This is a genomic window from Streptomyces sp. NPDC097619 (assembly GCF_040302735.1).
Taxonomy (GTDB): Bacteria; Actinomycetota; Actinomycetes; order Streptomycetales; family Streptomycetaceae; genus Streptomyces.
In genome coordinates, this window is the sequence record NZ_JBEOSD010000041.1 from 1 (window position 1) to 55114 (window position 55114).

Annotated in this window: 49 protein-coding genes and 2 pseudogenes; 33 read left to right on the top strand and 18 right to left on the bottom strand. The window is 72.6% G+C overall.

The window, feature by feature from the left end; genetic code table 11:
- Positions 1 to 111 precede the first annotated feature (111 nt).
- From ABTZ17_RS14145 to ABTZ17_RS14155, 3 genes are all read right to left on the bottom strand, one after another.
- Positions 112 to 1392, bottom strand: a complete 1281-nt coding sequence (locus ABTZ17_RS14145; RefSeq protein ID WP_352195896.1) for an MFS transporter — start codon at positions 1390 to 1392, stop codon at positions 112 to 114.
- 319 nt (positions 1393 to 1711) lie between these two features.
- Entirely contained in the window at positions 1712 to 2365 is a 654-nt protein-coding gene (locus ABTZ17_RS14150; RefSeq protein ID WP_352195853.1) for an MBL fold metallo-hydrolase, read from the bottom strand.
- 34 nt (positions 2366 to 2399) lie between these two features.
- On the bottom strand, positions 2400 to 3098 hold the full coding sequence (locus ABTZ17_RS14155) for a maleylpyruvate isomerase family mycothiol-dependent enzyme (protein WP_352195854.1): 699 nt from the start codon (positions 3096 to 3098) through the stop codon (positions 2400 to 2402).
- A 174-nt stretch (positions 3099 to 3272) separates the two neighbouring features.
- On the opposite strand from ABTZ17_RS14155, the gene uvrA reads away from it, so the two are divergent.
- A complete protein-coding gene (uvrA, locus tag ABTZ17_RS14160) occupies positions 3273 to 6275 on the top strand; it encodes an excinuclease ABC subunit UvrA (RefSeq protein ID WP_352195855.1) in 3003 nt (1000 codons plus the stop codon).
- A 57-nt stretch (positions 6276 to 6332) separates the two neighbouring features.
- On the opposite strand, the gene ABTZ17_RS14165 is transcribed toward uvrA, so the two are convergent.
- Entirely contained in the window at positions 6333 to 7208 is an 876-nt protein-coding gene (locus ABTZ17_RS14165; RefSeq protein WP_352195856.1) for a carbohydrate kinase family protein, read from the bottom strand.
- Positions 7209 to 7281: 73 nt separating this feature from the next.
- Here ABTZ17_RS14165 and ABTZ17_RS14170 point away from each other — a divergent pair, with 73 nt between their 5' ends.
- The gene (locus ABTZ17_RS14170; protein ID WP_352195857.1) at positions 7282 to 7701 is read left to right on the top strand and encodes a Rieske (2Fe-2S) protein; all 420 of its coding nucleotides are present in this window, start codon (positions 7282 to 7284) and stop codon (positions 7699 to 7701) included.
- Between the two features lie 15 nt (positions 7702 to 7716).
- On the opposite strand, the gene ABTZ17_RS14175 is transcribed toward ABTZ17_RS14170, so the two are convergent.
- Positions 7717 to 8685 (bottom strand): hypothetical protein, encoded by a 969-nt coding sequence (locus ABTZ17_RS14175; RefSeq protein WP_352195858.1) that lies wholly within the window; start codon positions 8683 to 8685, stop codon positions 7717 to 7719.
- A 260-nt stretch (positions 8686 to 8945) separates the two neighbouring features.
- On the opposite strand from ABTZ17_RS14175, the gene ABTZ17_RS14180 reads away from it, so the two are divergent.
- The 13 genes from ABTZ17_RS14180 (at position 8946) to pgi (ending at position 24770) form a co-directional block, all read left to right on the top strand.
- Positions 8946 to 9581 carry a papain-like cysteine protease family protein gene (locus tag ABTZ17_RS14180; protein ID WP_352195859.1) on the top strand — a complete coding sequence of 212 codons (636 nt, stop codon included), beginning with the start codon at positions 8946 to 8948 and terminating at the stop codon, positions 9579 to 9581.
- Positions 9582 to 9586: 5 nt separating this feature from the next.
- Complete coding sequence (locus ABTZ17_RS14185; protein ID WP_352195897.1) at positions 9587 to 10387, top strand: hypothetical protein; 801 nt, start codon at positions 9587 to 9589, stop codon at positions 10385 to 10387.
- Positions 10388 to 10476: 89 nt separating this feature from the next.
- Positions 10477 to 12549 (top strand): excinuclease ABC subunit UvrC, encoded by a 2073-nt coding sequence (gene uvrC / locus ABTZ17_RS14190; RefSeq protein WP_352195860.1) that lies wholly within the window; start codon positions 10477 to 10479, stop codon positions 12547 to 12549.
- Positions 12546 to 13493 (top strand): RNase adapter RapZ, encoded by a 948-nt coding sequence (gene rapZ, locus ABTZ17_RS14195; protein WP_352195861.1) that lies wholly within the window; start codon positions 12546 to 12548, stop codon positions 13491 to 13493. The genes uvrC and rapZ overlap by 4 nt, the downstream gene beginning before the upstream one ends.
- The gene (locus ABTZ17_RS14200) at positions 13490 to 14539 is read left to right on the top strand and encodes a gluconeogenesis factor YvcK family protein (protein WP_502994675.1); all 1050 of its coding nucleotides are present in this window, start codon (positions 13490 to 13492) and stop codon (positions 14537 to 14539) included. Before rapZ ends, ABTZ17_RS14200 begins: the two co-directional genes overlap by 4 nt.
- Positions 14530 to 15519, top strand: coding sequence for a DNA-binding protein WhiA (whiA, locus tag ABTZ17_RS14205; RefSeq protein WP_352195862.1), 990 nt, complete (start codon positions 14530 to 14532; stop codon positions 15517 to 15519). Before ABTZ17_RS14200 ends, whiA begins: the two co-directional genes overlap by 10 nt.
- Positions 15520 to 15850: 331 nt before the next feature.
- Positions 15851 to 18805 carry a M14 family metallopeptidase gene (locus tag ABTZ17_RS14210; RefSeq protein WP_352195863.1) on the top strand — a complete coding sequence of 985 codons (2955 nt, stop codon included), beginning with the start codon at positions 15851 to 15853 and terminating at the stop codon, positions 18803 to 18805.
- 209 nt (positions 18806 to 19014) lie between these two features.
- Positions 19015 to 20019, top strand: a complete 1005-nt coding sequence (gene gap, locus ABTZ17_RS14215; protein ID WP_352195864.1) for a type I glyceraldehyde-3-phosphate dehydrogenase — start codon at positions 19015 to 19017, stop codon at positions 20017 to 20019.
- 140 nt (positions 20020 to 20159) lie between these two features.
- On the top strand, positions 20160 to 21371 hold the full coding sequence (locus ABTZ17_RS14220; RefSeq protein ID WP_352195865.1) for a phosphoglycerate kinase: 1212 nt from the start codon (positions 20160 to 20162) through the stop codon (positions 21369 to 21371).
- Between the two features lie 5 nt (positions 21372 to 21376).
- Positions 21377 to 22153, top strand: a complete 777-nt coding sequence (tpiA, locus tag ABTZ17_RS14225) for a triose-phosphate isomerase (RefSeq protein ID WP_352195866.1) — start codon at positions 21377 to 21379, stop codon at positions 22151 to 22153.
- Positions 22154 to 22305: 152 nt separating this feature from the next.
- A complete protein-coding gene (gene secG / locus ABTZ17_RS14230; RefSeq protein ID WP_352195899.1) occupies positions 22306 to 22536 on the top strand; it encodes a preprotein translocase subunit SecG in 231 nt (76 codons plus the stop codon).
- A gap of 86 nt (positions 22537 to 22622) precedes the next feature.
- On the top strand, positions 22623 to 22958 hold the full coding sequence (locus ABTZ17_RS14235) for an RNA polymerase-binding protein RbpA (RefSeq protein ID WP_352195867.1): 336 nt from the start codon (positions 22623 to 22625) through the stop codon (positions 22956 to 22958).
- Positions 22959 to 23111: 153 nt separating this feature from the next.
- Positions 23112 to 24770 (top strand): glucose-6-phosphate isomerase, encoded by a 1659-nt coding sequence (gene pgi / locus ABTZ17_RS14240; RefSeq protein WP_352195868.1) that lies wholly within the window; start codon positions 23112 to 23114, stop codon positions 24768 to 24770.
- Positions 24771 to 24842: 72 nt separating this feature from the next.
- Here the strand turns inward: pgi and pgl are convergent, their stop codons facing one another.
- Genes pgl through tkt form a run of 5 tightly spaced genes read right to left on the bottom strand, consistent with a single transcriptional unit; the run spans position 24843 to position 31464 of the window.
- Entirely contained in the window at positions 24843 to 25613 is a 771-nt protein-coding gene (gene pgl, locus ABTZ17_RS14245; RefSeq protein WP_352195869.1) for a 6-phosphogluconolactonase, read from the bottom strand.
- The gene (gene opcA, locus ABTZ17_RS14250) at positions 25610 to 26692 is read right to left on the bottom strand and encodes a glucose-6-phosphate dehydrogenase assembly protein OpcA (protein ID WP_352195870.1); all 1083 of its coding nucleotides are present in this window, start codon (positions 26690 to 26692) and stop codon (positions 25610 to 25612) included. The genes pgl and opcA overlap by 4 nt, the downstream gene beginning before the upstream one ends.
- The gene (zwf, locus tag ABTZ17_RS14255) at positions 26689 to 28215 is read right to left on the bottom strand and encodes a glucose-6-phosphate dehydrogenase (RefSeq protein ID WP_352195871.1); all 1527 of its coding nucleotides are present in this window, start codon (positions 28213 to 28215) and stop codon (positions 26689 to 26691) included. Before zwf ends, opcA begins: the two co-directional genes overlap by 4 nt.
- Before the next feature lie 5 nt (positions 28216 to 28220).
- Positions 28221 to 29339 (bottom strand): transaldolase, encoded by a 1119-nt coding sequence (gene tal / locus ABTZ17_RS14260; RefSeq protein ID WP_352195872.1) that lies wholly within the window; start codon positions 29337 to 29339, stop codon positions 28221 to 28223.
- Between the two features lie 37 nt (positions 29340 to 29376).
- Positions 29377 to 31464, bottom strand: a complete 2088-nt coding sequence (gene tkt, locus ABTZ17_RS14265; RefSeq protein ID WP_352195873.1) for a transketolase — start codon at positions 31462 to 31464, stop codon at positions 29377 to 29379.
- A gap of 270 nt (positions 31465 to 31734) precedes the next feature.
- Here tkt and ABTZ17_RS14270 point away from each other — a divergent pair, with 270 nt between their 5' ends.
- The 3 genes from ABTZ17_RS14270 (at position 31735) to ABTZ17_RS14280 (ending at position 34566) form a co-directional block, all read left to right on the top strand.
- Positions 31735 to 32682 (top strand): heme o synthase, encoded by a 948-nt coding sequence (locus tag ABTZ17_RS14270; RefSeq protein WP_352195874.1) that lies wholly within the window; start codon positions 31735 to 31737, stop codon positions 32680 to 32682.
- A gap of 24 nt (positions 32683 to 32706) precedes the next feature.
- Positions 32707 to 33024, top strand: a complete 318-nt coding sequence (locus ABTZ17_RS14275; RefSeq protein ID WP_352195875.1) for a hypothetical protein — start codon at positions 32707 to 32709, stop codon at positions 33022 to 33024.
- Between the two features lie 414 nt (positions 33025 to 33438).
- Positions 33439 to 34566 (top strand): amidohydrolase family protein, encoded by a 1128-nt coding sequence (locus ABTZ17_RS14280; RefSeq protein ID WP_352195876.1) that lies wholly within the window; start codon positions 33439 to 33441, stop codon positions 34564 to 34566.
- 106 nt (positions 34567 to 34672) lie between these two features.
- Here ABTZ17_RS14280 and ABTZ17_RS14285 read toward each other — a convergent pair whose 3' ends face one another.
- The 4 genes from ABTZ17_RS14285 to ABTZ17_RS14300 form a co-directional block, all read right to left on the bottom strand.
- Positions 34673 to 35662: a COX15/CtaA family protein gene (locus ABTZ17_RS14285; RefSeq protein WP_352195877.1), complete on the bottom strand. Its 990-nt coding sequence runs from the start codon at positions 35660 to 35662 to the stop codon at positions 34673 to 34675.
- A 4-nt stretch (positions 35663 to 35666) separates the two neighbouring features.
- Positions 35667 to 36848, bottom strand: coding sequence for a hypothetical protein (locus ABTZ17_RS14290; RefSeq protein WP_352195878.1), 1182 nt, complete (start codon positions 36846 to 36848; stop codon positions 35667 to 35669).
- A 192-nt stretch (positions 36849 to 37040) separates the two neighbouring features.
- Positions 37041 to 37808, bottom strand: coding sequence for an ABC transporter permease (locus ABTZ17_RS14295; RefSeq protein ID WP_352195879.1), 768 nt, complete (start codon positions 37806 to 37808; stop codon positions 37041 to 37043).
- Positions 37805 to 38731, bottom strand: coding sequence for an ABC transporter ATP-binding protein (locus tag ABTZ17_RS14300; RefSeq protein WP_352195880.1), 927 nt, complete (start codon positions 38729 to 38731; stop codon positions 37805 to 37807). The genes ABTZ17_RS14295 and ABTZ17_RS14300 overlap by 4 nt, the downstream gene beginning before the upstream one ends.
- 121 nt (positions 38732 to 38852) lie before the next feature.
- Here ABTZ17_RS14300 and ABTZ17_RS14305 point away from each other — a divergent pair, with 121 nt between their 5' ends.
- From ABTZ17_RS14305 to ABTZ17_RS14350, 10 genes are all read left to right on the top strand, one after another.
- Entirely contained in the window at positions 38853 to 39644 is a 792-nt protein-coding gene (locus ABTZ17_RS14305) for a formate/nitrite transporter family protein (protein WP_352195881.1), read from the top strand.
- Positions 39645 to 39762: 118 nt separating this feature from the next.
- Complete coding sequence (locus ABTZ17_RS14310) at positions 39763 to 40500, top strand: helix-turn-helix transcriptional regulator (protein ID WP_352195900.1); 738 nt, start codon at positions 39763 to 39765, stop codon at positions 40498 to 40500.
- Positions 40497 to 41912: a Fe-S cluster assembly protein SufB gene (gene sufB / locus ABTZ17_RS14315; RefSeq protein WP_352195882.1), complete on the top strand. Its 1416-nt coding sequence runs from the start codon at positions 40497 to 40499 to the stop codon at positions 41910 to 41912. Before ABTZ17_RS14310 ends, sufB begins: the two co-directional genes overlap by 4 nt.
- Before the next feature lie 89 nt (positions 41913 to 42001).
- Positions 42002 to 43180, top strand: a complete 1179-nt coding sequence (gene sufD / locus ABTZ17_RS14320; RefSeq protein WP_352195883.1) for a Fe-S cluster assembly protein SufD — start codon at positions 42002 to 42004, stop codon at positions 43178 to 43180.
- Entirely contained in the window at positions 43180 to 43509 is a 330-nt protein-coding gene (locus ABTZ17_RS14325) for a bifunctional 3-phenylpropionate/cinnamic acid dioxygenase ferredoxin subunit (RefSeq protein WP_352195884.1), read from the top strand. The genes sufD and ABTZ17_RS14325 overlap by 1 nt, the downstream gene beginning before the upstream one ends.
- 7 nt (positions 43510 to 43516) lie before the next feature.
- The gene (gene sufC, locus ABTZ17_RS14330) at positions 43517 to 44281 is read left to right on the top strand and encodes a Fe-S cluster assembly ATPase SufC (RefSeq protein ID WP_352195885.1); all 765 of its coding nucleotides are present in this window, start codon (positions 43517 to 43519) and stop codon (positions 44279 to 44281) included.
- Complete coding sequence (locus ABTZ17_RS14335) at positions 44278 to 45534, top strand: cysteine desulfurase (RefSeq protein ID WP_352195886.1); 1257 nt, start codon at positions 44278 to 44280, stop codon at positions 45532 to 45534. Before sufC ends, ABTZ17_RS14335 begins: the two co-directional genes overlap by 4 nt.
- 19 nt (positions 45535 to 45553) lie before the next feature.
- A complete protein-coding gene (gene sufU, locus ABTZ17_RS14340) occupies positions 45554 to 46015 on the top strand; it encodes a Fe-S cluster assembly sulfur transfer protein SufU (RefSeq protein WP_352195887.1) in 462 nt (153 codons plus the stop codon).
- Positions 46012 to 46428 carry a metal-sulfur cluster assembly factor gene (locus ABTZ17_RS14345; RefSeq protein ID WP_502994676.1) on the top strand — a complete coding sequence of 139 codons (417 nt, stop codon included), beginning with the start codon at positions 46012 to 46014 and terminating at the stop codon, positions 46426 to 46428. Before sufU ends, ABTZ17_RS14345 begins: the two co-directional genes overlap by 4 nt.
- Positions 46429 to 46602: 174 nt before the next feature.
- Positions 46603 to 47982: a hypothetical protein gene (locus tag ABTZ17_RS14350; protein WP_352195888.1), complete on the top strand. Its 1380-nt coding sequence runs from the start codon at positions 46603 to 46605 to the stop codon at positions 47980 to 47982.
- A 63-nt stretch (positions 47983 to 48045) separates the two neighbouring features.
- Here the strand turns inward: ABTZ17_RS14350 and ABTZ17_RS14355 are convergent, their stop codons facing one another.
- On the bottom strand, positions 48046 to 49335 hold the full coding sequence (locus tag ABTZ17_RS14355) for a DUF8558 domain-containing protein (RefSeq protein WP_352195889.1): 1290 nt from the start codon (positions 49333 to 49335) through the stop codon (positions 48046 to 48048).
- Positions 49336 to 49473: 138 nt separating this feature from the next.
- On the opposite strand from ABTZ17_RS14355, the gene ABTZ17_RS14360 reads away from it, so the two are divergent.
- Entirely contained in the window at positions 49474 to 49794 is a 321-nt protein-coding gene (locus ABTZ17_RS14360; RefSeq protein WP_352195890.1) for a DMT family transporter, read from the top strand.
- Positions 49794 to 50354: a TetR/AcrR family transcriptional regulator gene (locus tag ABTZ17_RS14365; protein ID WP_352195891.1), complete on the top strand. Its 561-nt coding sequence runs from the start codon at positions 49794 to 49796 to the stop codon at positions 50352 to 50354. Before ABTZ17_RS14360 ends, ABTZ17_RS14365 begins: the two co-directional genes overlap by 1 nt.
- Positions 50355 to 50357: 3 nt before the next feature.
- Here ABTZ17_RS14365 and ABTZ17_RS14370 read toward each other — a convergent pair whose 3' ends face one another.
- Positions 50358 to 51314, bottom strand: a complete 957-nt coding sequence (locus tag ABTZ17_RS14370) for a winged helix-turn-helix transcriptional regulator (protein WP_352195892.1) — start codon at positions 51312 to 51314, stop codon at positions 50358 to 50360.
- A gap of 256 nt (positions 51315 to 51570) precedes the next feature.
- On the opposite strand from ABTZ17_RS14370, the pseudogene ABTZ17_RS14375 reads away from it, so the two are divergent.
- A pseudogene (locus ABTZ17_RS14375) lies at positions 51571 to 52799 on the top strand (MFS transporter).
- 9 nt (positions 52800 to 52808) lie between these two features.
- A complete protein-coding gene (dapD, locus tag ABTZ17_RS14380; protein ID WP_352195893.1) occupies positions 52809 to 53786 on the top strand; it encodes a 2,3,4,5-tetrahydropyridine-2,6-dicarboxylate N-succinyltransferase in 978 nt (325 codons plus the stop codon).
- Positions 53787 to 53893: 107 nt separating this feature from the next.
- Here the strand turns inward: dapD and ABTZ17_RS14385 are convergent, their stop codons facing one another.
- Positions 53894 to 54532 carry a hypothetical protein gene (locus ABTZ17_RS14385; protein ID WP_352195894.1) on the bottom strand — a complete coding sequence of 213 codons (639 nt, stop codon included), beginning with the start codon at positions 54530 to 54532 and terminating at the stop codon, positions 53894 to 53896.
- Positions 54533 to 54574: 42 nt separating this feature from the next.
- The gene (locus ABTZ17_RS14390; RefSeq protein WP_352195895.1) at positions 54575 to 54829 is read right to left on the bottom strand and encodes a hypothetical protein; all 255 of its coding nucleotides are present in this window, start codon (positions 54827 to 54829) and stop codon (positions 54575 to 54577) included.
- A gap of 148 nt (positions 54830 to 54977) precedes the next feature.
- Here ABTZ17_RS14390 and ABTZ17_RS36900 point away from each other — a divergent pair.
- Positions 54978 to 55114: pseudogene (locus tag ABTZ17_RS36900) on the top strand (LLM class F420-dependent oxidoreductase); the annotation flags it as partial.

Consider the following 55114-nt stretch of genomic DNA (forward strand, 5'->3'; position numbering starts at 1 on the left):
CCGCCGCCGCGCGCCGCCCCCCCCCGCGGGCCCGCGCCCCCCCCCCCCCCCCGCGCGGGGGGGGGGGGGCCCCCCCCCCCCCCCCCGGCTCCCGCCGTTTCCCCGGCCCTCTCAGGCCGCCACGGGCCCGGCCGCCGGGGCGCGCCGTACCGGGGCCGTCTCCGGCAGCAGGGCGAAGCAGCCCAGGCTCAGCACCGCCAGGCCCGTCAGGTACCCGGCCACCGCCCAGGGCGGACCCTGCCCCGCCGTCAGCGACGTGGCCACCAGCGGGGTCAGCGCCCCGCCCAGCACCCCGCCCAGGTTGTAGCCCACGGCCGCGCCGGTGCACCGCACCCGCGGCGGGAACAGCTCGGGCAGGTACGAGGCCGACACGGCGATCATCGTGACCATGGCGAGCAGGGCCCCGGTGAAGCCCAGGGTCATCGCCAAGGGCTCGCCGGTGCGCAGCAGCGCCATCAGCGGGAACATCCACAGGGCGCAGGCGGCCGCGCCGGCCAGGCACAACGGCCGCCGTCCGAGCCGGTCGGAGAGGTGCGCGAAGAAGGGGGTGGCCAGGCCCATGCAGAGCACCGCCGCCATTACGCAGGCCAGCATCGTGGTCCGTCCCACCGCCAGGTGCTCCTTGGCGTAGGACAGCGACCAGGTGGTCACCGTGTAGAAGACGGCGTACCCCACCGAGAGGGCGCCGCCCGCCAGCAGCACCGGCCGCCAGTGCTCGCGGAGCAGCTCGGCGAGCGGGGTCCGGGCCCGTTCCCCGGACGCGGCCAGCCGCCGGAACTCGGGGGTCTCCTCCAGGGTGGCGCGCAGCAGCAGACCGCCGAGGACCAGGATCCCCGCGGCCCAGAACGGCACCCGCCAGCCCCAGGCCAGGAACTGGGCCTCGGTGAGGGTCGCGGACAGGCCCAGGGTGACGCCGTTGGCGAGGAGGAAGCCGACCGCCGGTCCGGTCTGGGGGAAGCCCGCCCAGAGGCCGCGGCGCCCGGCGGGGGCGTGCTCGGAGGCCAGCAGCACCGCCCCGCCCCACTCGCCGCCCAGACCGAGCCCCTGGAGGAAGCGGAGCAGGAGCAGCAGGACCGGGGCGGCGGTGCCGAGGACGGCGTACCCGGGCAGGAAGCCGATGGCGACGGTGGCCAGGCCGGTCAGGAGCAGCGAGGCGAACAGCACGGGACGGCGGCCGTAGCGGTCGCCGACGTGCCCGAACAGGACCGAGCCGAGGGGCCGGGCGAGGAAGCCGACGCCGAAGGTGCCGAAGGCGGCCAGGGTCGCGGCCAGCGGTGAGAAGGACGGGAAGAAGAGCGGGCCCAGGACGAGGGCGGCGGCCGTGCCGTAGACGAAGAAGTCGTAGAACTCGATGGCCGTGCCGGCGAGCGCGGCCAGCGCCAGCCGGGGCATCGGGGGAGGCGCGGGCAACGGGTCGGCGCCGACCCCGGAGGGGGGCGGGACGCGGGGCGGCGGGACGGGAGAGGGGTGCGGGGGAGCGGCCCCGGGCGTGCTGCCGGGGGCGGGAACGTCGTGCATGGGCTCCCCTTACCCTGCGCGACGCCGGTCACGGAGCGTGGCGCCACCGGCTCATCCGTACGGGCGGCGGGGCGTGTCGCGTTGACGAGGGGGGTGGGGGAGGCGCGGACGGTCGGCCCCCCGGGGGATCCCGTCCGGGGAGGTGTGCCGCCCGCCGTCCCGACCCGAGGGGGCCGGACGGCGGGCGGGCCGGTCACCAGCCCCGCGCCCGCCATTCGGCGAGGTGCGGGCGCTCGGCGCCCAGGGTGGTGTCCTTGCCGTGGCCCGGGTACACCCAGCTCTCGTCCGGCAGCGCGAACAGCTTCTGCTCCACCCCGTCCAGCAGGCTGGTGAAGGCGGCCGGGTCGTCGTGGGTGTTGCCCACTCCGCCCGGGAAGAGGCAGTCGCCGGTGAACACGTGCGGGTGCCCGTGCGGGTCGTCGTAGACGAGGGCGATCGACCCGGGGGTGTGGCCGACCAGGTGGCGCGCGGTCAGCGTGACCCGGCCGACCGTGATCGTGTCCCCGTCGTCCACGAGGACGTCCGTGGGCACCGGGATGCCGGGCGCGTCCTCGCGGCCCGCGTAGGTGCGCGCCCCGGTGGCGTCCACGACCTCGCGCAGGGCGCTCCAGTGGTCGCCGTGCCGGTGCGTGGTGACCACGGCGGCGATGCCGTCGTCCCCGATCAGCGCCAGCAGGGTGGCGGCCTCGGCCGCCGCGTCCACCAGCAGCTGCTCGCCGGTGGCCCGGCAGCGCAACAGGTACGCGTTGTTGTCCATCGGGCCGACCGCGACCTTGGAAATCATCAGGTCCGCGAGCTCGTGCACATCGGCCGGCCCGCCCACCTTCACCGCTCCGCTGTAAGTCATGACGGCAGCCTAGTCGGAGGGCGCGCCGGGTCGCCTACAGCGGGGGCAGGGCCGGCAGCGGGCCGCCCGCGGTGGTCAGCCGGGCCCCCTTGTCCCCGCGGCCGGCCAGCCAGCCGAGCAGGTCGGCGGGGGTGCCGTGGACGGTGACGGGGGTGCCCTCCGCGCCGCCGGTGCGCCAGGTGGGGCCGTCGGTGCCCGCGCCGGCGCGCAGGGTGACCGGGGGCACCTCGGGGCGGCCGGTCCAGCGGTCGGCGAGGAAGTCGATCTCGCGGGCCGTGAACTCCTCGGGGAGGTCGCCGAGCTCGTAGGAGATCCCGAGGTCGACGTGGTGCAGCTCGATCTCGATCAGGCGGCGGAAGGGGATGTTCGCGGCGGCGTCCTTGACGCCGTTGCGCAGCTCCACGGTGCGGGACCAGTCCTGGTCACCGGTGGTGGTGGCCATGAAGCCGGCGTGGCTCTCGCGCAGGTCGGCGAGGTGGACGTCGAGGGGCCGGGGCGCGTCGCGCTCGATGTCGGCCTCGCGGGCGTCACCGCTGACGTACATCGGACGACCTTCGAACACGTTGACGAGGGCGTCGGCGTTTCGGGCGAGGTGGGCCAGGACGTGACCGCGGGTCCAGCCGGGCAGGCGTGACGCCTCGGCCAGTGCCGCGTTGTCGAGGGTGGCGAGCGAGGTGAGCAGACGGTCGGTCGCCGCACCCAGGAGCGCCAGGTCGTGCACATGATCGTTCATGCCGCCGACGATAGCGCCGCCACCCTTTCGGGTGAAGGAGGTCTCCGGACCCCGTAAATCGAATGTGCGTGCTATAAGCTCGCAGTGAACCGCGGCGCATCGCCGTGGCCGCCCCCATACCCTGGGGACAGGGGGCCGGCGTCCCCCGCTCTCTCAAGAAAGGTGCGGACCGGCGTGACCGACCGTCTCATCGTCCGCGGAGCGCGCGAGCACAATCTCAAGAACGTCTCGCTCGACCTGCCCCGCGACTCCCTCATCGTCTTCACCGGGCTCTCGGGGTCGGGCAAGTCCTCGCTGGCCTTCGACACGATCTTCGCGGAGGGGCAGCGCCGGTACGTCGAGTCCCTGTCCTCGTACGCCCGCCAGTTCCTGGGCCAGATGGACAAGCCCGACGTGGACTTCATCGAGGGCCTCTCCCCGGCCGTCTCCATCGACCAGAAGTCCACCTCGCGCAATCCGCGCTCCACCGTGGGCACCATCACCGAGGTCTACGACTACCTCCGCCTGCTCTTCGCCCGCATCGGCAAGCCGCACTGCCCCGAGTGCCGTCGGCCGATCGCCCGGCAGTCCCCGCAGGCCATCGTGGACAAGGTGCTCGCCCTCCCCGAGGGCAGCCGCTTCCAGGTGCTGTCCCCGCTGGTGCGCGAGCGCAAGGGCGAGTTCGTCGACCTCTTCGCCGACCTCCAGACCAAGGGCTACAGCCGGGCCCGGGTGGACGGGCAGACCATCCAGCTCTCCGAGCCCCCGGCCCTGAAGAAGCAGGAGAAGCACACCATCGAGGTGGTCGTCGACCGCCTCACGGTGAAGGAGAGCGCCAAGCGGCGCCTCACCGACTCCGTGGAGACCGCCCTCGGGCTCTCCGGCGGCATGGTCATCCTCGACTTCGTGGACCTCGCCGAGGACGACCCCGAGCGCGAGCGGATGTACTCGGAGCACCTGTACTGCCCCTACGACGACCTCTCCTTCGAGGAGCTGGAGCCCCGCTCCTTCTCCTTCAACTCCCCCTTCGGCGCCTGCCCCGAGTGCACCGGCATCGGCACCCGCATGGAGGTGGACCCGGAGCTGATCGTCCCCGACGAGGACAAGTCGCTCGACGAGGGCGCCGTCTCCCCCTGGTCCCTGGGCCACACCAAGGAGTACTTCCAGCGGCTGGTCGGGGCCCTCGCCGAGGAGCTGGGCTTCCGCACCGACATCCCCTGGGCCGGACTGCCGCAGCGGGCCAAGAAGGCCCTGCTGTACGGGCACAAGACCCAGATCCAGGTCCGGTACCGCAACCGCTACGGCCGCGAGCGCGCCTACACCACCGCCTTCGAGGGGGCCGTGCCCTTCGTGAAGCGCCGCCACTCCGAGGCGGAGAGCGACTCCAGCCGCGAGCGCTTCGAGGGCTACATGCGCGAGGTGCCCTGCCCCTCCTGCGAGGGCAGCCGCCTCAAGCCGATCGTGCTGGCCGTCACGGTGATGGACCGGTCCATCGCCGAGGTCTCCGCCATGTCCATCAGCGAGTGCGCCGACTTCCTCGGCCGGCTCCGCCTGGACGCCCGCGACAAGAAGATCGCCGAGCGGGTCCTCAAGGAGGTCAACGAACGGCTGCGCTTCCTCGTCGACGTCGGCCTGGACTACCTCTCGCTCAACCGCGCCGCGGGCACCCTCTCCGGCGGCGAGGCCCAGCGCATCCGGCTCGCCACGCAGATCGGCTCCGGCCTGGTCGGCGTGCTCTACGTGCTCGACGAGCCCTCCATCGGCCTGCACCAGCGCGACAACCACCGGCTGATCGAGACCCTGGTCCGTCTCCGGGACATGGGCAACACCCTGATCGTCGTCGAGCACGACGAGGACACCATCAAGGTCGCCGACTGGATCGTGGACATCGGCCCCGGCGCCGGTGAGCACGGCGGCAAGGTGGTCCACAGCGGCTCCCTCAAGGAGCTGCTGACCAACGACGCCTCCATGACCGGCCAGTACCTCTCCGGGAAGAAGAGCATCGGCATCCCCGACGGCCGCCGCCCCGTGGACCCGGACCGGCGCCTGACCGTGCACGGAGCCCGGGAGAACAACCTCCGGGACATCGACGTCTCCTTCCCGCTGGGCGTCCTCACCGCCGTCACCGGCGTCTCCGGCTCCGGCAAGTCCACCCTGGTCAACGACATCCTGTACACGCACCTGGCGCGCGAGCTCAACGGCGCCCGCACGGTGCCCGGCCGGCACACCCGGGTCGCCGGGGACGAGCTGGTCGACAAGGTGGTCCACGTCGACCAGTCCCCGATCGGCCGGACCCCGCGTTCCAACCCGGCCACCTACACCGGGGTCTTCGACCACGTCCGCAAGCTGTTCGCGGAGACCATGGAGGCGAAGGTCCGCGGCTACCTGCCGGGCCGCTTCTCCTTCAACGTCAAGGGCGGCCGCTGCGAGAACTGCTCCGGCGACGGCACCATCAAGATCGAGATGAACTTCCTCCCGGACGTGTACGTCCCGTGCGAGGTCTGCCACGGCGCCCGGTACAACCGGGAGACCCTGGAGGTCCACTACAAGGGCAAGTCCATCGCCGAGGTGCTGGACATGCCCATCGAGGAGGCCCTCGGCTTCTTCGAGGCCGTCCCCACCATCGCCCGCCACCTGCGCACCCTCAACGAGGTCGGCCTCGGATACGTCCGGCTCGGTCAGTCCGCGCCCACCCTCTCCGGCGGCGAGGCGCAGCGGGTCAAGCTCGCCAGCGAGCTGCAGAAGCGGTCCACCGGCCGCACGGTGTACGTGCTCGACGAGCCCACCACCGGTCTGCACTTCGAGGACATCTCCAAGCTGATCAAGGTGCTCTCGGGGCTGGTCGACAAGGGCAACTCGGTCATCGTCATCGAGCACAACCTCGACGTGATCAAGACCGCCGACTGGGTCATCGACATGGGCCCCGAGGGCGGCCACGGCGGCGGCCTGGTCGTCGCCGAGGGCACCCCCGAGCAGGTGGCCTCCGTGGGGGCCAGCCACACCGGCAAGTTCCTGCGGGACGTGCTCGGGGCCGAGCGGGTCAGCGACGCCGGCGCCCCGGCGGTGTCGACCGGTCGGAAGGCGGCGGCCAAGAAGGCGCCCGCGAAGAAGACCACGGCCGCGGCGGCCAAGAAGACGGCGGCTGCGAAGAAGACGGCGGCCCCGAGGAAGCGGGCGGCCCGGGCGCCGAAGGACTGACCGCCGCGCGGGGCGGCAGCCCACCTTCCCGGATCCGGGGCTCCGCCCCGGGGGCGTTCAGGCGCCCAACTCCTCCGGGAAGGGGGGCTCCGCTCCGGGGCGGGTGCACGTGATCGCGGCGGCCCGGGCGGCGAAGGCCAGCACCTCCGGCCAGTCCACCCGCTCCGGCCCCCCCGACCCGACGAGCCGGGACAGGAGCGCCGCGTTCACCGTGTCCCCCGCCCCGATCGTGTCCGCCACCTCCACCGGGCGGGCCGGCACCGCGTACCGCCGCCCGTCCCGGGTGGCCACCGACAGGCCCTCCGCACCCCGGGTCAGCACCACCGCCGAGGGACCCGCGGCCAGCCAGTCCTCCACCCCGCCGCCCAACCAGCGGGCGTCCTCCTCGGACAGCTTCAGCACCGACACGTACGGCAGCCAGGACCGGAAGCGGGCCCGGTAGGCCGCCGGGTCCGGGATCAACGCGGGCCGCACGTTCGGGTCCAGCAGGGTCGACACGCCCCGCCCCGACTCCCGGACCAACAACTCCTCGTAGGCGCTCGCCCCCGGCTCCAGCACCAGCGAACAGGTGCCCAGCGCCAGCGCCCGCGTCCCAGCCGGCAGCACCGGTGGCAGGGCGAACAGCCGGTCCGCGGTGCCCTCGGTGTAGAAGCCGTACACGGCGGAACCGTCCTCGCCCACCGAGGCCACGGCCAGGCTCGTCGGCTCCGGACCGCGCTGCACCAACGACAGGTCCACCCCCGCCGCCCGCAACCCCGCCAACAGGGTCTCCCCGAAACCGTCCGTGGACACCCGCGAGCAGAAGGCCACGGGCGCGCCCAGCCTCCCCAGCGCCAGGGCCGTGTTGTAGGGACCGCCGCCCGGGCGGGGCCACAGGGCCCCCGCGGGCGCCGGAACCAGGTCGATCAGTGCTTCTCCGCCGACGACGATCACCGGGGGAAGGTACCCCATCCGCACCCCGGTAGGGTCGGGAGCGACACCGTCCCGCCCCGCACGTGGAGTACCCATGCCCGAGCCCTCCGCCGCCCGCCGTACCGTGCTCAAGGGAGCCGCGCTGGCCGGAGCCGGTACCGCCCTCGCGGCCTGCTCCCCGGGCGCCGGGAACTCCGGCGCCGGATCCCCCGCCACCCCCACCGCCCCCGTCGACCTGGGCGCCGCCGCCGAGGTGCCCGTGGGCGGGGCCAAGCTCTACCGCGAGAACAAGCTCCTCATCAGCTGCCCGGCCGCCGGACGGTACAAGGCGTTCAGCGCCCAGTGCACCCACGCGGGCTGCGTCCTGGACAAGATCGAGGACGGCGAGGGCAACTGCCCCTGCCACGGCAGCCGCTTCGACGTGAACACCGGCGCGGTCCTCAAGGGCCCCGCCACCGACCCGCTGCCCGAGGTCCCCGTGAAGGCGCAGGGCGGCCGGCTCGTCGCGGGCTGAGCCCGGCGGGGGCGGTCAGTCCCAGTCCCAGGCGATGCCGAGGAGACCCCGGCGCACCCCCGGCTCCACCAGGTGCACGGCCCGGTGCAGGCCGTTCGGGGTCAGCTCCGAGAGCTCCCCGCGCGGCGCGTCCGGCGCGGACCGGGTGAAGCGGCGGCAGCGCACCGGAAGGGCCGCCTCGTCGAAGCGGACCTGGAGCACGTACTGCCCGCCCGCGTAACTGAACCCGCGCACGTACTCCCCGCTGAGCCCGCCCGTCCCGTCCTCGAAGCCGTAGCCGAAGACGTACGTGTCCCCGCGGCGCAACCGGGCGTCGAAGAGCAGCTCCGCCACCACCACACCGGTCGTCCGGTCCCAACGGACCCGCCCCGGCCGACAGTTCTCCAGGGCCGAGACCCGCACCCGGGAGGGATCGCAGCCCGGGTCCCCGTGGTGGATGGCCAGGTAGCGGTCCACGCCGTCCCGGTGGGCCCGCACCACGTGGGCGGAGTCCCGGCCCAGCAGCTCCCCGCGCGGGCCGATCCGGACCCGCTCGTGATGGCCCACCGTGTGCAGCCCGCCGTCCGCCGGTACCTCCATCCCGGCCAGCAGCTCCTCCACCGAGGCGCCCGCCGCCACCAGCGAGCGGTAGCGGCGGGCCGCCGGGCGACCGGCCGCCCCGGAGGGGGCGCCGTTCCCCGGGGCCAGCAGCCGGACCAGCGACCCGGCGGGCAGTTCGAGGATCTGCTCCAGGGCCCGCACCGCCCGCAGGGACTCGGTGCGCTGCGGCCGTCGGGCCCCCTGCTGCCAGTAACTCAGACTGGTCACCCCGACCTTGATGCCGCGACTCGCCAGCCGGTGCTGCACCCGGTGCAGCGGCAGCCCGCGCGCGGCCAACGCGGCCCGGAGGGCGAGGTGGAAGGGGCCGGAATGGAGCAGCCGGGCCAGTTCCGCGGCCTCGACGTGTTCCGCGGGGCCCGTGTCCGGGCCGGTGCTCTGCCGCACGGCCGCCTCCTCGCCATTCCTGTGGAACCCCTGTGAACGTTCACGCGCGGTACGGCGGGGCGGCGCGCGGGACGGCGGCGCCGGCACCGGGGCTCCAGGTGACGACAGCGTCACCGTTCACACCGCAGTCTCACCGTTCACACTGCAATGTCACGGCGTATTGAAGCGTGTTGACCTGCTCGCGACAACACCCTGATGCTCCTCCCACAGCGTCCGGACGCGGTCCTCCAGATCCCCACCCCCACCTCGGGAGGAACGCGATGCGCAACCGAACCGGGCGGTGGCTCCCCGCCGCCGCCTTCATCACCGCACTCCTGCTCGCCCTGCCCACCGGTGTCGCGACCGCCGCGACCACCGGATCCCCGCGGGGCGGCGCGGAACAGGCGGTCACGGCCCCCGTCGCCGGCGCGGCCCTGGCCTCCAAGCGGCTCAACATCACCATGCAGGCCCAACAGAAGACCAACTGGTGCTGGGCCGCGGGCGGCAACACCATCGCCACCTGGTACGGCCGCAACTACAGCCAGAACCAGTTCTGCAACGCCTCCTTCAACCGCCAGCAGGGCACCGAATGCCCCAACAACCAGGCCACCCTGGGCAACGTCCAGACCGGCCTGTCCTGGGCGGGCGTCAACCCCGGCTCGTACGTCACCGGCTGGCTGCGGTACGCCACCGTCCAGACCGAGATCAACTACGACCGGCCCATCGAGACCCGCATCCAGTGGTCCAACGGCGGCGGCCACATGCACGTGATCTACGGCTACGACACCGCCAACAGCTGGGTCTACTGGGGCGACCCCTGGCCCTCCAGCGACCGCTACAACTGGGCCTCCCACGCCTGGTACGTGGACAACAGCTCCTTCTCCTGGACCCACTCGCTCTACCGGATCGGGGCGTGACCGCCATGAAGCTCCGCGTCAGCGCCCTCGCCGCGGTCCTGGCCGCCGCCCTCGGCACCGCGGCCCCCCAGGCCGTCGCCGCCGTCCCGCGGCCCCCCGTCACCACGGACGCCGGCAGCCTCGCCGCCGCCGGACGGGCCGCCGGGAGCCCCGCCACCCTGGCCACCCTCTCCCGGTTCTTCGCCCGTGAGGGCAAGGTCTCCCTGGCCGCCGCGCAGCCGCGGGTCCAGGGCGGGGCGGTCCCCGTGCACTACCTCTCGCCCGAGTTCGTCGCGGGCCGCGCCGGGGCCCCCGTGGCCCGGGTCGAGTTCCTCGTCAGCAAGGCCCTTGCCTCCGACGGACAGGTCGCCGCGCTGTGGACGGCGAAGACCCCGGCCGGCTGGCAGGTGGTCAACATCGCCACCGGCGACGACGAGTTCCGCTACACCGCGCAGGGAGCCCGCAAGCTGCCCGGCGGGACGGTCTTCCGCGAGCCCCAGATCGACGCCTGGTACGTGACCAAGGGCGACAGGGTGCTGCCCCTGGACCAGGACGCCGTGCGCGCCGTGGGCTCCGCGGGCACCGGCCTCGGCGCCTACCGGGCCCGGGTGAAGGCCGCCTACGGGGACAAGCTCCCGGGCTCGGCCTACGCCCGGTCCGGCAAGGCGGGCGGCTACGCCCCCGCGGCCGCCGCACCCCGGGCCGCGGCGGCGGCTCCGGAGACCGGGGGCGGACTGCCCCTCGGGGCGGGCCTGACCGCCGGGGCCGGTCTGCTCGCCGCCGGCGCGGTGTTCCTCCTCCGCCGCCGCACGGCGCCGCGGGCCTGACCGGAGCCCCCGCCCCTCCCGTGACCGGGAGGGGCGGGGAAGCCCCGTCGCGGGCCCCGCTGTCGGCCCCCGCCAGTAGGGTGGAGGGCATGGCCGACCCCTCCAGCTACCGCCCCCGACCGGGACAGGTCCCCGACTCCCCGGGGGTCTACCGGTTCCGCGACGAGCACCGCCGGGTGATCTACGTCGGCAAGGCCAAGAGCCTGCGGCAGCGGCTCGCCAACTACTTCCAGGACGTGGCCGGGCTGCACCCGCGGACGGCCACCATGGTCACCACCGCCGCCTCCGTGGAATGGACGGTCGTCTCCACCGAGGTAGAGGCCCTCCAGCTGGAGTACTCCTGGATCAAGGAGTACGACCCACGCTTCAACGTCAAGTACCGCGACGACAAGAGCTACCCCTCCCTCGCCGTCACCCTGAACGAGGAGTTCCCCCGGGTCCAGGTCATGCGCGGCCCCAAGAAGAAGGGCGTGCGCTACTTCGGCCCGTACGCCCACGCCTGGGCCATCCGCGAGACGGTGGACCTGATGCTCCGGGTGTTCCCCGTCCGCACCTGCTCCGCGGGCGTGTTCAAGCGCTCGGCCCAGATCGGCCGGCCCTGCCTGCTCGGCTACATCGGCAAGTGCTCCGCCCCCTGCACGGGCCGGGTGACCCCCGAGGAACACCGCGAACTGGCCGAGGACTTCTGCGACTTCATGGCCGGCCGCACCGGCGCCTACATGAGCCGGCTCGAACGCGAGATGCACGGGGCCGCCGAGGACATGGAGTACGAGAAGGCCGCCCGGCTCCGCGACGACATCGGGGCCCTGCGGCGCGCCATGGAGAAGAACGCCGTCGTCCTCGCCGACGCCACCGACGCCGACCTCATCGCCGTGGCCGAGGACGAACTCGAAGCCGCCGTGCAGATCTTCCACGTCCGCGGCGGCCGGGTCCGCGGCCAGCGCGGCTGGGTCACCGACAAGGTCGAGGCCGTGGACACCGCCGGCCTCGTCGAACACGCCCTCCAACAGCTCTACGGCGAGGAGAGCGGCGAGGACGTCCCCAAGGAGGTCCTCGTCCCGGCCCTCCCCGAGGACGCCGAAGCCGTAAGCGAATGGCTCGCGGGCCGCCGCGGCTCCGGCGTCAGCCTCCGGGTGCCCCGCCGCGGGGACAAGAAGGACCTGATGGAGACGGTCCACCGGAACGCCGTCCAGTCCCTCGCCCTGCACAAGACCCGCCGCGCCGGCGACCTCACCACCCGCTCCCGCGCCCTGGAGGAGATCGCCGAGGCCCTGGACCTCGACGGCGCCCCGCTGCGCATCGAGTGCTTCGACATCTCCCACCTCCAGGGCGAGGACGTGGTCGCCTCCATGGTCGTCTTCGAGGACGGCCTGGCCCGCAAGGGCGAGTACCGGCGCTTCCAGGTGAAGTCCTTCGCCGGCCAGGACGACGTCCGCGCCATGCACGAGGTGGTCTCCCGCCGCTTCCGCCGCTACCTCCAGGAGAAGCTGAAGACCGGCGAATGGGAGGCGGACGGCGCCGAGGGCACCGACGGCCCGGACGGCACCGGCGTCACCGACGGCCCCGAGGGCACCACCGCCCCCGGCGAGGCCGGACCGCGCACCGAGGAGGGCCGCCCCCGCCGCTTCGCCTACCCGCCCCAGCTGGTCGTGGTCGACGGCGGCCGCCCGCAGGTGGCCGCCGCCCAGCGCGCCCTGGAGGAGCTGGGCATCACCGACGTGGCCGTCTGCGGCCTCGCCAAGCGCCTGGAGGAGGTCTGGCTGCCCGGCGAGGAGGACCCCGTGGTCCTGCCCCGCACCAGCGAGGGCCTGTACCTGCTCCAGCGGGTCCGTGACGAGGCCCACCGCTTCGCCATCGCCTACCAGCGCGGCAAGCGGACCGGAAAGGTGAAGGCGAGCCCCCTGGACGCCGTCCCCGGCCTCGGCGCCACCCGCAAACAGGCGCTGATCAAGCACTTCGGTTCGGTGAAGCGCCTCCGACAGGCGACAATCGACCAGATCTGCGAGGTCCCCGGCATAGGCCGCAAGACCGCCGAGACCGTGGCCGCGGCCCTCGCACAGGCCACCCCGGCCGCCCCTGCCGTGAACACCGCCACAGGAGAGATCATGGAAGAGGAGCCCGCGACCGCGGGAGACTCGTCCGAACGGGGGACCGAGCAATGACCGAGCACGAGGCGACAGTGCACGACCGAGACGGAGCACAGGTGAGTACGGCGAGCGTGGAGGCCGGCGAGGCCGCCGAGGCGGCCATCCCCGAGCTGGTGATCATCTCCGGCATGTCCGGAGCGGGCCGCAGTACGGCCGCGAAGTGCCTGGAGGACCTCGGCTGGTTCGTGGTCGACAACCTCCCCCCGGCACTCATCACGACCATGGTGGAGCTGGGCGCCCGTTCCCAGGGCAACGTCGCCCGCATCGCGGTCGTCGTCGACGTCCGCGGCCGCCGCTTCTTCGACAACCTCCGCGAATCCCTCGCCGACCTCGACACCCGCGGGGTCACCCGGCGCACCGTCTTCCTGGAGTCCTCCGACGAGGCCCTGGTCCGCCGCTTCGAGTCGGTCCGCCGCCCGCACCCCCTCCAGGGCGACGGCCGCATCGTCGACGGCATCGCCGCCGAACGCGACCTCCTCCGCGAGCTCCGCGGGGACGCCGACCTCGTCATCGACACCTCCAGCCTGAACGTGCACGAACTGCGCGCCAAGATGGACGCCCGCTTCGCCGGCGACGAGGAGCCCGAGCTGCGGGCCACCGTGATGTCCTTCGGCTACAAGTACGGCCTCCCCGTCGACGCCGACCTCGTCGTCGACTGCCGCTTCATCCCGAACCCGCACTGGGTCCCGGAGCTGCGCCCCTTCACCGGCCTGAGCCCCGAGGTCTCCGACTACGTCTTCGAGCAGCCCGGCTCCAAGGAGTTCCTCGACCGCTACAGCGAGCTCCTCCAGCTGATCGCCGCGGGCTACCGCCGCGAGGGCAAGCGGTACGTGACCATCGCGGTGGGCTGCACCGGCGGCAAGCACCGCAGCGTGGCCATGTCCGAGAAGCTCGCCGCCCGCCTCGCCTCCGAGGGAGTCGAGACCGTCGTCGTCCACCGGGACATGGGGCGCGAGTGACCGGACGCAGTCTGCGGCTCCGCCGCCTGCGGGGCCTCGCCCCGCGGCGCGGCGCCGCCGCGGGGTCGGCCCGCGCCCGCGGCGCCCAGCCCAAGGTGGTCGCCCTCGGCGGCGGCATGGGCCTGTCGGCCTCCCTCGCCGCCCTGCGGCGCATCACCGGTGACCTCACCGCCGTGGTCACCGTCGCCGACGACGGCGGATCCAGCGGCCGGCTCCGCGAGGAGCTGGGCGTCCTGCCCCCCGGCGACCTCCGCAAGGCGCTGGCCGCGCTCTGCGGGGACGACGACTGGGGCCAGACCTGGGCCCGCGTCATCCAGCACCGCTTCCAGTCCAAGGGCGAGATGCACGGCCACGCCGTGGGCAACCTGCTCATCGTGGCCCTGTGGGAACAGCTCGGGGACCACGTCAGCGCCCTCGACCTGGTCGGCAAGCTGCTCGGCGCCCAGGGCCGGGTCCTCCCCATGTCCGCCGTGCCCCTGGAGCTCCAGGCCCTGGTGCGCGGCCACGACCCGGCCCGCCCCGACGACGTGGACACCGTCCGCGGCCAGGCCACGGTGGCCCTCACCCCCGGTGAGGTGCAGTCCGTGCACCTGGTCCCGCACGACCCGCCCGCCGTCCCCGAGGCCGTCGAAGCGGTCCTCGACGCCGACTGGGTGGTCCTCGGTCCGGGCTCCTGGTTCTCCTCCGTCATCCCGCACCTGCTGGTCCCGCAACTGCTCGACGCCCTCGTCGAGACCAAGGCCCGCCGGGTGCTCTCGCTGAACCTCGCACCCCAACCCGGTGAAACCGAGGGCTTCTCTCCGCAGCGTCATTTGGAGGTTTTGGCCCGACACGCCCCTAAACTCGCCCTGGACGTGGTGCTGGCCGACGAGGCCGCCGTGCCCGACCGCGAATCCCTCGCCGACGCAGCCAAACGCTTCGGTGCCGCGGTCGAGCTGGCCCCCGTGGCCCGCGAGGACGGTTCTCCGACGCACGACCCGGAGCTGCTGGCCGCCGCGTACGACCGTATTTTTCGGATGCATGGAAGGATCGGCCCATGGCGATGACGGCAGCGGTGAAGGACGAGATCTCCCGGCTCCCCGTCACCCGGACCTGCTGCAGGAAGGCGGAGGTCTCGGCGATCCTGCGGTTCGCGGGCGGACTCCACCTGGTCAGCGGCCGCATCGTGATCGAAGCCGAACTGGACACCGGGATCGCCGCGCGCCGGCTGCGCAAGGACATCCTGGAGATCTTCGGCCACTCGTCCGACCTGGTCGTGATGGCCCCCGGCGGACTCCGCCGCGGCTCCCGGTACGTGGTGCGCGTGGTGGCGGGCGGGGACCAGCTGGCCCGCCAGACCGGTCTGGTCGACGGTCGGGGCCGCCCCATCCGGGGCCTCCCCCCGCAGGTGGTCTCCGGAGCCACCTGTGACGCCGAGGCGGCCTGGCGCGGGGCCTTCCTCGCCCACGGCTCCCTCACCGAGCCCGGCCGGTCCTCCTCCCTGGAGGTCACCTGCCCCGGCCCGGAGGCCGCCCTGGCCCTGGTCGGCGCGGCCCGGCGGCTCTCCATCGCGGCCAAGGCCCGCGAGGTCCGCGGGGTGGACCGGGTCGTCGTCCGCGACGGCGACGCCATCGGCGCCCTGCTGACCCGGCTCGGCGCCCACGAGTCCGTACTCGCCTGGGAGGAGCGCCGGATGCGGCGCGAGGTCCGGGCCACCGCGAACCGGCTCGCCAACTTCGACGACGCCAACCTGCGCCGCTCCGCGAGGGCGGCCGTCGCCGCCGGAGCCCGGGTGCAGCGCGCCCTGGAGATCCTCGGCGAGGAGGTCCCCGAGCACCTGGCCGCCGCCGGACGCCTGCGCATGGAGCACAAGCAGGCCTCCCTGGAGGAGCTGGGCGCGCTCGCCGACCCGCCGCTGACCAAGGACGCGGTCGCCGGGCGGATCCGGCGCCTGCTCGCCATGGCCGACAAGCGGGCCCAGGACCTGGGGATCCCCGGGACCGAGTGCAACCTCACCGAGGAGATGGCCGACAACCTGGCCGGCTGACGCCGTGGGAGGGGCCGGGTGCCCGGCCCCTCCCACCTCTTCCGGGACTGCCGTCCCCGGTCCCCTTCCCCGACGCTCCGCGCCCGGGTGCGCCCGATCGCGGCGCGGGCTCGATGTGTTCCTCCATCGTGTTGCGGCTGTCGGCCCGGGTCGGCTGTTCCCGAGCGCTCCGCGCCCGGGTGCGCCCGATCGCCGCGCGGGCTTGATGGGGTCCCCGTCGTTCTTCGGCTTCCCCGTGAGGGAAAACCGGGAGGCCGTATTGACAGGGTCATGGGGTGTCGTGAGCCTTACGTGCGACCGCTTTCGTGGCTGACACCGCCCAGGGGGGCACATGAGGCACCGCGCGAGATCGATCCTCGCCGCCAGCGCACTCGTCCTAGGTTCCATGGCCGCCGTACCCGTCGCCCAGGCACGACCCGGACCCGAAGGCGCCGCCCCGGCCGCCGACGAGGTCCGGGTCTACGAGGCCGACATCACCCGGGCCCAGGTCCCGCTGGTCCTCGCGGCCGGACAGGACGCCCACGAGCTCGGCGAACAGGCGCCCGCCAAGGGCACCGCGCACGTCGAGCTCTTCCTCACCGGCGCCCAGGCCAAGGCCCTCGGCGCCCAGGGGATCGTCCTCACCGAACGCAGGACCGCCCCCGGCGCCGCGGCCCGCGCCAAGGCCGCCGGGGACGGGGTCTACCGCCCCTGGAGCGGACCGGGCGGCCTCCGCGAGGAGGTCCTGCGCACGGCGCAGGCCCACCCCGGCCTCACCAAGGTCGTCTCCCTCGGCAAGACCGTCCGGGGCCAGGACATCCTCGCCCTCAAGCTCACCCGCGACGCCCGCAAGAGCCGCGACGGGGCCAAGCCCGCCGTGCTGTACATGTCCAACCAGCACGCCCGCGAGTGGATCACCCCCGAGATGACCCGGCGGCTGATGCACCACTACCTCGACGGGTACGGCAAGAACAAGCGGATCACCGACCTGGTGAACGGCACCGAGCTCTGGTTCGTGCTCTCCGCCAATCCGGACGGCTACGACTACACCCACAGCGCCGACTCCGCCCGCCTGTGGCGCAAGAACATGCGCGACAACGACGGCGACGGCAAGCACGGCAGCGGCGACGGCGTCGACCTCAACCGCAACTTCGCCTACAAGTGGGGCTACGACAACGAGGGTTCCTCGCCCAGCCCCTTCAGCGAGACCTACCGCGGCGCCGGCCCGAACTCCGAGCCCGAGACCAAGGCCCTGGACCGCTTCCAGAAGCGCATCGGCTTCGAGTACGGCATCAACTACCACTCCGCCGCCGAACTGATCCTCTACGGCGTGGGCTGGCAGGTGGCCACCCCCACCCCCGACGACACCGTGTACAAGGCCCTCGCCGGCACCCCGGAGAAGCCCGCCGTGCCGGGCTACCACCCGCAGGTCTCGTCCGAGCTGTACACCACCAACGGCGAAGCCGACGGACACGCCTCCAACGTGAACGGCATCATGATGTTCACGCCGGAGATGACCACCTGTCAGACCGCTTCCGCCTCCGACCCGAACGACGCCTGGAAGCCCGAGGACTGCCGCTCCGGCTTCAACTTCCCCGACGACGAGAAGCTGATCCAGGCCGAGTTCGCCAAGAACGTGCCCTTCGCGCTGTCCGTCGCGGAGAGCGCCGCGCACCCCGACCGCCCCAAGTCCTCGGTGGGCATGACCGCCCCCGAGTTCACCCCCGACCGCTTCGCCGTCTCCCACGACCGCGCCGGCGCGCAGGACGTCTCCGTCACCGCCCGCAAGGCGCTGAAGGACAAGCGCGTCAACTACCGCGTCAACGGCGGCCGCAACCACCAGGCCAAGCTCAAGGCGTGGAAGGGCGGTGACACCTACGGCGGCGAGGACAACCTCTGGTACGACGAGTACCGCGGCACCGTCAAGGGCGCCCGCGCCGGGGACACCGTCGAGGTCTGGTTCACCGGCCGGAACGAGAAGGGCCGCACCGTCGCGAGCAACTACTTCTCGTACACCGTCGCCGCCCGCCCCCGGGCCGACGTGCTCGTGGTCGCCGAGGAAGGGGCCGCCGCCAAGCACACCCGCGCCTACGTCGACGCCCTCCGCGCCAACGGCCGCAAGGCCGCCGTCTGGGACGTGGCCGTCCAGGGCGCCCCGCACCCGCTGGGCGTGCTCTCCCACTACGGCACCGTCGTCCACTACACCGCCGACCAGACCCCCGGCGGTCCCACCCAGCTGGCCCTGCGCGCCTTCCTCAACGAAGGCGGCAAGCTGATCGAGGCCGGCGAGCTGGCCGGCGGCAACGCCCAGGTCGGCCCCGCCGTCACCAACGACTTCAGCCAGTACTGGCTCGGCGCCTACGGCCGGGCCTCCGCCCGCGGGGCCACCGGCTTCAGCGGCGCCGGACCCCTCGCCGGGGCCGGCGGGGCCCTCGGGGACGCCGAGGGCAACCCCCTCAACGCCCCCGGCGCCTACACCGTCACCTCCGACACCCTGCCGCCCGACCGGTTCCCGCAGTTCCGCAGCGCCCGCGGCGGCGGCTACCTCGGCGTGGTCAACCCCTACGCCCCGTACGCCGGCAGCGGCATGGCCTCGGCCACCCACACCGACGACGACTGGAAGCGGCTGACCCGCACCATCGACCTGACCGGGGTCACCGCCGCGGACAGGCCCGAGCTGCGCCTCGCCCTGAACTGGAACACGGAGCCGGGCTACGACCACGCCGTCCTGGAGGCCCGTACCGCGGGCGGGGACGACTGGACCACCCTGCCGGAACGCTCCGGACTGACCAGCGCCACCGTTCCGGAGGAATGCGGGGCGGGATTCTTCATCGAGAGCCATCCCTTCCTCGCCCGCTACCTCACCCTGGGCGCCGGGACCTGCACCCCCGCGGGCGCCAGCGGGGCCTGGAACAGCTTCACCGGCTCCTCCGCGGGCTGGAAGCAGACCGCCTTCGACCTGAGCCCGTACGCCGGGCGCTCCGTCGAGGTCTCGCTGGCCTACATCACCGACCCCGGCAGCGGTGGCCGCGGGGTCTTCGCGGACGACGCCCGGCTCAACGTGGGGGGCGTCGACCGGGAGCAGGAGGGCTTCGAGAGCTCCCTCGGAGGCTGGACGGCACAGGGCGCACCTGCCGGAAGCCCCGAGATTCCGGGAGATTGGTCCCGCACCGGGGAGCTGTTCCAGTCCTTCGCATCGGTCACTACGCGTGACACCGTCCTCCTCGGTTTCGGGCTGGAGCACCTGCCCGCCGCCGCGGACCGCTCGGTACTGATCGGTAAGGCGCTGCGCTCGCTCCACCGCTGACTCTGAGTGACCGGGCCCAAAGTCCCCGCCAGCCTGTGCCGAGCCCAGTGGTACAGGCCGTCGGGGGCCTCCGGGAGCGGTTCCGGAGGCCGGCCGGCGCCCGTCGATGTCACTCAATGCCTCACGGAGAGGTAGGGTCGTAAGCGGTCGGGGACATCCCATACAGCTCGCCGGCGCACAGACCGGCGCACATACGAGGAGATCGGTTCGTGACGATCCGCGTAGGCATCAACGGTTTTGGCCGCATCGGCCGCAACTACTTCCGGGCGCTCCTGGAGCAGGGGGCGGACATCGAGATCGTCGGTGTCAACGACCTGACGGACAACGCGACGCTGGTGCACCTGCTGAAGTACGACACCATCCTGGGTCGCCTCAAGGCCGAGGTGAGCCACACCGAGGACACCATCACCGTCGGTGGCAACACCTTCAAGACCTTCGCCGAGCGTGACCCCGCGAACCTGCCCTGGGGCGAGCTGGGCGCGGACATCGTCATCGAGTCCACCGGCATCTTCACCAAGAAGGCCGACGCCGCCAAGCACATCGCGGCGGGCGCGAAGAAGGTCCTCATCTCGGCTCCGGCCACCGACGAGGACATCACCATCGTGATGGGCGTCAACCAGGACAAGTACGACGCGGCCAACCACCACGTCATCTCCAACGCCTCCTGCACCACCAACTGTGTGGCGCCGATGGCGAAGGTGCTCGACGAGAGCTTCGGCATCGTCAAGGGCATGATGACGACGGTCCACGCCTACACGAACGACCAGCGCATCCTCGACTTCCCGCACAAGGACCTGCGCCGCGCCCGCGCCGCCGCGGAGAACATCATCCCGACCACCACGGGTGCCGCGAAGGCCACCGCCCTGGTGCTGCCGCAGCTCAAGGGCAAGCTGGACGGCATCGCCATGCGCGTCCCGGTCCCCACGGGCTCCGTGACCGACCTGGTGATCGAGCTGGACCGCGAGGTCACCAAGGACGAGGTCAACAACGCCTTCCAGAAGGCCGCCGAGGGCCAGCTGAAGGGCGTGCTGGAGTACACCGAGGACCCGATCGTCTCCTCCGACATCGTGAACTGGCCGGCCTCCTGCACCTTCGACTCGTCCCTGACCATGGTCCAGGGCAAGAGCGTCAAGATCGTCGGCTGGTACGACAACGAGTGGGGCTACTCGAACCGCCTCGTCGACCTCACCGTCTTCGTCGGCGGCCGGCTCTAAGTCCCGAAGTACCGGGGCAGGCACCACGATGTAGGCAAACGCAGGGCTCGGTCGGCGCAATGGAGCGCCGGACGGGCCCTGTTGCTTGCCCTTGTTCATCGTCACCGACCGGTGACGGGCCCAAAGGAGTCAGAAACACCATGAAGACGATCGACGAACTTCTTGCCGAGGGCGTTGCGGGCAAGCGGGTCTTCGTCCGTGCCGACCTGAACGTGCCGCTCGCCGACGGGGTCATCACCGACGACGGGCGCATCCGGGCCGTGCAGCCGACCATCGCGAAGCTCGCCGAGGCGGGCGCCCGCGTGATCGTGGCCTCCCACCTGGGCCGCCCCAAGGGCGCCCCGGACCCGGCCTTCTCGCTCGCCCCGGCCGCCGCGCGCCTCGGTGAACTCCTCGGCCGGGACGTGGCCTTCGCCGCCGACACCGTCGGTCCCGCCGCCAAGGAGACCGTCGCGGGCCTGGCCGACGGCGGGGTCGCGGTCATCGAGAACCTGCGCTTCAACGCGGGGGAGACCTCGAAGGACGACGCCGAGCGCGGCGCCTTCGCCGACCAGCTGGCGGAGCTGGCCGACCTGTACGTCGGTGACGGCTTCGGCGCCGTGCACCGCAAGCACGCCTCGGTGTTCGACCTGCCGGCCCGCCTCCCGCACGCGGCCGGCTACCTGATCGCCACCGAGATCGGCGTCCTGAAGAAGCTCACCGACGAGGTCAAGCGGCCCTACGTGGTCGTCCTCGGCGGTGCCAAGGTCTCCGACAAGCTGGCCGTCATCGACCAGCTGCTCGGGAAGGCCGACCGCATCCTCATCGGCGGCGGCATGGCCTACACCTTCCTCAAGGCCCAGGGCCACGAGGTCGGCATCTCCCTCCTCCAGGAGGACCAGATCCCGGCCGTGACCGAGTACCTGGAGCGCGCCGCGAAGAACGGCGTGGAGCTCGTGGTCCCGGTGGACGTCCTCGTCTCCACCGAGTTCCCCGACCTCAAGGGCAAGACCCCGGCGGACTACGACACCGTGGACGCCGACAAGATCCCCGCGGACAAGGAGGGCCTGGACATCGGGCCGAAGACCCGCGAACTGTACGCTTCGAAGATCGCCGACGCCGCTACGGTGTTCTGGAACGGCCCCGTGGGTGTCTTCGAGCACCCGGACTACGCGGGCGGGACCCGGGCCGTCGCGCAGGCGCTCGTCGACAGTGACGCCTTCACCGTCGTGGGCGGCGGGGACTCCGCCGCCGCCGTGCGCACGCTCGGCTTCGACGAGAACGCGTTCGGACACATCTCGACCGGTGGCGGCGCCAGCCTCGAATACCTCGAGGGCAAGACGCTGCCGGGCATCGCCGCACTGGAGGACTGACCCCCGTGACCACCCGCACCCCGCTGATGGCGGGCAACTGGAAGATGAACCTCAACCACCTTGAGGCCATCGCCCACGTCCAGAAGCTCGCCTTCGCCCTCGCCGACAAGGACTTCGACGCGGTCGAGGTGGCGGTCCTGCCGCCCTTCACCGACCTGCGTTCCGTCCAGACCCTCGTCGACGGCGACAAGCTGAAGATCAAGTACGGCGCCCAGGACATCTCGGCGCAGGACTCCGGCGCCTACACGGGAGAGATCTCCGGCCCGATGCTCGCCAAGCTGAAGTGCGCGTACGTGGCCGTCGGCCACAGCGAGCGCCGCCAGTACCACGGCGAGTCGGACGAGATCTGCAACGCCAAGGTCAAGGCCGCCTACCGGAACGGGATCACCCCGATCCTGTGCGTCGGCGAGGGCCTGGACGTCCGCAAGGCCGGCAACCAGGTCGCGCACACCCTGGCCCAGGTCGACGGCGGTCTGAAGGACCTGCCGGCCGAGCAGGCCGAGTCCGTCGTGATCGCCTACGAGCCGGTGTGGGCCATCGGCACCGGCGAGGTCGCCACCCCCGAGGACGCCCAGGAGGTCTGCGGGGCGATCCGCGTCCGCCTCGCGGAGCTGTACTCCCAGGAGCTGGCCGACAAGGTCCGCATCCAGTACGGCGGCTCCGTGAAGTCCGGCAACATCGCGGCGATCATGGCCCAGCCCGACGTGGACGGTGCCCTGATCGGCGGCGCCGCCCTGGACGCGGACGAATTCGTCAAGATCGTCCGCTTCCGCGACCAGTGAGGCCCGTGACGGTCGCAGCGAGTATGCGGTAGGACGGATCCGTCGTACCCTTGCGGGGGCCGGTGGCTGAGACAGCCACCCGGCCCCCGCTTCGATTCCAGGAAAGTCCCGGAAATCCCGGAAAGCCAGGAAAGTAGGAACCAGCCGTGATTATGGGGTTCTCGATCGCCCTGATCGTCTTCAGCCTGCTGCTGATGCTGCTGGTGCTGATGCACAAGGGCAAGGGCGGCGGCCTCTCCGACATGTTCGGCGGCGGCATGCAGTCCTCGGTGGGCGGTTCCTCGGTGGCCGAGCGCAACCTCGACCGGATCACGATCGTGGTCGGCCTGCTCTGGTTCGCCTGCATCGTCGCCCTCGGTCTGATGATGAAGCTGGACAGCTGACCGTTTACCGGTACGGCCGCCTCCGGGCGGCCTATCATGAGGTCCACGTACGCTTTCGCGGCACCATCACGCAGGGAGTTACGACCGTGGCAAGTGGCAACGCGATCCGGGGGAGCCGGGTCGGCGCGGGGCCGATGGGCGAGGCGGAGCGCGGCGAGTCCGCGCCGCGCCTGCGCATCTCCTTCTGGTGTTCCAACGGGCACGAGACGCAGCCCAGTTTCGCCAGCGACGCGCAGGTCCCCGACACCTGGGACTGCCCGCGCTGCGGGTTCCCCGCCGGTCAGGACCGGGACAACCCCCCGGCGCCGCCGCGCATCGAGCCGTACAAGACCCACCTCGCCTACGTCCGGGAACGGCGCACCGACGCCGACGGCGAGGCGATCCTCGCCGAGGCGCTGGCCAAGCTCCGGGGCGAGATCTGAGGCCCGATCCGGGCCCGCGGGACGCGCAGGACCGAGGGGTCCGGCCACAAGTGACATTCTCCTTGTGGCCGGGCCCCTTTGTGTGCGTTCAGTCCCTTCCGATCCTTTAGGTTGGGTGCTGGCGGGGCACAACAGGACGGAAAGAGTGGGTTGATGTCCGAGAAGAACGCGGACCGTACGAAGCTGAACCGGACCCCCGAGTGGGCGGCCTTGGCCAAGCACCGGGAAGAGCTGGCCGACACGCACCTGCGGGAGCTGTTCGCGGCCGCCCCCGGTCGCGGCACGGCCTACACCCTGCAGGTGGGCGACCTGCACATCGACTACTCCAAGCACCTGGTCACCGACGAGACCCTGGCCCTGCTGCGGGACCTGGCCGCGGCGACCGGCGTGGCCGAGCTCCGCGAGGCCATGTTCCGCGGCGAGAAGATCAACACCACCGAGGACCGGGCGGTCCTGCACACCGCCCTGCGCGCCCCCGCCGGCACCGTGATCGAGGTGGACGGGGAGGACGTGGTCCCCGGCGTGCACGAGGTGCTCGACCGCATGGCCGCCTTCTCCGAGCGGGTCCGCTCGGGGGAGTGGACCGGTCACACCGGCCGTCGCATCCGCAACGTCGTCAACATCGGTATCGGCGGATCCGACCTCGGTCCGGCGATGGCCTACGAGGTGCTGCGCTCCTTCACCGACCGCGCGCTGACCGTCCGCTTCGTCTCCAACGTGGACGGGGCCGACCTGTACGAGGCCACCCGCGACCTCGACCCGGCCGAGACGCTGTTCATCATCGCCTCGAAGACCTTCACCACCATCGAGACCATCACCAACGCCACCTCGGCCCGGCGGTGGCTGCTGGAGGGGCTCGGCGGGGACGACGCCGCCGTGGCCCGGCACTTCGTGGCCCTGTCCACGAACGCCGAGAAGGTCGCGGAGTTCGGCATCGACACGGACAACATGTTCGGGTTCTGGGACTGGGTCGGCGGCCGGTACTCCTTCGACTCCGCGATCGGCCTCTCGCTGATGATCGCGATCGGCCCGGACCGCTTCCGCGAACTCCTCGACGGCTTCCACCTGGTCGACGAGCACTTCCGCACCGCCCCCGCCGAGGAGAACGTCCCGCTGCTGCTGGGCCTGCTGGGGATCTGGTACGGGGCCTTCTTCGACGCGCAGTCCCACGCGGTGCTGCCGTACTCGCACTACCTGTCCAAGTTCACCGCCTACCTCCAGCAGTTGGACATGGAGTCCAACGGCAAGTCGGTGGACCGCGACGGCCGGCCGGTGGAGTGGCAGACCGGACCGGTGGTCTGGGGCACCCCCGGCACCAACGGGCAGCACGCGTACTACCAGTTGATCCACCAGGGCACCAAGGTGATCCCCGCGGACTTCATCGGGTTCGCCCGGCCGGTGCCCGAGCTCCCCGAGGGCCTGGCCGCCCAGCACGACCTGCTCATGGCCAACTTCTTCGCGCAGACCCAGGCGTTGGCCTTCGGCAAGACGGCGGAGGAGGTGCGGGCGGAGGGCGTCGCCGAGGAGCTGGTCCCGCACAAGACCTTCCAGGGCAACCACCCCACCACCACCGTGCTCGCCGCCGAGCTGACGCCGTCCGTGCTGGGACAGCTCATCGCCCTCTACGAGCACAAGGTGTTCGTGCAGGGCGCGGTGTGGAACATCGACTCCTTCGACCAGTGGGGCGTCGAGCTGGGCAAGGTCCTCGCGAAGCGGGTCGAGCCGGCGCTCGTCTCGGGGGCCGAGGTGCCGGGCCTGGACCCGTCCAGCGTGGCGCTGGTCGCCAAGTACCGCGAGCTGCGCGCCCGCTGACGGGGCTTCCGCCCCGGGCACGAGGAAGGCCCCGCTCTCCTTTCGGAGGGCGGGGCCCTTCTTCGCGTACCGCTAGCGCAGCGGCGGGAGCTTCGCGGCGGCCGCCCGGTCGAGCAGCCACAGCGTGCGGGCCCGTCCGTGGGCGCCCGCGGCCGGGGCCTGGACCTCCCCGGCGCCGCCCAGGGCGATCGCGACCGCCCCGGCCTTGTCCTCGCCCGCGGCGAGCAACCAGACCTCGCGGGCCGCCCGGATCGCCGGGAGGGTCAACGAGATCCGGGTGGGCGGCGGCTTGGGCGCGCCACGCACGCCGACCACCGTCCGCTCGGTCTCGCGGACCGCCGGGAGCTCCGGGAAGAGCGAGGCCACGTGGGTGTCCGGGCCGACGCCGAGCATCAGCACGTCGAACCGGGGTACCGGCCCGTGGTCCTCCGGAGCGGCCGCGCGGGCCAGCTCCTCCGCGTACGCGGCGGCCGCCGCGTCCACGTCCTCCCCGTGGGGCCCGTCCGAGGCGGGCATCGCGTGCACCCGGGCCGGGTCCAGCGGCACCGCGTCCAGCAGGGCCTCCCGGGCCTGGGTGTGGTTGCGCTCGGGGTCCGCGGCGGGGACGTACCGCTCGTCGCCCCACCACAGGTCCAGCCGCGACCAGTCCACCGCGTCCCGGGCAGGGGCGGCCGCCAGCGCGGCCAGCAGGCCGTTGCCGTTGCGGCCGCCCGTGAGGACGACGGAGGCGCTGCCGCGCGAGGCCTGGGCGTCCACGATCCTCGTGATCAGCCGGGCCGCGGTGGCCTGCGCCATCAGGTCCTTGTCCTGGTGGACGACGACCTGCGGAGTGGTCGTGCTCATCGCGACGCCGCCTTCTTGGCCGGTGCCGCCTTCTTCGCGGGTGCCTTCTTGACCGCCGGAGCCTTCCCGGCCGCCTCGTCCCCGGCCGGGGCCGCCTCCGCCGGAGCGGCGGCCGCGGCCGGTCGCTCCGGAGCGGCGGGCGCCGCCGCGGCACCCGCGTGCAGCTTGTCCACGCCGAACTTCAGCGTGGCCTCGTAGGTGTTGTCCGGGTCCAGCCGGCGGAGCTCCTCGGCGAGCAGCTCCGCGGTGTCGCGGCGCTTGAGGGCGACCGCGCGGTCCGGCTGGCCGGGCATGCACAGGGTGGCCAGCGAACCGTCGGCGCGGTCCAGGACGATCGCGCCGTCGGCGGTCTCCAGCCGGACCGCCGTCAGGCCGGGGCCCTCCGAGCGGGTCCGGCGCACCGGGACCCCGAGCCGGTCCGCGAGCCACATGGCGAGCAGCTCGCAGCTGGGGTTCTCGTCCTCGCCCTCCACGTGGGCGGAGACGAGCTCCACCGACTGCTGGTCCAGCGCCGCGGCCAGCATGGAGCGCCACGGCGTGATCCGGGTCCAGGACAGGTCCGTGTCCCCGGGGGCATAGGCCGCGGCCCGCTTGCCGAGCTCCCCGATGGGGTCCTCGGCCGCGTAGGTGTCGGTGATCCGCCGCTGCGCCAGGGCGCCCAGCGGGTCGCCCGCGAGGTCCGAGGGCGCGCCCTCGGGCCACCAGACCACCACGGGGGCGTCGGGCAGCAGCAGCGGGAGCACCACGGACTGGGCGTGACCAGTCAGCTCGCCGTGCAGGCGGAGCACGACCGTCTCCCCGGTGCCGGACTCGCCGCCCACCCGGATCTCCGCGTCGAGGCGGGCCTCACGACGGCTGCGCGCCGAGCGGCTGGCCCGCTTGATGACCACGATGATCCGCGAGGGGTGCTCGTGAGAGGCGTCGTTCGCCGACTTCAGGGCGTCGTACGCGTTCTCCTCGTCGGTCACGATGACCAGGGTCAGGACCATGCCGATGGCGGGCGTGCCGCTGTCGCGGCGCGCCTGGACCAGAGCGGCGTTGATCTTGCTGGAGGTGGTCTCCGTGAGGTCGATCTTCATGGCCGGCGCCAGCTCCGTCCGTCTCGTGCGAGCATCTCGTCCGCCTCGACCGGTCCCCAGGTGCCCGCCGGGTACTGCGCGGGCTTGCCGTGCTTGTCCCAGTACTCCTCGATCGGGTCGAGGATGTTCCAGGAGAGCTCGACCTCCTGGTGCCGGGGGAAGAGGTTGGCGTCACCCAGGAGCACGTCGAGGATGAGGCGCTCGTACGCCTCGGGGCTCGACTCCGTGAAGGACTCGCCGTAGGCGAAGTCCATGGTGACGTCGCGGACCTCCATGGAGGTGCCCGGCACCTTGGAGCCGAAGCGCACCGTGATGCCCTCGTCCGGCTGCACCCGGATGACCAGGGCGTTCTGCCCCAGCTCCTCGGTGGCACCCGATTCGAAGGGCAGGTACGGGGCCCGCTTGAAGATCACCGCGATCTCGGTGACCCGGCGGCCCAGGCGCTTGCCCGTGCGCAGGTAGAAGGGCACGCCCGCCCAGCGGCGGTTGTTGATCTCCAGGCGGATCGCGGCGTAGGTGTCGGTCTTCGACTTGGGGTCGATGCCGTCCTCTTCGAGGTAGCCCACGACCTTCTCGCCGCCCTGCCAGGCCCCGGAGTACTGGCCGCGCACGGTGTGCTTGCCCAGGTCCTCGGGGAGCTCGACGGCCGCGAGGACCTTGAGCTTCTCCGCCACGAGCGCCTTCGGGTGGAAGGAGCCGGGCTCCTCCATCGCGGTGAGCGCGAGCAGCTGGAGCAGGTGGTTCTGGATGACGTCGCGGGCGGCGCCGATGCCGTCGTAGTAGCCGGCGCGGCCGCCGATCCCGATGTCCTCGGCCATGGTGATCTGCACGTGGTCCACGTAGGACCGGTTCCAGATCGGCTCGAACATCGTGTTGGCGAAGCGGAGCGCCAGGATGTTCTGGACGGTCTCCTTGCCGAGGTAGTGGTCGATCCGGAAGACCTCGTCACGGGGGAAGACCTCGTGGACGATCTGGTTGAGCTCCTGGGCGGAGGCCAGGTCGTGCCCGAAGGGCTTCTCGATGACGGCGCGCCGCCAGGAGCCCTCCTTCTCGGCCAGCCCGTGCTTCTTGAGCTGCTGGACCACCTGGGGGAAGAACTTCGGGGGGACCGACAGGTAGAAGGCGAAGTTGCCGCCCGTGCCCTGGGCCTTGTCGAGGTCCTCGATGGTGGACTTCAGCGTCTCGAAGGCGTTGTCGTCGTCGAAGTCGCCCTGGACGAACCGGCAGCCCTGCACCAGCTGCTGCCAGACCTCCTCACGGAAGGGCGTGCGGGAGTGCTGCTTGACGGCGTCGTGGACCTCCTGCGCGAAGTCCTCGTCCTGCCACTCGCGCCGGGCGAAGCCGATCAGCGAGAAACCCGGGGGCAGCAGACCGCGGTTCGCGAGGTCGTACACGGCGGGCATCAGCTTCTTGCGCGAGAGGTCGCCCGTAACGCCGAAGATGACCAGGCCGGACGGCCCCGCGATGCGCGGGAGCCGCCGGTCCTGAGCGTCACGAAGCGGGTTCGCTCCGTTTACAGACAAAGTGTTCAGTCCTTTGAGGGGGCGAGGCGCGACAGCTCCGCCTCGGTCGACTTCAGCAGGTCGTTCCAGGAGGCCTCGAACTTCTCGACGCCCTCGTCCTCCAGCAGCTGGACGACATCGTCGTACGAGATGCCGAGCTCCGCGACCGCGTCGAGCTCGGCGCGGGCCTGCTCGTAGGTCCCGCGGACGGTGTCACCGGAGATCACGCCGTGGTCGGCGACGGCCTCCAGGGTGGCCTCCGGCATGGTGTTGACGGTGTTCGGGGCGACCAGGTCGTCCACGTACAGGGTGTCCTTGTACGCGGGGTCCTTGACGCCCGTGGAGGCCCACAGGGCCCGCTGCTTGTTGGCGCCCTGGCGCTCCAGCGCGACCCAGCGGTCGGAGGAGAAGACCTCCTCGTACGCCTGGTAGGCCAGACGGGCGTTGGCGAGGGCCGCCTTGCCCTTGAGGGCCTTCGCGGCGTCGCTGCCGACGGAGTCCAGGCGCTTGTCGATCTCGGAGTCCACGCGGGACACGAAGAAGGAGGCCACCGAGTGGATCAGGGAGAGGTCCAGGCCCGCGGCCTTCGCCTTCTCCAGACCCGCCAGGTAGGCGTCCATGACCTCGCGGTAGCGCTCCAGCGAGAAGATCAGCGTGACGTTGACGCTGATGCCCTTGCCGATGACCTCGGTGATCGCCGGGAGGCCGGCCTTGGTCGCCGGGATCTTGATGAGGGTGTTGGGGCGGTCCACCAGCCATGCGAGCTGCTTGGCCTCGGCGACGGTCGCCACGGTGTCGTGGGCCAGACGGGGGTCGACCTCGATGGAGACCCGGCCGTCCTGCCCGTCCGTGGAGTCGTACACCGGGCGCAGGATGTCGGCGGCGTCGCGGACGTCCGCCGTGGTGATCATGCGCAGGGCCTCGTCCACGGTGACCCCGCGGGCGGCCAGGTCGGTGAGCTGCTGCTCGTAGCCCTCGCCGCCGCTGATCGCCTTCTGGAAGATCGCCGGGTTCGTGGTGACGCCGACCACGTGGGACTGGTCGATGAGCTCGGCCAGGTTCCCGGAGGTGATCCGCTTGCGGGACAGGTCGTCCAGCCAGATCGCGACGCCTTCGTCGGAAAGGCGCTTGAGTGCGTCTGTCATGAGAGTTGCATCTCCTGTTGTGGTTCTCGTACGGGCGTCAGCGCGCGGCGGCCGCGAGGGAGTCGCGCGCGGCGGCGGCGACGGCCTCGGCGGTGAAGCCGAACTCACGGAACAGCACCTTGGCGTCGGCGGAGGCACCGAAGTGCTCCAGGGACACGATCCGGCCCGCATCTCCCGTGTAACGGTGCCAGGTGAGCCCGATACCGGCCTCGACGGCCACTCGAGCCTTGATCGAGGGCGGCAGGACGGAGTCCTTGTACTCCTGGTCCTGCTCCTCGAACCACTCCACCGAGGGCATGGAGACCACGCGCGCGGGGACCCCCTCGGCCTGGAGGGCCTCGCGGGCCGCGACGGCCAGCTGCACCTCGGAGCCGGTGCCGATGAGGATGACCTCGGCGGGGCCGCCCTCGGCCTCGAAGAGCACGTACCCGCCCTTGGCGGCGTCCTCGTTCGCGGGGTACACCGGCACGCCCTGGCGGGTGAGGGCCAGGCCGGTCGGGGCGCCCTTGCCGAACACCTTGGTGTGCCGGCGCAGGACCTCGCGCCAGGCGATGGCGGTCTCGTTGGCGTCGGCCGGACGGACGACGTTCAGACCCGGGATGGCGCGCAGCGAGGCCAGGTGCTCCACCGGCTGGTGGGTCGGGCCGTCCTCGCCGAGGCCGATGGAGTCGTGCGTCCACACGTACGTCACGGGCAGGTGCATCAGCGCCGAGAGGCGGACGGCGTTGCGCATGTAGTCGGAGAACACCAGGAAGGTGCCGCCGTAGATGCGGGTGTGGCCGTGCAGGGCGATGCCGTTCATGGCGGCGGCCATGGCGTGCTCGCGGATGCCGAAGTGCACGGTGCGGCCGTACGGGTCGGCCTCGGGGAGCGGGTTGCCCACCGGCAGGAACGAGCTGTTCTTGTCGATGGTGGTGTTGTTCGACCCGGCGAGGTCGGCGGAGCCGCCCCACAGCTCGGGGATGACCGCGCCGAGGGCGGCGAGCACCTTGCCGGAGGCGGCGCGGGTGGCGACGCTCGTGCCGGGCTCGAAGGAGGGGAGCTTCTCCTCCCAGCCCGCGGGCAGCTCGTTGGCCTGGATCCGGTCGAAGGAGGCGGCGCGCTCCGGGTTGGCGGTGCGCCAGGCGGAGAGGTCCTTCTCCCAGGCGGCCTTGGCCTCGCGGCCGCGGTCCAGGGCCCGGCGGGTGTGCGCGATGACCTCGTCGGAGACCTCGAAGGTCCGCTCCGGGTCGAAGCCCAGGACGCGCTTGGTGGCCGCGACCTCGTCGTCGCCGAGGGCGGAGCCGTGCGAGGCCTCGGTGCCCTGCGCGTGCGGGGCCGGCCAGGCGATGATGGAGCGGGCGGCGATGAAGGAGGGGCGCTCCGTCTCGGCCTTGGCCGCCTGGAGGGCGGCGTACAGGGCCTTCGGGTCCAGGTCGCCGTTCTCCTGCTGGGCCACGCGCTGCACGTGCCAGCCGTACGCCTCGAAGCGCTTGAGGGTGTCCTCGGAGACGGCCGTCTCGGTGTCGCCCTCGATGGAGATGTGGTTGTCGTCCCAGAGCAGGACCAGGTTGCCCAGCTTCTGGTGGCCCGCGAGGGAGGAGGCCTCGGAGGCGATGCCCTCCTGGAGGCAGCCGTCACCGGCGATCGCGTAGACCATGTGGTCGAAGGGAGAGGTGCCCGGGGCGGCCTCGGGGTCGAACAGGCCGCGCTCGTAACGGGCGGCCATGGCCATGCCCACGGCGTTCGCCACGCCCTGGCCCAGCGGGCCGGTGGTGGTCTCGACGCCCGCGGTGTGCCCGTACTCGGGGTGGCCGGGGGTCTTCGAGCCCCAGGTGCGGAACGCCTTGAGGTCGTCCAGCTCCAGGCCGAAGCCCGCCAGGTACAACTGGGTGTAGAGGGTCAGGGACGAGTGCCCCGCGGAGAGCACGAAACGGTCACGGCCGACCCACTCGGGGTCGGCCGGGTCGTGGCGCATCACCTTCTGGAAGAGGGTGTACGCGGCCGGGGCCAGGCTCATGGCCGTCCCGGGGTGGCCGTTCCCGACCTTCTGTACCGCGTCCGCGGCCAGGATGCGGGCGGTGTCGACGGCCCGCTGGTCCAGTTCGGTCCACTCGAGCTCTGTGGTGGTCGGCTTGCTGCTCACCGTGGGTCAGGGCTCCTCTCCAGATGTCGGATGGCCGGTGTCGAACGGTGCACCGGCGCGATTCCGAGCCTACCCCCGCTGCGGGGCGCGGCCATTCGAGTGCTCACCTGCGACGTGTCCGGATATCGGCGTCGGAGTTACGGCGCTCGGCCCAACACGACCCGACCCCCGCGCGGGGCGACCCGAGGGCAACGTCTAGAGTGGCGTGGTACGCGCAAGTCTTTACCGGGCCTTCATGTCCGGGGCTTGCTAGGGAGTCTTTCGTCAGGGGTGTGCGTGACGGCCGTCGAATCCCGTCCAGCGGGGGTACTCGGGACGAGCCCCGGTCACCGGCCGTTCGGGGCCCGCGTTATGGCTTTCGTGGCGCTGACCAAGCCGCGGATCATCGAGCTGTTGCTCATCACCACGGTCCCGGTCATGTTCCTGGCCGAGCAGGGCGTGCCCTCGCTGTGGCTGGTGCTGGCGACCTGCCTGGGCGGCTATCTGTCCGCCGGTGGCGCCAACGCGCTGAACATGTACATCGACCGCGACATCGACGCGTTGATGGACCGGACCTCGCAGCGCCCCCTGGTGACGGGCATGGTCTCGCCCCGGGAGGCGCTGGTCTTCGGCATCACCCTCGGCGTGGTGTCCACCCTCTGGTTCGGCCTGCTCGTCAACTGGCTGTCGGCGGCGCTCGCCCTCGGCGCGCTCCTCTTCTACGTGGTCGTCTACACGATGCTGCTGAAGCGGCGGACCGCGCAGAACATCGTCTGGGGCGGCATCGCGGGCTGCCTGCCGGTGCTCATCGGCTGGTCCGCGGTCAAGAACGAGGTGTCCTGGGCCGCCGTCATCCTCTTCCTCGTCATCTTCTTCTGGACGCCGCCGCACTACTGGCCGCTGTCGATGAAGGTGAAGGAGGACTACGCCCGGGTGGGCGTCCCGATGCTGCCGGTGGTGGCCGGGAACAAGGTGGTGGCCCGGCAGATCGTCCTCTACAGCTGGGTGATGGTCGCGGTCTCGCTGCTGCTCACCCCGCTGGGCTACACCGGGTGGTTCTACACCTCGGTGGCGCTGGTGGCCGGCGGCTGGTGGCTGTGGGAGGCGCACGCCCTCCAGGCCCGCGCCAAGGCCGGGGTCACGGGCGCGAAGCTGAAGGAGATGCGGCTGTTCCACTGGTCCATCACCTACGTGTCGCTGCTGTTCGTGGCGGTGGCCGTGGATCCCTTCCTCCGCTGATTACCCGCCGGTAGCATGTTTGCCATGGCAGACACGAAGCAGGACCGCACCGCGGCCAAGCTCGCCCGCCGGATCGACGCCTTCGCCAAGCGGCACGGCGGCGCCGAGGGTCAGCTCGCGTACATCGGACAGGCCGGCACCAGGATCGTGCTGGTGGGCTCGGACGGCGGCTGGGGGGACCTGGTCGCCCCCACCATGGACGTGGCCGCTCTCGCCGCCGAGAAGGCCGGGCTCACCCTCCACGAGGAGTTCGACGGCGAGTTCGCCGCCAAGGTGACCACCGGCCCGTACGAGTGGAACCGCATGGCGGGCATCCAGCTCGGCGGCGGCGCCGGGCACTGAGCCCGGCCCCGCGCCGTCCCGTCCTCCGGCCCGCCGGCCGGCGCCCTCCGCGCCCCGGCGGGCCGTGGTGTTCCCCGCGGTCGGCGCCCCCGCCCCGTATTCCCGACGGGGCACCGAGGCCCGGCCCGACCGGTGGAATCCGGCCACGACCGGGCGCCCGGTCCGCCGGTGCCGGTGAGCGGCCGGTGACCCCCGCGGGTCGTCGCGCCGCTCCGGTGAGCCGCCGGTGACCGTTCCCGGCCCCCCTCGGCCGTCCCGCACCCCGCCCCGACCCCTTCCGGGCGGCGCTCGGGCACCGGTACGAGCAACACCTGACCCCGGCCTCACCCGTTAGGACCCGTGGAAACACGTCCGGTCCCGGGGAGCGGGGGCGGACGCCACGACGTCCGCGACGGGATGCGACGGGATGCCCGGATGATCGACACGCCGTCCCTGGTGGACCAGTACTGCCACGGGGTGCTCCGCACGGAGCTGGGCCTCGGCACCTTCGAGGCCGAACTGGCCGGGGCCCGCGGCCCGGCCGCCCCGGGCACCACCTTCTTCGACACCCAGAAGGGCTTCGCCGTCCGCCGCTGGTGCCCGCCCCTGCTCGGACTGGAGCCGTACTGCCCGCCGGCCCACTACCTGGCCCGGCGCCGCGAGCTGGGCGTGGTGGAGTCCGGGCGGCGGCTGCTGCGGGGCTCGGGGATCTCCACGTACCTGGTGGACACCGGGCTCCCGGGCGACCTCACCGGGCCGGGGGAGCTGGCGGCGGCCGGGGCCGCCCGGGCGCACGAGATCGTCCGCCTGGAGCTGCTGGCCGGGCGGGTGGCGGACACCTCCGACACGGTGGCGGCCTTCCTGGAGAACCTCGACGGGGCCCTCGACCGGGCGACCCGCACGGCGGTGGCCTTCACCTCCGTGGCCGGGTCCGGTTCGGCCCTGGCCCTCGCCCCCGAGCCGCCCGCCCCGGGCGAGGTGCGGGCGGCGGCCGGGCGGTGGCTGGCGGCGCGCGCCCCCGGCGGGCCGCTGCGCGACCCGGTGCTGCTGCGGCACCTGCTGTGGGCGGCCGTGGCCACCGGGCTGCCGCTCCAACTGCACGCCGGGGCGGGCGACCCGCACCGGCGCATCGACCGTACGGACCCCACCCTGCTCACCGACTTCGTCCGGGCCACGGCCGGTCCCGGTACCACCCTGGTGCTGCTGCACGGGTACCCGTACCACCGGCACGCGGCGCACCTGGCGGGGGCCTTCCCGCACGTGTACGCCGACCTGGGCCCGGCCCTGGCGCACACCGGGGCCCGGGCCGCGGAGGTGCTGGCCGAGCTGTTGGAGCCGGCGCCCTTCGGGAAGCTGCTCTTCTCCAGTGGCGGCGGGGTGCTCCCGGAGCTGCACGTGGTGGGGGCGCGGGTGTTCCGGGAGGCCCTGGCCCGGGTGCTGGGCGGCTGGGTGGTGGACGGGGCCTGGTCCCTGCGGGACGCAGAACGGGTCGCCGCGATGATCGCGGCGGGCAACGCGCGCCGGGTCTACCGGCTGGACCGGGCGGAGCCGGCCGCCGCCTGAACCGCCGGACGTGGCGGTGGCGGAGCGCTCTCCGGGGCGGGGCCGGGCACGGCGACGGCCCCGGACCTCCCGTGGGGGCGGTCCGGGGCCGTCGGGTGGCGCGGGGTCAGACCCGGGACAGCTCGGGGTCGTTCTGGGCCGGGATGCCGGGCGTGGTGTCCGGGCGCTCGCGCAGGCTCAGCAGCAGGCGGATCACGGCGATCCACACCAGGCAGGAGCCGAGCATGTGGGCCGAGACCAGGAGTTCGGGCAGGTCGGTGAAGAACTGCACGTAGCCGATGACGCCCTGGGCCAGCAGGACCAGCAGCAGGTCGCGGGCCCGGGTCCGGGTGTCGTCGGGGGCGTCCACCACCCGCAGCACCAGCCAGACGGCGACGGCCAGGGCGCAGACCACCCAGGCCGCGGCGGCGTGCACGTGCGCGGTGGTCTCCCAGTCGAAGGGCATCCGCTCGACTTCGCTGCTGTCGCCGGCGTGCGGACCGGAGCCGGTCACCACGGTGCCCGCGGCCACGAGCACGAAGGCGGTGCCGGTCAGGGCCCAGACCAGCTTGCGGACCGGGCCGGGGACCCGCGGGCGGGGGGAGGCGTCGCCCTCGCGGGTCCGCTGCCAGGTGACGGTGGTCACCGTGATGAGGCAGGTCGCCAGCAGGAAGTGGCCCGCCACGCTGTAGGGGTTGAGGCCCGTCCACACGGTGATGCCGCCGAGCACGGCGTTGCTCATCACCAGCGCGAACTGGACCCAGGCCGGCCGGGTCAGGTCGGTGCGGCGCGGCTTGGCGCAGCGGGCCGCGAGGATGATCCAGCCGACCGCAGCGGAGAGCACGTACGTCAGCATGCGGTTGCCGAACTCGATGGCGCCGTGGACGCCCTGTTCGGGGGTGGCGAAGAGGCTGTCGTCGGTGCACTTGGGCCAGGTGTCGCAGCCCAGTCCCGAGCCGGTCAGCCGGACCGCGCCGCCGGTGACCACGATGACCACGCTCATCACGACGGCGGCGAGCGCCGCTCTGCGGACGGTCCGGGGTGTGGGCGTCCAGCGGCGGGCGAGGGAGGCGAAGGGGTTCAGCACGGGCCCTATCGTAGGCCGCCCCTTGTGCAAACATTCACGAGGGGGTGCCCGGAGCCGTCGCGCCGGGGCCGCGCATCAGGCGGAAGCGGGCGCCGGCCGGATCGCCCTCGGTGTGCCACCACACGTGGACGCGCCACTGCGCGGCAGGGCCCGGATTGTCCGGAGAGTCCAGGAAGTCCGCGAGGAGTTCGCGCCCTACGTCCTCTGCTGTCCGGTTCGTCACCTCTGCCGCCCCGCGCCACGGATGCCCCTGTACGACCCACAGACCGTCCGCTCCGCGGACCTCGATCCGCCACACCGCCCGCCACGAGGCGCCCCGCAACAGGGCCGCGACCGTTGCCGCATCGAGACGCAGCCGCTCCGCCGTCTCCGCCGCGTCGATCCCCTGGATCCGGGCCGCCAGCACCGCCCGCGGCAACAGCCGTTCCGGCAGCAGCCCCTCCGCGCGCAGGGCCGCCAACGAGCCGAAGGACAGTTGGCGCAGCCGCAGTTCCAGCTGCCGGGACAGGTGCGCCAACGCCTCGACGGCCTCCTCCGCGGCGTCCGTGACCTCCCGCGCGTCCGCGAACCGGTCCCCCTCCCCGTCCGGGGCCGGGGCCGCCGCCAGCGCCCGGAAGTCCTGCTCCGCCGCCACCGCCCAGGCCACCGCCTCCCGGGTGTGGCCCAGCTCGGCCAGCCGGTCGCCGAGGAACACCTTCGCCTGGGCCAACCCGCGCCGGTTCACCAGCAGGTGCGGGTCCAGCCCCAGCCAGACGTCCACCGCCTCCCGGGTCCGGTCCCGCGCCCGCTCGCCCGCCGCCCGCTCCATCGGACCGGGCGCCTCCTCCCCGGCCATCCCCAGCGGGTACCGCGGCAGCCGCCGCCCGTCACTGAGCGGCCAGGCCAGCCACACCCCGTGGTTGATCAGCGCGCGGGCGTACCAGCGGGCGAACTCGGGGGAGTGGGCGGCGGCCCGCCGGGCGTGCACCAGGGCCTCCTCCACCGCGGCCAGCGCCCCGGCCCGGTCCCCGGCGGCGAACCGCAGCGCGGCCAGGTCCCCCAACCTCAGCCCGAGCCGCGCACCGCACTCCGGGTCCTCGCCGGCCGGGCCGCGCAGGGCGGCGATCAGCTCCTCCAGCAGGCGGGCCCGTTCCCCGGGGTCGACCCCGCCGGCCTCCCCGGACCTGATCAGGTCCCACTGCCCGTCCAGCCGCAGAGCGGCCTCCCGCTGCGCCATGGCGCCCCTCCCTCACCGGTCCGCCGCACCGCAGGCCACACCCCCGCACGACGTGCGGGGACATCCTGACGGGTGGCCCGGCCCGGGCGGAAGGGTTCCGGCTCCCGGGGGGCGGTCGCCCGGCCGGCGGAACGCGCCGGCGCCACTTCGGGCGGCGGGCGGTGACACCGCCCGCCGGTCACCGCGGGCCGGTCACTCCCAGCGGAAGAACTTCGCCGCGGCCCCCAGGCCCAGCACCGCCCACACCGCCAGGACGGCCGCGTCCCCCCAGGGCAGCCCGGAGCCCTCCCGCAGCACCTCGCGCAGCCCGTCCGACAGGGCCGCGATCGGCAGCAGCTCCAGGACCGGGCGGACCGCGTCCGGGAACTTGTCCAGCGGCACGATGACCCCGCCGCCGACCAGCAGCAGCAGGAAGACCAGGTTGGCGGCGGCCAGGGTCACCTCGGCCTTGAGGGTGCCCGCCATCAGCAGCCCCAGCCCCGAGAAGGCGGCCGTGCCGAGCAGCAGCAGGACCGCCACCGACAGCGGGTCTCCGTGCGGGGACCAGCCCAGGCCCAGCGCGATCACGGTGAGCAGGGCCACCTGGAGCACCTCGGTCACCAGGACCGACAGGGTCTTGGAGGCCATCAGCGCCCACCGCGGCAGCGGGGAGGCGCCCAGCCGCTTGAGGACCCCGTAGCGGCGGTCGAAGCCGGTGGCGATGGCCTGTCCGGTGAAGGCCGTGGACATCACGGCCAGCGCCAGCACCCCGGGGGCGAGGAAGTCCACGGACTTCCCGGCCCCGGTGTCGACCACGTCCACGGAGGAGAACAGCACCAGCAGCAGGGCCGGGATGATCACGGTGAGCAGCAGCTGCTCGCCGTTGCGCAGCAGCATCCGCGTCTCCAGCGCGGTCTGCGCGGCGATCATGCGGGAGACCGGGGCGGCCCCGGGCCTCGGGGCGAACGTACCCGCGCTCATCCGCGCAGCTCCTTGCCGGTCAGTTCGAGGAAGACGTCTTCGAGGGTGTGCCGCTCCACGGCCAGACTGTCGGGCATCACCCCGTGCTGGGCGCACCAGGTGGTGACCGTGGCCAGCATCTGCGGGCCCACGTCCCCGGTGACCCGGTACACGCCGGGGAGGGGTTCCACGGCCCCGGCCCCGTCGGGCAGGGCCTTCAGCAGCGAGGCCAGGTCCAGGCCGGGGCGGCCGGTGAAGCGCAGGGTGTTCTCGGCCCCGCCGCGGCAGAGCTCGTCGGGGCTGCCCTGGGCCACCACCCGGCCCGCGTCCACGATGGCCACGTCGTCGGCGAGCTGTTCGGCCTCGTCCATGTGGTGGGTGGTGAGGACCACGCCCACCCCGTCGGCGCGCAGCTCGCGGACCAGCTCCCAGGTGGCCCGGCGGGCCTGCGGGTCCAGGCCGGCGGTGGGCTCGTCGAGGAAGACCAGCTCGGGGCGGCCGACCACGGCCATGGCCAGGGCCAGGCGCTGCTGCTGGCCGCCGGAGAGCCGCCGGTAGGGGGTGCGGCCGCAGTCCCCGAGGCCCAGCCGTTCGGCGAGCGGGGCGACCGGGAGCGGGTCGGCGTACAACCGGGACATGTGCGTGAGCATCTCCAGGGCGCGGGCCCCGGAGTACACCCCGCCGGACTGGAGCATCACGCCGATGCGCGGCCGGAGCGCCTCGGCCTGCGCGATCGGGTCCAGGCCCAGGACGCGGACGGTGCCGGCGTCGGGGCGCCGGTAGCCCTCGGCCGTCTCGACCGTGGTGGTCTTGCCGGCGCCGTTGGGGCCGAGGACCGCGGTGACCGTCCCGGCGCGGACGGTGAGGTCCAGCCCGTCCACCGCGGTCTTGGTGCCGTACCGCTTCACCAGTCCGCGGATCTCCACGGCGGGGTCGATGCTCATGCCGGGGAGTCTACGGAAGCCCGGAGGGGGTCCTAGGTCCCGGGGGTGGCGGGGCCCGAGGCCCTGGACCGGTGACTTTCCCCGCCGTTCCGGGGCCCCGGACGGGTCTAGCGTCGAAAGGGTGAACAGCATCGCGCAGAACGTCGACGTCACCTCGGGACTGGCCGAGCACAAGGCCCACGACCTGGCGCAGCCCACCCGCTACTTCGTGTCCGCGGTGCTCGCGGGCGCCTACATCGCGGTGGGGGAGGTGCTGCTGCTGGTGGCGGTCTCCCCGTTCGTGGCGAAGGGCTCGGCGGCCACCCGGCTGCTGGAGGGGGCGGTCTTCCCGGTGGCGCTGACCATCGTGATGTTCGCGGGGGCCCAGTTGTTCACCTCCAACGTCATGGTGATGCTGGTGGGCGCGTTGACCGGGCGGACCGGGGTGCGGGACCTGCTGGCCTCCTGGGGGCTCTCGCTGGCGGGGAACCTGGCCGGGGCCTTCCTGTTCGGGGCGATGGTGCACGCCTCGGGCGTGGTCTCCTCCGGTCCGGCCCGGAGCATGCTGGCGGAGATGGTGCACGGGAAGACGGCGCTCGGCGGCGGGCAGCTCTTCTGGCGCGGGGTGCTCTGCAACATGTTGGTCTGCCTGGCCGTGTGGATGTTCTCCCGGGCCCGCGGGGACGCCGCGAAGATCTTCGTGCTGTGGCTGCCGGTGGCGGTGTTCGTGGCCGTGGGATTCGAGCACTGCGTCGCGAATATGGCGGTCTTCGCTCTGGCGGTTCTCGACGGCTCGGCCGGTTTCGGAGATCTTTTGCGGAATCTGCTCTTCGTGGTCCCCGGAAACATCGTCGGCGGGGGATTGCTGGTGGGGGCCGTGTACTGGTTCACCGGAGGGTCGCGCAGGCGTCCGGGAGCGATCACTTCCGAATAATCCCGGACCGATTGATTAGGTAACCCTTAGTGATGGAGGCCACCAGCCCGGTCTCCGTCGCGGGTTGTCGGGGCTCCGCTAATTACGCAACAATGGCGTTGTGAAAAACGGCGAACGGATGATCGAGACCCCCCAGGGGGAGCTCGCGACCGGGGAGCGGTCCACCCGCAACCGGGTCGCGCGGTCCATCCTGGACCACGGTCCCTCCACCGTCGCCGACCTCGCGCAGCGCCTCGGCCTCACCCAGGCCGCCGTCCGCCGCCACCTCGACGCGCTCCTCTCCGAGGGGATGCTCGAAGCCCGCGAACAGCGCGTGTACGGCGCGCGCACCCGCGGCCGGCCGGCGAAGGTCTTCGCGCTGACCGACGGGGGCCGCGACGCCTTCGACCAGTCCTACGACTCGCTGGCCGTGGAGGCACTGCGCTGGATCGCGCAGTCCGCGGGGGGCGGGGACCACGGCGAAGCCGCCGTCGCCGCCTTCGCCCGGGCCCGCCTGGACGTCCAGGCCGTCGCCTACCGGGCGGCCGTCGAGGCGGTGGCCCCGGAGCAGCGCACCGAGGCGCTGGCCAAGGCATTGACCGCCGACGGGTACGCTGCTACGGCGAAGAGCGCTCCCGGTCCGCACAGCGGTGAACAGCTCTGTCAGCACCACTGCCCGGTCGCCCATGTCGCCGAGCAGTTCCCGCAGCTCTGTGAGGCGGAGACCGAGGTCTTCTCCAAACTGCTCGGGACGCACGTGCAGCGGCTCGCCACCATCGCGCACGGCGACGGTGTGTGCACCACCTTCATTCCGCGAAGCGCCGCACAGACCAACACATCAGCATCTGCAAGCACGGCCGGGAGGAACCCCGCATGACCACGGAGATTGCTCACCCTGAGCTCGAGGGCCTGGGCAAGTACGAGTACGGCTGGGCCGACTCCGACGCGGCCGGCGCCGCTGCCAAGCGCGGTCTGAACGAGGACGTCGTCCGGGACATCTCGTCGAAGAAGAACGAGCCCGAGTGGATGCTCAAGCTCCGCCTCAAGGGCCTGCGCCTCTTCGACAAGAAGCCCATGCCGACCTGGGGTTCCGACCTCTCCGGCATCGACTTCGACAACATCAAGTACTTCGTGCGTTCCACCGAGAAGCAGGCCGCTTCCTGGGAGGAACTGCCCGAGGACATCAAGAACACGTACGACAAGCTCGGCATCCCGGAGGCGGAGAAGCAGCGTCTCGTCGCCGGTGTCGCGGCCCAGTACGAGTCCGAGGTCGTCTACCACCAGATCCGCGAGGACCTGGAGGAGCAGGGCGTCATCTTCGTCGACACCGACACCGCGCTGAAGGAGCACGAGGAGCTCTTCAAGGAGTACTTCGGCACCGTCATCCCCGTCGGCGACAACAAGTTCGCCTCGCTGAACACCGCCGTGTGGTCGGGCGGCTCCTTCATCTACGTGCCCAAGGGCGTGCAGGTGGAGATCCCGCTCCAGGCCTACTTCCGGATCAACACCGAGAACATGGGCCAGTTCGAGCGGACGCTGATCATCGTCGACGAGGACGCCTACGTCCACTACGTCGAGGGCTGCACCGCCCCCATCTACTCCTCGGACTCGCTGCACTCCGCCGTGGTCGAGATCATCGTGAAGAAGGGCGGCCGCTGCCGCTACACGACGATCCAGAACTGGTCGAACAACGTCTACAACCTGGTCACCAAGCGCGCCGTCGCCTACGAGGGCGCGACCATGGAGTGGATCGACGGCAACATCGGTTCCAAGGTCACCATGAAGTACCCGGCCGTCTACCTGATGGGCGAGCACGCCAAGGGCGAGACCCTGTCCATCGCCTTCGCGGGCGAGGGCCAGCACCAGGACGCCGGCTCCAAGATGGTCCACATGGCGCCGAACACCTCCTCGAACATCGTCTCCAAGTCGGTGGCCCGGGGCGGCGGCCGCACCTCGTACCGCGGCCTTGTCGAGATCGGCGAGGGCGCCGCGGGTTCCAAGAGCAACGTCCTCTGCGACGCCCTGCTCGTGGACACCATCTCCCGCTCGGACACGTACCCCTACGTGGACGTCCGCGAGGACGACGTGACCATGGGCCACGAGGCCACCGTCTCCAAGGTCTCCGACGACCAGCTCTTCTACCTGATGCAGCGCGGGCTCACCGAGTTCGAGGCCATGGCGATGATCGTCCGCGGCTTCGTCGAGCCGATCGCCAAGGAGCTGCCGATGGAGTACGCGCTGGAGCTCAACCGGCTGATCGAGCTGCAGATGGAGGGCTCGGTCGGCTGACCCAGCCGACCCGGCCGGTCCGCCGGCCGCCCGCCCGCCCGCAGCACAGCGACGATTCTTAGACGCAGGAAGAGAGCAAGACGACAGCCATGGCTGAGGCTCAGAACATTCCGGCCGGTTCGACGACCGCCGGCGCGATCGCGGTGGCCGCAGAGTCCACCGTCGCCACCCGGATGAGCGCGCCCCCGTCCTTCGACGTGGCCGACTTCCCCGTGCCCCACGGCCGCGAGGAGGAGTGGCGCTTCACCCCGCTGGAGCGCCTGCGCGGCCTGCACGACGGCACCGCCGTCGCCAACGGCACCATGAAGGCCCAGATCGACGCCCCCGACGAGGTCACCGTCGAGTCCGTGGACCGCGGTGACGAGCGCATCGGCAAGGCCGGCACGCCGGTGGACCGGGTCGCCGCCCAGGCGTTCTCGTCCTTCGCCAAGGCCACGGTCGTCACCGTGCCCAAGGAGACCGTGCTCGCCGAGCCGATCCGCGTCGCCCTGCACGGCGAGGGCGGCACGACCTTCGGCCACACCGTCTTCGACATCAAGCCCTTCGCCGAAGCGATCATCGTGATCGACCACACCGGCGACGGCGTCCGCGCCGCCAACGTCGACATCCTCGTCGGCGACGGCGCCAAGGTCACCTTCGTGTCCGTGCAGGACTGGGACGACACCGCCGTCCACACCTCCCAGCACAACGCGCTCATCGGCCGCGACGCCACCTTCAAGTCCGTCGTGGTCACCTTTGGCGGCGACCTGGTCCGCCTCCACCCCCGGGTCAGCTACGCCGGCCCCGGCGGCGAGGCGGAGCTCCTCGGCGTGTACTTCACCGACGCCGGGCAGCACCAGGAGCACCGCCTCCTGGTCACCCACGACGCCCCGCACTGCAAGTCCAACGTGGTCTACAAGGGCGCGCTCCAGGGCGACGCCGCCCACGCCGTGTGGATCGGTGACGTCCTCATCGAGAAGACCGCCGAGGGCACCGACACCTACGAGATGAACCGCAACCTCGTCCTCACCGACGGCGCGCGGGTCGACTCGGTCCCCAACCTGGAGATCGAGACCGGCGAGATCGTCGGCGCCGGCCACGCCTCCGCCACCGGCCGCTTCGACGACGAGCAGCTGTTCTACCTCCGCTCCCGCGGCATCCCGGCCGACGAGGCCCGTCGCCTGGTCGTCCGCGGCTTCTTCGCCGAGCTCGTCCAGCAGATCGGCGTGGACGACATCGAAGAGCGGCTGATCGCCAAGATCGAGGCCGAGCTGGAAGCGTCCGTCTGATGACGTACCTGAAGGCATGCGAGCTGAGCGAGCTGGGCGAGGACACCCCCAAGCGGGTGGAGATCGACGGCACGCCGGTGTCCCTCGTCTCCACCGAGGGAGAGGTGTTCGCGATCCACGACATCTGCTCGCACGCGAACGTCTCCCTCTCGGAGGGCGAGGTCGAGGACTGCCAGATCGAGTGCTGGCTGCACGGCTCCGCCTTCGACCTGCGCACCGGCAAGCCCTCCGGCCTGCCGGCCACGCGCCCCGTCCCCGTTTACCCCGTAAAGATCGAAGGAGGCAGCGTTCTCGTGGACGTCAGCGCCTCCCTCACCCAGGAGTCCTGAGGCACCCATGGCTACGCTTGAAATCAACGACCTGCGCGTCTCCGTCGAGACGGAGAGCGGCTCCCGCGAGATCCTCAAGGGCGTCGACCTCACCGTCAAGCAGGGCGAGACGCACGCCATCATGGGCCCCAACGGCTCGGGCAAGTCCACCCTCGCCTACTCCCTGGCCGGGCACCCGAAGTACACCATCACCGGTGGCACCGTGACCCTGGACGGCGAGGACGTGCTGGAGATGGAGGTCGACGAGCGCGCCCGCGCCGGCGTCTTCCTCGCCATGCAGTACCCGGTCGAGGTCCCCGGCGTCTCGGTCTCCAACTTCCTGCGCACCTCCGCCACCGCCGTCCGCGGCGAGGCCCCCAAGCTGCGCACCTGGGTCAAGGAGGTCAAGGAGGCCATGGAGCGGCTGTCCATGGACCCCTCCTTCGCCGAGCGCAACGTCAACGAGGGCTTCTCCGGCGGTGAGAAGAAGCGCCACGAGATCCTCCAGCTGGAGCTCCTCAAGCCGAAGATCGCGATCCTCGACGAGACCGACTCCGGCCTCGACGTCGACGCCCTGCGCATCGTCTCCGAGGGCGTCAACCGCGTCCGCGAGACCGGTGAGGTCGGGACCCTGCTGATCACCCACTACACGCGCATCCTGCGCTACATCAAGCCCGACTTCGTGCACGTGTTCGCGAACGGCCGCATCGCCGAGTCCGGCGGCGCCGAGCTCGCCGACCAGCTCGAGGCCGAGGGCTACGACAAGTACGTGAAGGGTGGCACGACCGCGTGACGCAGCTGCCTGGCCTCCTCGACATCGAGGCGATCCGCAAGGACTTCCCCCTGCTGGATCGTGTGGTCCACGACGGGAAGAAGATCGTTTACCTGGATTCCGCGGCGACCTCGCAGAAGCCCCGCCAGGTCCTCGACGCGCTGAACGAGTACTACGAGCGGCACAACGCCAACGTGCACCGCGGCGTGTACCTGGTCGCCGAGGAGGCCACGGCACTGTACGAGGGCGCCCGCGACAAGGTGGCCGCCTTCATCAACGCGCCGAGCCGCGACGAGGTGATCTTCACCAAGAACGCCTCGGAGTCGCTCAACCTGGTCGCCAACATGCTGGGCTGGGCCGACGAGCCCTACCGCGTGGACCACGAGACCGAGATCGCCATCACCGAGATGGAGCACCACTCCAACATCGTGCCGTGGCAGCTGCTCTCGCAGCGCACCGGCGCGAAGCTGAAGTGGTTCGGTCTCACCGACGACGGCCGCCTGGACCTGTCGAACATCGAAGAGGTCATCACCGAGAAGACGAAGATCGTCTCCTTCGCGCTGGTCTCCAACCTGCTCGGCACCGTCAACCCGGTCGAGACCATCGTGCGCCGCGCCCAGGAGGTCGGCGCGCTGGTCCTGATCGACGCTTCCCAGGCCGCCCCGCACATGCCGCTGGACGTGCAGGCCCTCGGCGCCGACTTCGTGGCCTTCACCGGCCACAAGATGTGCGGCCCGACCGGCATCGGCGTCCTGTGGGGACGGCAGGAGCTCCTGGAGGACCTGCCGCCCTTCCTCGGTGGCGGCGAGATGATCGAGACCGTCTCGATGCACTCCTCCACCTACGCCCCGGCGCCCCACAAGTTCGAGGCCGGTACGCCCCCGATCGCCCAGGCCGTCGGCCTCGGCGCGGCCGTGGACTACCTCACCTCGATCGGCATGGAGAAGATCGCCGCCCACGAGCACGCGATCACGGAGTACGCCCTCAAGCGGCTCCAGGAGGTCCCCGACCTGCGGATCATCGGCCCCACCACGGCCGAGGACCGGGGCGCGGCGCTCTCCTTCGTGCTGGGCGACATCCACCCCCACGACGTGGGCCAGGTCCTCGACGAGCAGGGCATCGCGGTCCGCGTGGGACACCACTGCGCGCGCCCGGTCTGCCTCCGCTACGGAATTCCCGCGACCACCCGGGCGTCGTTCTATCTGTACTCCTCTCCGGCCGAGGTCGACGCACTCGTCGACGGGCTGGAGCACGTACGGAACTTCTTCGGATAAGAGGGCGACGAGGGCCGCTGTGAAGCTGGATTCGATGTACCAGGAACTGATCCTGGACCACTACAAGCACCCCCACGGCCGTGGCCTGCGCGAGGGCGACGCCGAGGTGCACCACGTCAACCCGACGTGCGGCGACGAGATCACGCTGCGCGTGAAGTACGAGGGCGACACGCTCACGGACGTCTCGTACGAGGGCCAGGGCTGCTCCATCAGCCAGGCCAGCGCTTCCGTGCTGAACGAGATCATGGTCGGCAAGGAGCTCGCCGAGGCGCAGAAGATCCAGGAGGCGTTCCTGGAGCTGATGCAGTCCAAGGGCAAGATCGAACCGGACGAGGCGATGGAAGAGGTGCTGGAGGACGCCGTGGCCTTCGCCGGCGTCTCCAAGTACCCGGCCCGCGTCAAGTGCGCCCTCCTCAGCTGGATGGCCTGGAAGGACGCGACCGCCCAGGTGATGGGCGACGCGGAGAGGAAGACCGCATGACCGAGAACGCAACGCCCGAGGCGCCGGTGGCCGAGTCCGCCGAGGCCGCCGCCGCGGAGACGCCGGCCGCGGTCGAGGCCGCGGCCCCGCAGGCCGGGCTCAAGCCCGCCAGCGAGGAGGAGGTCCGCGAGGCCCTCTACGACGTGGTCGACCCCGAGCTGGGCATCGACGTGGTCAACCTGGGCCTGATCTACGGCATCCACATCGACGACGCCAACATCGCCACCCTCGACATGACCCTGACCTCGGCGGCCTGCCCGCTGACGGACGTCATCGAGGACCAGGCGAAGTCCGCCACCGAGGGCATCGTCAACGAGCTCCGGATCAACTGGGTCTGGATGCCCCCGTGGGGTCCCGACAAGATCACCGACGACGGCCGCGAGCAGCTCCGCGCCCTGGGCTTCAACGTCTGAGGCCCGCCCGTCCCACCCGAAGGCCCCCGGCATCCGCTGCCGGGGGCCTTCGGCGTGTCCTGTTCGCCCGGCGTACCCGTGGTGGCCCCCGGCCGTTCGTCCGCGGACCGGAGCCTGCTCCTCGGCGTCAGGACGTCATGCGGATGCGAGAAAGGCTTCACCGTGCAGCTTCACATGTCACAGATCACCCGGCGGACCGCCCTGGTGGCGGGTGCCGCCGCGCTGGCCACCACGGCGGCGCTGGTCCCGGCGCGGGCGGCCTCGTACGGCACTCCGACGCTCTCGCTGTCGGCGGGGTACCTGAGCGGGGCCGTGGGCGCCGTGGGGGACCCGGTGGTGGACGTGACCGTGGCGCAGAGCGGGGCCGACGCCTCCGCGCTCACCGTCTCCGTGACGGCGAGCAGCAAGAGCTCCGTGGCCGGCACCGGGGACGTGACCGTCACCGGTGCCGGGGCGGTCCGCCGGCTCGCGGTCGCCGCCCGCGGCAAGGGGTACACCACCCTGACCGTGAAGGTGGCCGGGCTCGGCGGCAAGAGCGCGACGAAGACCCTCTCCTACGCGGCCTCCGGGGCCGTGCGGGACCCGGCCGGGACCCGCTACCTGACCGGCTCCTCCGACGCCTCCGCCGCCGTGGACCTGGGCGGCGGTTTCGCGGTGGTCGCGGACGACGAGTCCAACGTGCTGCGGCTGTACGACCGGTCCCGCTCCGGTGCCCCCGTGCGCACCTGGGACTTCGGCTCCCAGCTCGGGGTGAGCAAGGAGGTGGACATCGAGGGCGCGGCCCGGGTCGGCGACACGATCTACTGGACCGGCTCCCTGGGGAACAACAAGGACGGCGAGTACAAGGCCCCCCGCAACACCGTCTTCACCACGAAGGTGACCGGTTCCGGGGCCTCCGCCCAGCTGAGCTTCGGCGGCGCCTACAAGAAGCTCCGGGAGGACCTGGTCGCCTGGGACGAGGCCCACGCGAACCGGTACGGCTTCGCCGCCGCCACCGCGGCCGGCCAGGTGCCCAAGCAGATCGACGGGTTCAACGTGGAGGGTCTGGAGTTCGCCCCCGGTTCCACCACCACCGCCTACCTGGGCTTCCGGGCCCCCCTCGCGCCCGCCGTCCCGGGCGGCAAGGCGCTGCTGGTGCCGGTCACCAACATCGACCGGGTGCTCGCCGCCGGGGCGAAGCCGGTGTTCGGCACCGCGGTGGAGCTGGACCTCGGCGGGCTGTCCGTCCGGGACCTCCGCCGCAACGACGCCGGGCAGTACCTGGTGCTCGCCGGCTCCTGGGCCGCCGACGACAACAGCGACCCCTACGCGCTCTACTCCTGGGACGGGGTCCCGGGGCACGCCCCGGTGAAGCGGGCCGACCTGCCGACCACCGACCCGGGCGGCTGGGAGGCCGTGGTCGACGTCCCTGACCTGACGCAGCCGGGCGCACGCGTGCAGCTGGTCACGGACAACGGATCGGCGGACCTGTACGGGGACGGCACGGAGGCCAAGGACCTGGCGCGGCCGGAGTTCAAGAAGTCCCGCGCGGCCTGGTTCACCCTGGGGTCCTGACCGCGCCGCGGCCCCGACCGGACGCCCCGACCCTCGGGGGTCCGGGCCGGGGCCGGCGCGGTCTCAGCCCGCGGGCGGGCCGGCGGGGTCCTGGGGTCCGGAGGGGACGGGCGGGCCGGACGGGCCGGCGGGGTCCTTGCCCAGGTCCACCGGGGCGGCCGCGGGTCGCGGCACGGCCGCGTCCCGCGGATCGGCCGGGACCGCCGGTGCGCCCGTACCGGGCGGCGGACCGTAGGGGGCGCCCGGGCCCGGCGGGGGAGCGTAGACGGCGCCAGGCGGGGGCCCGTACGCGGGGGGAGCGGGCGGCACGTACCCGGGGAGCAGGGCCGAGGCCAGGTCCTCCCGGCGCAGCCGCTGGTCCACGTAGAGCAGGCCCGTGACCAGCTGCATGTAGCCGATCTGGAAGATCTGGCTCACCACCATGCCGACCAGCAGGAAGGCCGCGTACACGAACATCCCGATGACCAGGCCCAGGACGGAGCCGCCGTCGGCTTCGGCGCTCAGGCTGGTCGGGATCAGGCTGAGGACCCCGGCGATGGCGAAGGGCATCTGGATGACGTACCCGACGGCCCCGGCGATGAGGCCGCCGACCAGGGCGATGCCGAAGGTCCGCCACCAGTCCCCGCGGACCAGGTGCGCGGACCGGCGCAGCGCGCGGACCGGGCCGAGGTTCTCGCAGACGGCGACCGCGGGGGCGAGCAGCAGGCGGACGCCGATCCAGACGCACGCGGGCAGCGCGGCGAGGAAGAGCAGCGGGGCCAGCAGGACCAGGTCCCGGCCGCTGCCGGTCGAGGACTCCGCCGCGATCGCGGCCACCAGCACGGCCAGGCCGGGGAGCAGCGGCACCGCGACGACCAGCATCGTGAGCAGGTACGTGCCCAGGACGGAGGGGAGGCGGGACCAGGAGCGGCGCCAGAGCGCGCCGAAGGTCAGCGGGCGGCCGGTGACCGCCTCCTGGACCACCGCCGTGGCGGCGGTGGCGATGAGCAGCATGCAGAGGAACTCCGTCACGAGGACGAAGATCCCCAGCGGGATGCTCCAGGCCAGGATCGGGGCCAGGTGCCGCTCGGGGACCTCGGAGCCCTCCGGGAGCGAGACCAAGGCGCTGACGTCCTGGTGCACGAAGGCGTAGCCCAGGCCGGCGAGCAGCGCCGTGACGGCCGTGATCAGGCCCTGGAAGGCCAGGGCCACGCCGAGCAGCGGCTTCCAGTAGCGGCCGAAGGCGGAGAAGGAGCCGCCGATCACGTCGCCGAGGGTCAGCGGCCGCAGGGGCACGACCCCCGGCTGCGGCGGCGGGGGCGGCATCCAGCCGCCGCCCCATGGCTGTGGTCCCCACCCCGTGTGCTGCGTCATCGTCCGCTCCGTGCCGTTCCGTCCCCTGGGGGCCGTCGAGGCCCCCGCCACGGTAACCCGACGCTCCGGCAAAGTGGCACCCGCCTGCGCGAACACCGTTGTGTACGCGGGTACACAACGATGTGTACGCTGGTACACATGCCCTACCTCCTGCTCGCCGCGGCCATCGTCGCGGAAGTCGCCGGCACCACCGCCATGAAGTTCAGCGAGGGCTTCACCCGGCTGTGGCCCTCCCTCGGCGTGGTCCTCGGCTACCTGGTGGCCTTCACGCTGCTCGCGCAGACCCTCAAGTCCATGGAGGTGGGCACCGCCTACGCGATCTGGGCCGGGGTCGGCACCGCCGCCATCGCGGCCATCGGCATGCTCTTCCTCGGCGAGACCGCCTCCGCGGCCAAACTCGCCGGGATCGTGCTGGTCATCGCCGGGGTGGTCCTGCTGAACCTGGGCGGCTCCCACTGATGCCCGGGTCCAACCGCCGCCACGACCCCGACCGCCGGGACCGGATCATCGACGCCGCCCTTCGCGTCGTCCGGGAGCGCGGGATCGCGGGGCTGACCCACCGCACCGCCGCCGCGGCGGCCGACGTGCCGCTCGGTTCCACCACCTACCACTTCGCCACCCTGGACGACCTGCTCGTGGCAGCCCTGCGCCGGGCCGACGAGTCCCACGCGGCACGCGCCGTCTTCTCCGCCCGCACCACCGGACCGCCGCCCCCCGACGAGGACCTGGCCGCCGGACTTGCCCGGCTGCTGGGGGAGTGGCTGTCCGGAGACCGGGCCGGGGTGGAGCTGGAGTACGAGCTCTACCTCGCGGCCCTGCGCCGACCGGCCCTGCGCCCGGTGGCCGCCGAATGGTACGGGGCCGTCACCGCCGCCCTCGCCGAGCGCACCGACCCGCGCACCGCCCGCGCCCTCGTGGCGGCCATGGACGGGATCTGCCTCCGGGTGCTGCTGACGGGGGCCCCGTACGAGGAGGAGGACGCGCGTCAGGCGCTGGCGCGGCTGCTGCCCCGGGGCTGAGGCTCAGGCCCCGGGGTCGGTGCCGTCACCGCCCGGGGCGCGGCCGGCTTCCGGAGCCTCGGCGGCCGTCCGCCGGTCCCGCTCGGTCGCCGCGCGGACCGCTTCGAGGGCGGCCGTGAGGGAGCCGGGGATGTCGGGGATCGGGTAGAGGACCTCGCGGACCAGGCGGTCCCGGTCCAGTACGAGGGTCAGTCGCTTCAGGCGGCTCACCCCCGCCGCCCGGAAGGTCGGCAGCCGCAGGGCCGCGGTCAGGGCCTGCTCCGCGTCGGAGAGGAGCGGGAAGCCCAACCCCTCGGCGGCCGCGAACTCCCGCTGCTCGTCCGGCCGCTGGGTGGACACCCCGACCACCGCGGCCCCCGCGGCGGTGAACTCCGCCAACCGGTCCCGGTACCCGCAGGACTCCAGGGTGCAGCCCCGGGCCCCCGGGAGCGCGGCCCAGCCGGGCGGGTAGGACTCGGCGCGGGCGTAGGCCCCGGGGAAGCAGTACAGGACGGTGTACGGCAGCTCCGCCGACACCGGATCGACGACCGTCCCGTCCGTGCCGGGCAGCAGCAGCTCCGGCAGCCGGGTCCCGCGCAGCCCGTGCACCCGACCCGCCTCGCGGGAGGCGGAGTCGGCGGTCGCGGAGGTCTCGCCCTCGCCGAGGACCCAGGTGTCGCCCCAGTCCTGGAGGGCCACCAGCACGGGCAGCAGGGCGCGGCCCCGCGGGGTGAGCCGGTACGCGTGCCGCACCGGCCGCTCCTGGTACGGCTCGCGGCTGAGCACCCCGGCGTCCACCAGCATCCGCAGCCGCTCGGCCAGCACCTTCCGGGAGAGGCCCAACTCCCTCTGGAACTCCTCGAAGCGGCTCAGTCCGCGGGCCGCGTCCCGGACCACGAGGAGGGTCCACCAGTCGCCGACGACGTCCAGCGCCTGCGCGATGGCGCAGTCGGCGTCGCCCAGGCTCGTGCGCTGGGCCATCGGGGCTCCGTTCGCGGGAGGTCGTACGAGGGGGAGGGGGTGGAGGGTGTTGTCCCGAGGCTGCCATGCTGACATAGTGAGTTCCCAAAAGGAACTGACTCGGTGCGGGGGCGGCATGACGGGGGACGGCGCGCGGGGCGCGACGGGCGGGGCGGCGGGACCGGCGCGACCGGCGGGTGGAGCCGCGGGCGGCGGGGGAGCGGAGCCCGCGGACGGGGGTCCGGCGGAGACCGGGACGGGCGGCCCCCTCCAGGGCCTGCGGGAGGTGCCCCGACCGGTCCGGCTCCTCGCCGCCGGCACCTTCGTCGGCGCGGTGGTCGGCTTCACCTTCGTCTTCGTCTTCGTGTACCTCACCGGGCCGCGCGGCCTGGGCGCCGCCGCCGCCGGACTCCTCACCGGCGTCGGTGGCGTGGGTCTGGTCGCGGGCAACTTCACCGGCGGCTGGTTCGGGGACCGCCACGGCCACCGCCGGGTGCTGCTGATCGCCTCGGCCGCCGGCGGCACTCTGATGCTGACGCTCCCGCTGCTCCCGACCCCGCTCCTCTGGCTCGCCCTCCCGCTCGTGCAGTACGCCGCCGGGGTGTCCGCGCCGCGAACTCCGCCCTGATCGCGGTGATGGTCCCGGAGGGGGCCCGCCGCCAGTCCTACGCGGTGATCCGCTGCGCGGCCAACGGCGGCTTCACCCTCGGCCCTCCGCTCGGGGCCCTCCTCGCCACGGCCGTCTCCTACGACTGGATCTTCGTCGCGGACGGCATCGGCACCCTGTTCCTCGCCGTCTGGACCGCCCGGGTCGTCCCGGCCCGGGCGGCGGCGCGGCGGGCCGCGGCCCCGGACGGGGGTCGGGGCCGCGGCATCCTCCGCGAACTGCGGGCCCGGCCCGCCCTGCTCGTCCTCTTCGCCGCGATCCTGATCACCGACGTGGTCTACCGGCAGCAGTACTACACGCTCCCCGTCCACCTCGCCGAACAGGGCCTGGGCACCCGGGCCTACGGCCTCCTCGTCGCCGTCAACGGCGGGGTGATCCTGCTCCTCGAACTGCCCCTGGCCCTCGCCCTGCGCCGGCACCCGGCGCTCCGGGTCATCGGCACGGGACTGGTCCTGGTCGGCGCGGGGTACGCCGCCCTGCTGCTGGGCGGCGGGGTCCTCCCCGCGGTCCTGATGATGGTGCTGCTCTCCCTCGGCGAGATCCTCTACAAGACCACCGCCACCGCGTACGTGGCCGACGAGTCCCCCGCGCACGCCGTGGGCCGCTTCCAGAGCCTGTACGCCGGGGTGTCCGTCAGCGGGGTCGTCCTCGGACCGCCCCTGGGCGGCGCCCTCTACGGGGCGGCCCCCGGACTGCTGTGGCCGGCGTGCGCCCTGCTCGCGGCCGGGGCCGGGGCGGCCGTGCTGCTCACCGGGTCCCCGCCGGCGGCACGGCCGCCCCGGCGGGCGGCGGGACCGGCCCGTGAGACCGGTTCGCCCACGAAGGCCCTCGCCGGTTAGGTTTCGGGCATGACTACGCGTACCACCGGCGCCGTCGCCGCCGGACTTGCCACCCTCACCTCCGACGGCACCGTCCTCGACACCTGGTTCCCGGCCCCCGAGCTGACCGCGGAGCCGGGCCCGGCGGGCACCGAGCGCCTCACCGCCGAGCAGGCCGTGGAACTCCTCGGCGCGGGCGCGGCCAAGGCCGTCCGCACCGACGCCGTCCGCGGCGTCGAGGTCGTCGCGGTCCGCACCGTGATCGCCTCCCTGGACGACAAGCCGCTGGACGCCCACGACGCCTACCTGCGCCTGCACCTGCTCAGCCACCGGCTGGTCAAGCCGCACGGCCAGAACCTCGACGGGGTGTTCGGCCTCCTCGCGAACGTGGCCTGGACCTCGCTGGGCCCGGTCGCCGTGGACCAGGTCGAGACCGTCCGCCTCAACGCCCGCGCCGAGGGCCTGCACCTCCAGGTCACCTCGATCGACAAGTTCCCGCGGATGACCGACTACGTCGCCCCCAAGGGCGTCCGGATCGCCGACGCCGACCGGGTCCGCCTCGGCGCCCACCTGGCCGAGGGCACCACGGTCATGCACGAGGGCTTCGTCAACTTCAACGCGGGCACCCTCGGCACTTCCATGGTCGAGGGCCGGATCTCCGCGGGCGTCGTCGTCGGCGACGGCTCCGACATCGGCGGCGGCGCCTCCACCATGGGCACCCTCTCCGGCGGCGGCAAGCAGATCATCTCGATCGGCGAGCGCTGCCTGCTCGGCGCCGAGTCCGGCATCGGCATCGCCCTCGGTGACGAGTGCATCGTCGAGGCCGGCCTGTACGTCACCGCCGGCACCCGGATCACCCTGCCCGACGGCCAGATCGTCAAGGCCCTGGAGCTGTCCGGCGCGAGCAACATCCTGTTCCGCCGCAACTCCACCACCGGCGCCGTCGAGGCCCGCCCGAACAACGCGGTCTGGGGCGGCCTGAACGAGGTCCTGCACAGCCACAACTGACCCCACCGCCGGGCCCGTTCCACCGGACCGGCCCCGCACGACACCCCTCCCGGCCCCGGCCGCGGGGGGTGTCGTCGTTCCCGGGCACGGGCGCGGGCGCGGTGGGCTCAGGGGGTGGGGCGGGTGGCGAGGCGGTGGGCGGCGGCCAGGAGGGCGGCGCGGTCGGCGGGGGCGGGCGGGACCGGCCCCCCGGGCCCGTCCAGGCAACTGCGGCGGAACCGGCGGAACAGCTCCACTTCCGGATCGCCCACGGAGCCCCCGGGCACCGGCCCGCCGCCGATCAGCCTCAGGCCCTCCCGCAGCCCGATCCGGCGGGTGGCCACCAGCTCCCCGTACCAGCGCAGGGCCGAGGCCAGGGCGGCCTCCCGCTGGGCCGGGGTCACCGGCAGCAGGTCCAGCTCCCGCACCACCGTCCCGAACAGCCCCCACGGATCGGCGTGGCCCGCGGCCAGTCGCCACAGGGCGGGGGAGTCGAGGCCGACGAGCATCGCGTCGAGGGCGGCCTCCACCAGCTCCTCCGGGCACCCCGACGAAGACTCCCCGGATTCACCGGATTCACCGGATTCACCGGATCCCCCGGATTCACCGCATGCGACGGATTCCGCGGAGCGGGCCGCGGCCAGCAGGCGCAGTCGGCCCAGGGCCACGTCGGCGGGGGTGCCGCGCTCACCGGCGGGCAGGGCGGGCAGCGCCGGGACCGGGCGGGGCCGGGGCACGGGGCCCCCGGGGGCGTCGCCATCGGTCATCGGCTCGGATTCCCGCCGGGTGCGTTCGCGAAGGCCGGCAGGTCAGTTCTGCGGGAGGGACCGGACGAGACCGGCGAAGGCCCGCTCCTCCTCCTCGGTCAGCTGCACGCTCTCCATGGGGTGGCCGGCCGCGCCGCGCTGTCCGGGGATCGCCGCCAGGCCCTCGTAGGCACCCGGTTCCGGGTGGTGGAAGCGGCTGTCCCAGAGCATGTGGCCCAGACCGATCACCCAGACCAGGGCCGCCACCAGCAGGACGGCCAGGCCGATTTCCTGAGCGAGCGAGACGGAGGGGAACACGCGGCCTCCCAAGGACGAGCGCGGGCGGGTGCGAGCGCAAACGGGTCGTGCGGTGCCACTCAACACCACATCCGGGGCGAAACGCCGGGCAGTGTGGCGAGGATCACGCCAGGGTCGAAAGTCCCGAGTTGTCCCGGAGTGGTCCCGGGGTGGGCGGGGAGCGGTCGGCGCGGTGTCCCGGAGGGGCCCGGACGCACGGGAGCGCCCCGGCCGGGACCCGAAGGAGCTCCAGGTGGTGCCGTACGCCGTGCACCCGAGCCCCGGGAAGCTCGCCCACTACGCCGA

Bases quoted from the DNA above. Each gene is read 5' to 3' on its own strand.
- tal (WP_352195872.1), bottom strand. From the start codon at position 29,339: ATGACAGACGCACTCAAGCGCCTTTCCGACGAAGGCGTCGCGATCTGG.
- ABTZ17_RS14300 (WP_352195880.1), bottom strand. From the start codon at position 38,731: ATGAGCATCGACCCCGCCGTGGAGATCCGCGGACTGGTGAAGCGGTAC.
- pgi (WP_352195868.1), top strand. From the start codon at position 23,112: ATGTCCGAGAAGAACGCGGACCGTACGAAGCTGAACCGGACCCCCGAG.
- ABTZ17_RS14280 (WP_352195876.1), top strand. From the start codon at position 33,439: ATGATCGACACGCCGTCCCTGGTGGACCAGTACTGCCACGGGGTGCTC.
- ABTZ17_RS14325 (WP_352195884.1), top strand. From the start codon at position 43,180: ATGACGTACCTGAAGGCATGCGAGCTGAGCGAGCTGGGCGAGGACACC.
- ABTZ17_RS14355 (WP_352195889.1), bottom strand. From the start codon at position 49,335: ATGACGCAGCACACGGGGTGGGGACCACAGCCATGGGGCGGCGGCTGG.
- ABTZ17_RS14350 (WP_352195888.1), top strand. From the start codon at position 46,603: ATGTCACAGATCACCCGGCGGACCGCCCTGGTGGCGGGTGCCGCCGCG.
- ABTZ17_RS14185 (WP_352195897.1), top strand. From the start codon at position 9,587: ATGAAGCTCCGCGTCAGCGCCCTCGCCGCGGTCCTGGCCGCCGCCCTC.
- opcA (WP_352195870.1), bottom strand. From the start codon at position 26,692: ATGAAGATCGACCTCACGGAGACCACCTCCAGCAAGATCAACGCCGCT.
- sufC (WP_352195885.1), top strand. From the start codon at position 43,517: ATGGCTACGCTTGAAATCAACGACCTGCGCGTCTCCGTCGAGACGGAG.
- dapD (WP_352195893.1), top strand. From the start codon at position 52,809: ATGACTACGCGTACCACCGGCGCCGTCGCCGCCGGACTTGCCACCCTC.
- ABTZ17_RS14385 (WP_352195894.1), bottom strand. From the start codon at position 54,532: ATGACCGATGGCGACGCCCCCGGGGGCCCCGTGCCCCGGCCCCGCCCG.
- sufB (WP_352195882.1), top strand. From the start codon at position 40,497: ATGACCACGGAGATTGCTCACCCTGAGCTCGAGGGCCTGGGCAAGTAC.
- ABTZ17_RS14360 (WP_352195890.1), top strand. From the start codon at position 49,474: ATGCCCTACCTCCTGCTCGCCGCGGCCATCGTCGCGGAAGTCGCCGGC.
- pgl (WP_352195869.1), bottom strand. From the start codon at position 25,613: ATGAGCACGACCACTCCGCAGGTCGTCGTCCACCAGGACAAGGACCTG.
- rapZ (WP_352195861.1), top strand. From the start codon at position 12,546: ATGACCGAGCACGAGGCGACAGTGCACGACCGAGACGGAGCACAGGTG.
- ABTZ17_RS14345 (WP_502994676.1), top strand. From the start codon at position 46,012: ATGACCGAGAACGCAACGCCCGAGGCGCCGGTGGCCGAGTCCGCCGAG.
- ABTZ17_RS14145 (WP_352195896.1), bottom strand. From the start codon at position 1,392: ATGCCCCGGCTGGCGCTGGCCGCGCTCGCCGGCACGGCCATCGAGTTC.
- ABTZ17_RS14170 (WP_352195857.1), top strand. From the start codon at position 7,282: ATGCCCGAGCCCTCCGCCGCCCGCCGTACCGTGCTCAAGGGAGCCGCG.
- ABTZ17_RS14210 (WP_352195863.1), top strand. From the start codon at position 15,851: ATGAGGCACCGCGCGAGATCGATCCTCGCCGCCAGCGCACTCGTCCTA.
- ABTZ17_RS14295 (WP_352195879.1), bottom strand. From the start codon at position 37,808: ATGAGCGCGGGTACGTTCGCCCCGAGGCCCGGGGCCGCCCCGGTCTCC.
- ABTZ17_RS14365 (WP_352195891.1), top strand. From the start codon at position 49,794: ATGCCCGGGTCCAACCGCCGCCACGACCCCGACCGCCGGGACCGGATC.
- ABTZ17_RS14290 (WP_352195878.1), bottom strand. From the start codon at position 36,848: ATGGCGCAGCGGGAGGCCGCTCTGCGGCTGGACGGGCAGTGGGACCTG.
- ABTZ17_RS14150 (WP_352195853.1), bottom strand. From the start codon at position 2,365: ATGACTTACAGCGGAGCGGTGAAGGTGGGCGGGCCGGCCGATGTGCAC.
- uvrC (WP_352195860.1), top strand. From the start codon at position 10,477: ATGGCCGACCCCTCCAGCTACCGCCCCCGACCGGGACAGGTCCCCGAC.
- ABTZ17_RS14155 (WP_352195854.1), bottom strand. From the start codon at position 3,098: ATGAACGATCATGTGCACGACCTGGCGCTCCTGGGTGCGGCGACCGAC.
- ABTZ17_RS14180 (WP_352195859.1), top strand. From the start codon at position 8,946: ATGCGCAACCGAACCGGGCGGTGGCTCCCCGCCGCCGCCTTCATCACC.
- secG (WP_352195899.1), top strand. From the start codon at position 22,306: ATGGGGTTCTCGATCGCCCTGATCGTCTTCAGCCTGCTGCTGATGCTG.
- ABTZ17_RS14370 (WP_352195892.1), bottom strand. From the start codon at position 51,314: ATGGCCCAGCGCACGAGCCTGGGCGACGCCGACTGCGCCATCGCGCAG.
- ABTZ17_RS14220 (WP_352195865.1), top strand. From the start codon at position 20,160: ATGAAGACGATCGACGAACTTCTTGCCGAGGGCGTTGCGGGCAAGCGG.
- sufD (WP_352195883.1), top strand. From the start codon at position 42,002: ATGGCTGAGGCTCAGAACATTCCGGCCGGTTCGACGACCGCCGGCGCG.
- whiA (WP_352195862.1), top strand. From the start codon at position 14,530: ATGGCGATGACGGCAGCGGTGAAGGACGAGATCTCCCGGCTCCCCGTC.
- ABTZ17_RS14275 (WP_352195875.1), top strand. From the start codon at position 32,707: ATGGCAGACACGAAGCAGGACCGCACCGCGGCCAAGCTCGCCCGCCGG.
- ABTZ17_RS14310 (WP_352195900.1), top strand. From the start codon at position 39,763: ATGATCGAGACCCCCCAGGGGGAGCTCGCGACCGGGGAGCGGTCCACC.